Annotated in this window: 50 protein-coding genes and 3 tRNA genes (1 of these 53 cut by a window edge); 22 read left to right on the forward strand and 31 right to left on the reverse strand. The window is 57.7% G+C overall.

The window, feature by feature from the left end:
* Both AC2FJE_RS16490 and AC2FJE_RS16495 read left to right on the forward strand, forming a co-directional pair.
* Window positions 1-77, forward strand: a tRNA-Met gene (locus AC2FJE_RS16490).
* Between the two features lie 1125 nt (window positions 78-1202).
* Window positions 1203-1967, forward strand: coding sequence for a DUF3299 domain-containing protein (locus AC2FJE_RS16495; protein ID WP_282171006.1), 765 nt, complete (start codon window positions 1203-1205; stop codon window positions 1965-1967).
* A gap of 698 nt (window positions 1968-2665) precedes the next feature.
* Here AC2FJE_RS16495 and gph read toward each other — a convergent pair.
* Window positions 2666-3325, reverse strand: coding sequence for a phosphoglycolate phosphatase (gene gph / locus AC2FJE_RS16500; RefSeq protein ID WP_496757235.1), 660 nt, complete (start codon window positions 3323-3325; stop codon window positions 2666-2668).
* Window positions 3326-3550: 225 nt separating this feature from the next.
* On the opposite strand from gph, the gene hemP reads away from it, so the two are divergent.
* Window positions 3551-3718, forward strand: a complete 168-nt coding sequence (hemP, locus tag AC2FJE_RS16505) for a hemin uptake protein HemP (RefSeq protein ID WP_081894606.1) — start codon at window positions 3551-3553, stop codon at window positions 3716-3718.
* Window positions 3715-4191, forward strand: coding sequence for a hypothetical protein (locus AC2FJE_RS16510; protein WP_109312371.1), 477 nt, complete (start codon window positions 3715-3717; stop codon window positions 4189-4191). The genes hemP and AC2FJE_RS16510 overlap by 4 nt, the downstream gene beginning before the upstream one ends.
* A 51-nt stretch (window positions 4192-4242) precedes the next feature.
* Here the strand turns inward: AC2FJE_RS16510 and AC2FJE_RS16515 are convergent, their stop codons facing one another.
* The 7 genes from AC2FJE_RS16515 to AC2FJE_RS16545 all read right to left on the reverse strand — a co-directional run bounded on the left by AC2FJE_RS16515 (window position 4243) and on the right by AC2FJE_RS16545 (window position 12564).
* Window positions 4243-7308 carry an aminotransferase class III-fold pyridoxal phosphate-dependent enzyme gene (locus AC2FJE_RS16515; RefSeq protein ID WP_496761170.1) on the reverse strand — a complete coding sequence of 1022 codons (3066 nt, stop codon included), beginning with the start codon at window positions 7306-7308 and terminating at the stop codon, window positions 4243-4245.
* 15 nt (window positions 7309-7323) lie between these two features.
* Window positions 7324-8196 carry an NAD(P)-dependent oxidoreductase gene (locus AC2FJE_RS16520; protein ID WP_496761171.1) on the reverse strand — a complete coding sequence of 291 codons (873 nt, stop codon included), beginning with the start codon at window positions 8194-8196 and terminating at the stop codon, window positions 7324-7326.
* A 97-nt stretch (window positions 8197-8293) separates the two neighbouring features.
* Window positions 8294-8683 carry a Cu(I)-responsive transcriptional regulator gene (gene cueR / locus AC2FJE_RS16525; protein ID WP_496761172.1) on the reverse strand — a complete coding sequence of 130 codons (390 nt, stop codon included), beginning with the start codon at window positions 8681-8683 and terminating at the stop codon, window positions 8294-8296.
* Entirely contained in the window at window positions 8680-11160 is a 2481-nt protein-coding gene (locus AC2FJE_RS16530) for a heavy metal translocating P-type ATPase (protein WP_496761173.1), read from the reverse strand. Before AC2FJE_RS16530 ends, cueR begins: the two co-directional genes overlap by 4 nt.
* 103 nt (window positions 11161-11263) lie before the next feature.
* Complete coding sequence (locus AC2FJE_RS16535; RefSeq protein WP_186437498.1) at window positions 11264-11425, reverse strand: hypothetical protein; 162 nt, start codon at window positions 11423-11425, stop codon at window positions 11264-11266.
* Window positions 11426-11467: 42 nt separating this feature from the next.
* Window positions 11468-12088: a pyridoxamine 5'-phosphate oxidase family protein gene (locus AC2FJE_RS16540; protein ID WP_496761174.1), complete on the reverse strand. Its 621-nt coding sequence runs from the start codon at window positions 12086-12088 to the stop codon at window positions 11468-11470.
* Between the two features lie 11 nt (window positions 12089-12099).
* A complete protein-coding gene (locus AC2FJE_RS16545; RefSeq protein WP_496761175.1) occupies window positions 12100-12564 on the reverse strand; it encodes a nuclear transport factor 2 family protein in 465 nt (154 codons plus the stop codon).
* Between the two features lie 301 nt (window positions 12565-12865).
* Here AC2FJE_RS16545 and AC2FJE_RS16550 point away from each other — a divergent pair, with 301 nt between their 5' ends.
* Window positions 12866-13429 (forward strand): TetR/AcrR family transcriptional regulator, encoded by a 564-nt coding sequence (locus AC2FJE_RS16550; protein WP_496733740.1) that lies wholly within the window; start codon window positions 12866-12868, stop codon window positions 13427-13429.
* Window positions 13430-13555: 126 nt separating this feature from the next.
* Complete coding sequence (locus AC2FJE_RS16555) at window positions 13556-14713, forward strand: acyl-CoA dehydrogenase family protein (RefSeq protein ID WP_108859173.1); 1158 nt, start codon at window positions 13556-13558, stop codon at window positions 14711-14713.
* Window positions 14714-14875: 162 nt separating this feature from the next.
* Here AC2FJE_RS16555 and AC2FJE_RS16560 read toward each other — a convergent pair whose 3' ends face one another.
* Window positions 14876-15766: a LysR substrate-binding domain-containing protein gene (locus AC2FJE_RS16560; RefSeq protein WP_496757249.1), complete on the reverse strand. Its 891-nt coding sequence runs from the start codon at window positions 15764-15766 to the stop codon at window positions 14876-14878.
* A 96-nt stretch (window positions 15767-15862) separates the two neighbouring features.
* Here AC2FJE_RS16560 and AC2FJE_RS16565 point away from each other — a divergent pair, with 96 nt between their 5' ends.
* From AC2FJE_RS16565 to AC2FJE_RS16580, 4 genes are read left to right on the forward strand one after another with little or no spacing between them, the layout of a single operon-like run.
* On the forward strand, window positions 15863-17029 hold the full coding sequence (locus tag AC2FJE_RS16565) for a pyridoxal phosphate-dependent aminotransferase (protein ID WP_496757252.1): 1167 nt from the start codon (window positions 15863-15865) through the stop codon (window positions 17027-17029).
* A 24-nt stretch (window positions 17030-17053) separates the two neighbouring features.
* Window positions 17054-19246 carry a dehydrogenase E1 component subunit alpha/beta gene (locus AC2FJE_RS16570; RefSeq protein WP_496757254.1) on the forward strand — a complete coding sequence of 731 codons (2193 nt, stop codon included), beginning with the start codon at window positions 17054-17056 and terminating at the stop codon, window positions 19244-19246.
* Complete coding sequence (locus tag AC2FJE_RS16575; protein ID WP_496757256.1) at window positions 19243-20277, forward strand: ACP S-malonyltransferase; 1035 nt, start codon at window positions 19243-19245, stop codon at window positions 20275-20277. The genes AC2FJE_RS16570 and AC2FJE_RS16575 overlap by 4 nt, the downstream gene beginning before the upstream one ends.
* 39 nt (window positions 20278-20316) lie before the next feature.
* The gene (locus AC2FJE_RS16580; RefSeq protein WP_496757257.1) at window positions 20317-21588 is read left to right on the forward strand and encodes an NAD(P)/FAD-dependent oxidoreductase; all 1272 of its coding nucleotides are present in this window, start codon (window positions 20317-20319) and stop codon (window positions 21586-21588) included.
* A gap of 2 nt (window positions 21589-21590) precedes the next feature.
* Here AC2FJE_RS16580 and AC2FJE_RS16585 read toward each other — a convergent pair whose 3' ends face one another.
* The gene (locus tag AC2FJE_RS16585) at window positions 21591-22292 is read right to left on the reverse strand and encodes an SDR family oxidoreductase (protein WP_496761176.1); all 702 of its coding nucleotides are present in this window, start codon (window positions 22290-22292) and stop codon (window positions 21591-21593) included.
* Between the two features lie 103 nt (window positions 22293-22395).
* Here AC2FJE_RS16585 and AC2FJE_RS16590 point away from each other — a divergent pair, with 103 nt between their 5' ends.
* Window positions 22396-23247, forward strand: a complete 852-nt coding sequence (locus AC2FJE_RS16590; protein WP_496761177.1) for a LysR substrate-binding domain-containing protein — start codon at window positions 22396-22398, stop codon at window positions 23245-23247.
* Here the strand turns inward: AC2FJE_RS16590 and AC2FJE_RS16595 are convergent.
* Window positions 23238-24140, reverse strand: a complete 903-nt coding sequence (locus AC2FJE_RS16595) for a LysR family transcriptional regulator (RefSeq protein ID WP_496761178.1) — start codon at window positions 24138-24140, stop codon at window positions 23238-23240. The two genes, AC2FJE_RS16590 and AC2FJE_RS16595, sit on opposite strands and share 10 nt — an antisense overlap.
* 76 nt (window positions 24141-24216) lie before the next feature.
* Here AC2FJE_RS16595 and AC2FJE_RS16600 point away from each other — a divergent pair, with 76 nt between their 5' ends.
* From AC2FJE_RS16600 to AC2FJE_RS16620, 5 genes are all read left to right on the forward strand, one after another.
* On the forward strand, window positions 24217-27429 hold the full coding sequence (locus tag AC2FJE_RS16600; protein WP_496761179.1) for a reductive dehalogenase: 3213 nt from the start codon (window positions 24217-24219) through the stop codon (window positions 27427-27429).
* A gap of 129 nt (window positions 27430-27558) precedes the next feature.
* On the forward strand, window positions 27559-28425 hold the full coding sequence (locus AC2FJE_RS16605; RefSeq protein ID WP_496757267.1) for an FAD binding domain-containing protein: 867 nt from the start codon (window positions 27559-27561) through the stop codon (window positions 28423-28425).
* Window positions 28422-28901, forward strand: coding sequence for a (2Fe-2S)-binding protein (locus tag AC2FJE_RS16610; RefSeq protein WP_058278395.1), 480 nt, complete (start codon window positions 28422-28424; stop codon window positions 28899-28901). Before AC2FJE_RS16605 ends, AC2FJE_RS16610 begins: the two co-directional genes overlap by 4 nt.
* Window positions 28901-31156 carry a xanthine dehydrogenase family protein molybdopterin-binding subunit gene (locus tag AC2FJE_RS16615; protein WP_496757269.1) on the forward strand — a complete coding sequence of 752 codons (2256 nt, stop codon included), beginning with the start codon at window positions 28901-28903 and terminating at the stop codon, window positions 31154-31156. Before AC2FJE_RS16610 ends, AC2FJE_RS16615 begins: the two co-directional genes overlap by 1 nt.
* Window positions 31149-31394, forward strand: a complete 246-nt coding sequence (locus tag AC2FJE_RS16620; protein WP_170559220.1) for a MoaD/ThiS family protein — start codon at window positions 31149-31151, stop codon at window positions 31392-31394. The genes AC2FJE_RS16615 and AC2FJE_RS16620 overlap by 8 nt, the downstream gene beginning before the upstream one ends.
* Here AC2FJE_RS16620 and AC2FJE_RS16625 read toward each other — a convergent pair.
* On the reverse strand, window positions 31391-32098 hold the full coding sequence (locus AC2FJE_RS16625) for a lysophospholipid acyltransferase family protein (RefSeq protein WP_496757271.1): 708 nt from the start codon (window positions 32096-32098) through the stop codon (window positions 31391-31393). The two genes, AC2FJE_RS16620 and AC2FJE_RS16625, sit on opposite strands and share 4 nt — an antisense overlap.
* 143 nt (window positions 32099-32241) lie before the next feature.
* On the opposite strand from AC2FJE_RS16625, the gene AC2FJE_RS16630 reads away from it, so the two are divergent.
* The 3 genes from AC2FJE_RS16630 (at window position 32242) to lptF (ending at window position 34095) form a co-directional block, all read left to right on the forward strand.
* A tRNA-Trp gene (locus AC2FJE_RS16630) sits at window positions 32242-32317 on the forward strand.
* A gap of 288 nt (window positions 32318-32605) precedes the next feature.
* Window positions 32606-32773, forward strand: coding sequence for a hypothetical protein (locus AC2FJE_RS16635; protein ID WP_282170985.1), 168 nt, complete (start codon window positions 32606-32608; stop codon window positions 32771-32773).
* 182 nt (window positions 32774-32955) lie between these two features.
* Window positions 32956-34095: an LPS export ABC transporter permease LptF gene (gene lptF, locus AC2FJE_RS16640; protein WP_282170984.1), complete on the forward strand. Its 1140-nt coding sequence runs from the start codon at window positions 32956-32958 to the stop codon at window positions 34093-34095.
* Here the strand turns inward: lptF and AC2FJE_RS16645 are convergent.
* Window positions 34092-34922, reverse strand: a complete 831-nt coding sequence (locus tag AC2FJE_RS16645) for a LysR family transcriptional regulator (protein WP_282170983.1) — start codon at window positions 34920-34922, stop codon at window positions 34092-34094. The genes lptF and AC2FJE_RS16645 overlap by 4 nt on opposite strands.
* Before the next feature lie 100 nt (window positions 34923-35022).
* On the opposite strand from AC2FJE_RS16645, the gene AC2FJE_RS16650 reads away from it, so the two are divergent.
* Complete coding sequence (locus tag AC2FJE_RS16650; protein ID WP_058278402.1) at window positions 35023-35613, forward strand: HD domain-containing protein; 591 nt, start codon at window positions 35023-35025, stop codon at window positions 35611-35613.
* Here AC2FJE_RS16650 and speB read toward each other — a convergent pair.
* From speB to AC2FJE_RS16700, 10 genes are all read right to left on the reverse strand, one after another.
* Window positions 35610-36452, reverse strand: a complete 843-nt coding sequence (gene speB, locus AC2FJE_RS16655) for an agmatinase (RefSeq protein WP_496761180.1) — start codon at window positions 36450-36452, stop codon at window positions 35610-35612. The genes AC2FJE_RS16650 and speB overlap by 4 nt on opposite strands.
* Window positions 36449-37618: a carboxynorspermidine decarboxylase gene (gene nspC, locus AC2FJE_RS16660; RefSeq protein ID WP_496757278.1), complete on the reverse strand. Its 1170-nt coding sequence runs from the start codon at window positions 37616-37618 to the stop codon at window positions 36449-36451. Before nspC ends, speB begins: the two co-directional genes overlap by 4 nt.
* Before the next feature lie 75 nt (window positions 37619-37693).
* Window positions 37694-38917 carry a saccharopine dehydrogenase family protein gene (locus AC2FJE_RS16665; RefSeq protein WP_109312396.1) on the reverse strand — a complete coding sequence of 408 codons (1224 nt, stop codon included), beginning with the start codon at window positions 38915-38917 and terminating at the stop codon, window positions 37694-37696.
* A gap of 22 nt (window positions 38918-38939) precedes the next feature.
* Window positions 38940-40829, reverse strand: a complete 1890-nt coding sequence (speA, locus tag AC2FJE_RS16670) for a biosynthetic arginine decarboxylase (RefSeq protein ID WP_496761181.1) — start codon at window positions 40827-40829, stop codon at window positions 38940-38942.
* Between the two features lie 101 nt (window positions 40830-40930).
* Window positions 40931-42016, reverse strand: a complete 1086-nt coding sequence (locus tag AC2FJE_RS16675) for a DUF1513 domain-containing protein (protein ID WP_496757285.1) — start codon at window positions 42014-42016, stop codon at window positions 40931-40933.
* A 3-nt stretch (window positions 42017-42019) separates the two neighbouring features.
* Window positions 42020-43030, reverse strand: a complete 1011-nt coding sequence (locus AC2FJE_RS16680) for an imelysin family protein (protein ID WP_496757288.1) — start codon at window positions 43028-43030, stop codon at window positions 42020-42022.
* A gap of 3 nt (window positions 43031-43033) precedes the next feature.
* Window positions 43034-44581 carry a di-heme oxidoreductase family protein gene (locus AC2FJE_RS16685; RefSeq protein WP_496757290.1) on the reverse strand — a complete coding sequence of 516 codons (1548 nt, stop codon included), beginning with the start codon at window positions 44579-44581 and terminating at the stop codon, window positions 43034-43036.
* Window positions 44541-45026 carry a bacterioferritin gene (bfr, locus tag AC2FJE_RS16690; protein WP_496761182.1) on the reverse strand — a complete coding sequence of 162 codons (486 nt, stop codon included), beginning with the start codon at window positions 45024-45026 and terminating at the stop codon, window positions 44541-44543. The genes AC2FJE_RS16685 and bfr overlap by 41 nt, the downstream gene beginning before the upstream one ends.
* Entirely contained in the window at window positions 44974-45267 is a 294-nt protein-coding gene (locus AC2FJE_RS16695) for a (2Fe-2S)-binding protein (protein ID WP_496761183.1), read from the reverse strand. The genes bfr and AC2FJE_RS16695 overlap by 53 nt, the downstream gene beginning before the upstream one ends.
* 141 nt (window positions 45268-45408) lie before the next feature.
* On the reverse strand, window positions 45409-46677 hold the full coding sequence (locus AC2FJE_RS16700; protein ID WP_496761184.1) for an imelysin family protein: 1269 nt from the start codon (window positions 46675-46677) through the stop codon (window positions 45409-45411).
* Window positions 46678-46909: 232 nt separating this feature from the next.
* Between AC2FJE_RS16700 and AC2FJE_RS16705 the strand changes: the two genes are divergently transcribed.
* Window positions 46910-47437 carry a ZrgA family zinc uptake protein gene (locus tag AC2FJE_RS16705; RefSeq protein ID WP_472722983.1) on the forward strand — a complete coding sequence of 176 codons (528 nt, stop codon included), beginning with the start codon at window positions 46910-46912 and terminating at the stop codon, window positions 47435-47437.
* A gap of 106 nt (window positions 47438-47543) precedes the next feature.
* On the opposite strand, the gene glyA is transcribed toward AC2FJE_RS16705, so the two are convergent.
* On the reverse strand, window positions 47544-48851 hold the full coding sequence (gene glyA, locus AC2FJE_RS16710; RefSeq protein ID WP_496761185.1) for a serine hydroxymethyltransferase: 1308 nt from the start codon (window positions 48849-48851) through the stop codon (window positions 47544-47546).
* A gap of 97 nt (window positions 48852-48948) precedes the next feature.
* Between glyA and AC2FJE_RS16715 the strand changes: the two genes are divergently transcribed.
* Window positions 48949-49818: a LysR family transcriptional regulator gene (locus AC2FJE_RS16715; protein WP_496761186.1), complete on the forward strand. Its 870-nt coding sequence runs from the start codon at window positions 48949-48951 to the stop codon at window positions 49816-49818.
* A 204-nt stretch (window positions 49819-50022) separates the two neighbouring features.
* On the opposite strand, the gene AC2FJE_RS16720 is transcribed toward AC2FJE_RS16715, so the two are convergent.
* From AC2FJE_RS16720 to AC2FJE_RS16750, 7 genes are all read right to left on the reverse strand, one after another.
* Window positions 50023-50099, reverse strand: a tRNA-Met gene (locus tag AC2FJE_RS16720).
* A gap of 81 nt (window positions 50100-50180) precedes the next feature.
* Window positions 50181-51155 (reverse strand): alpha/beta fold hydrolase, encoded by a 975-nt coding sequence (locus AC2FJE_RS16725; RefSeq protein WP_496761187.1) that lies wholly within the window; start codon window positions 51153-51155, stop codon window positions 50181-50183.
* Window positions 51156-51159: 4 nt separating this feature from the next.
* Window positions 51160-52629 (reverse strand): flavin-containing monooxygenase, encoded by a 1470-nt coding sequence (locus tag AC2FJE_RS16730; protein WP_496761189.1) that lies wholly within the window; start codon window positions 52627-52629, stop codon window positions 51160-51162.
* Window positions 52630-52732: 103 nt separating this feature from the next.
* The gene (locus AC2FJE_RS16735) at window positions 52733-55153 is read right to left on the reverse strand and encodes a GcvT family protein (RefSeq protein WP_496757306.1); all 2421 of its coding nucleotides are present in this window, start codon (window positions 55151-55153) and stop codon (window positions 52733-52735) included.
* Window positions 55154-55263: 110 nt separating this feature from the next.
* Window positions 55264-55503: a hypothetical protein gene (locus AC2FJE_RS16740; protein ID WP_496757307.1), complete on the reverse strand. Its 240-nt coding sequence runs from the start codon at window positions 55501-55503 to the stop codon at window positions 55264-55266.
* Between the two features lie 59 nt (window positions 55504-55562).
* The gene (locus tag AC2FJE_RS16745; protein WP_496757309.1) at window positions 55563-56717 is read right to left on the reverse strand and encodes an aromatic ring-hydroxylating oxygenase subunit alpha; all 1155 of its coding nucleotides are present in this window, start codon (window positions 56715-56717) and stop codon (window positions 55563-55565) included.
* 99 nt (window positions 56718-56816) lie between these two features.
* Window positions 56817-57082: the 3' end of a LysR substrate-binding domain-containing protein gene (locus AC2FJE_RS16750; protein WP_496757311.1), read on the reverse strand. It continues 640 nt past the right edge of the window; 266 of the gene's 906 nt are visible here — the last part of the coding sequence; the start codon falls outside the window, past its right edge; it ends in the stop codon at window positions 56817-56819.

The following is a 57082-nucleotide window of genomic DNA, read 5'->3' on the forward strand; positions in this document are numbered from 1 at the left end:
CGCGGGATGGAGCAGCCCGGTAGCTCGTCAGGCTCATAACCTGAAGGTCGTAGGTTCAAATCCTACTCCCGCAACCATTACTGTCGAACAAGCCGCCCACGGGCGGCTTTCGTCGTTCTGGGACGCCCCTAACGCCAGCAATCCCAAAAGTTCCCCAACCAACTCAATCGCATACTTCCATTCTGTAAGCGTTGCATCTGACCTCCTAAATGAGCACCTCATCAGCCAACAACTAGAAGTCTATGATGTCTCCAAAAGGATACAGGCATCATGAATTCTCAAGCTTTAGGTGAGCTCGCAAATGACCAGAAAGTCAAAAACGTCTTCCACGCCTACTGTTACTCAATTCCCGTTGGGAAAGACGGCCGTCGTCTGTGGACCCGAAGGTTCAAAGATTAAATGGGGCAAAAAATGAAGTCGGGACGTTTATCTGTTGGCGAAGTTGCAAAGACATGTGGTTTCAAACATGAGACCGCCTTCAGGTGGAAAAAAACGTCCGAGAAAAAGGTTTCGGGTCCTCATTCAACACTAGAATCCAAATCTCAGCAGCCCTTTGAGGAGATTAAAGTCAGCTCACGTGAGCAAGCTGCCACAGCCGAGTCAGAAAACAACATTTTCAAGCGCAGTGGCTGCGAGGTCCTATTTCCCGCCAGTTATAGGGGGCTAGATTTCAGTAAGAGCTTTCGAGAATTCATACCATGAGGCCCCTTCTATCAAGGTAAGAAGTTCAAGGGCATGTCAATTGGGGAGCTCGTATGCATTTCGTACGGTTCTCGCGAGATCGCCTGCATCGTCTAAGGTGAATACTTGGATGAAAAAATTACGAAGTTGGAAGCAACGAGAAGCTGTTCACGCGAAGGCCAAAGCTCCGACCATTCGGGTGCTATGAGGAAGATGAATTTGAAGACGGACTAAAGTACCTACCCAAGATCGATGATATTGCACGCTTTTGTCCTAGCAGTAAGTCGGCAGCATCTTTGAAAGCATATCTCCTGATGGCTAAGCCATTGGTAAACTCTTGAAGGAAGACTTTCCGGTTTCCCTTCCCTGGTAAAAGGTCTTCAACTCGCATCTGGATTTCTCCGGCAATTCCGGGGCGGAAAACTATCCGCTAGATCATGAAAGACGGTGTCATCTACAAAAACACGTTGGAGTGAATTATAGTGGATGCATCGAATTGGGCGATGTGACGGAATCTGTAAATGAGAACTTTGTATGGGATTGCTACTGTGGTTGCGCTGGCCCTGACCAGTCCTACCGCAATTGCGGCTCCGGGCATTGCGCTTGATTGGTCAGATCTGCCTGAACCGTCGGTTCAAGTCTATGAAGACCCATACCGGGACCTCAGTCCGGAACAATTTGACGACGTTCTTTTCGTGGTTCGAATGCGCAGCAGGCTGCAGCAGGATGTTGGAACCGCAGTGGAACGGCACGAATGGCAGAAGCTTCTGACCGAGACTGAAGACGCCCTGGTAGACAGTGGAGTTAATGTCGACTGGTTGTTGGATCAGCGGCAGGTCGTAACCGAGCGACGCAAAATGGCTGCGACCGCGGGCAATCAGAAATTCGATGGTCAGACGGTCACATTGGCCGGGTTTGCAATTCCGGCACCGGCAGATGCGGATGGCCGGCCCGTGGTCTATCTGGTGCCGGAACGGGGTATGTGCAGCCACATGCCTCCGCCGCCGCCAAACCAGATGATCCGGGTGCGTTTGAACGGGGACTGGACCCCCAGCTATTTTCACGAGCCAGTGCGGTTGACCGGAACACTGACCATTGATCCGACGGATCAAAGTATGATGGTTGTGGATGGGTTGATGCCCATGCGCGCAACCTTTCAATTGGATGCCGATAACGCCGAGACATTGGAAACCCGTGGTGACCGCCTAGAATGGACCCAAAGCGTTGCCGATCGCCTTCGCGCCGCAGGCAATCGCAAGACCGGGGGCGTTAAGACGTCCGAATGACACGGCTGTCGCTTTGTCACCCTTGTGCCCTCTGTTTACGCAGGCGGCGCTTTGGTTCAGGGGCTGTCCGGACCTTCATCCGTTGAGGCCGCGTTGGATTCCGGTGAAGGCCTGACGAATCCGTAGTACCGCTTGCACTTTCCACGCACTGACATCCCGTGATGGTTTCGTTGGAAGGATAGTTTGATCGGGTACGGGTTTTGGGTCAGTTTCGACGATCTGCCATTGAGGCAATCCACGAATGCCAATTTGGGAACTGGTGATGCGGCCGGCAGATCACACCGTCTTTTTTGTTCCTCGAAAACCCATTGCTGAATCCGGCGCAATCCAGCGTCACCCTGATCGGTCTGCGAGCTCAGACCGCTTTCTGTGGAAGGGCTGACTAATTTTTGTGGCAGTTTTGGCTTGGAGTAGAGTTTTTGCCCCTCAGATGGATGATTCTTGGGGTCAGCCATGTGTCAAAACGCGAATTTTATATTTTGGGTATTTTTTGTCATAAAAATAATCGAAATTTCAATTAGTTACATTCACCTACGGGAAACCCCCAATTCCTGAAGGCAGGGCGATTCGTTAATGTTAAATCATCCAAAGAGTTACTGCGGACAATACCACTTTTCCCCGATGAGGGGCTGGCTACTTACCCCCTCGGCCGGCCCCTCAACCGCCTTCCCAAATCCCCCTGCCAGCAAACTTCTCCCCTATCCCTGCAATGCCTCCAGGACGAGTGCGGGTAGTTTATGCGTGTCATCGTAGCTCAACCTGTGCGGGATCTCTTCCACCGGAGTTTTTCGGTAGCCTTCCGAAAACAAAAGAAAGGGCACGTTTGCACGGCGCGCAGTTTCGGCATCCACTTCGCTGTCTCCGACATAGAGCCGGGGTCCAGCGTTCGGGACCGCGTTGAAGCTTGCCTCAAGGTGCGCGGGGTCTGGTTTGCGAACGGTTAGTGTGTCGCCGCCAAACACTGTTTCGAAGTGATGCGCCAGATCCAGTGCGTCCAGGATATGACGTGCGGGTGCCTCAGGTTTGTTTGTGCATACGCCCAGAACGCAGCCCATTTCGCGCAGTTGCGTCAGAGCTTGCGGGACGCCTGGGTAAGGGATCGTTTTGTCGCTGGAGGCGGCAGAGTAATGGGCGAGTGTGAGTTTGGTCAATTCGCTATGCTGCTCGATCGGCAGGTCGTGATGGCGGATCATGCGTTCGACCAGTTTTGGCAGGCCGTTGCCCACAAATTGTTTGATCGTGCTTTCCGACAACGGGTCGATGCCGATATCTAGCAATGTCCGGTTGGCGGCCGCTGCAATGTCCGGAAGACTGTCCACCAGCGTTCCGTCCAGGTCGAACATGATTGTTGCGGTCATCGGTTTCCCCGTCGGTTAATGCGCGTGAGCCAGACCTAACCTGCATAAAATCCTTGCGCAATCACCCCACATCCGCGGTTTCCATCGAATAGGGTTGACATACCTGACTAAATTAATCAGATTAACGGAAAGACCCCCTCAGCCAACCCAGTTCGGGTCAGCCATATTGTTGAAAGCGCGAACAAATTAAGGCCCTTCGCCCGAGAACCTACTGGAGTTGTCCTGATGAATGTGCAGACCCCGAATCCCAGCCAGTCCTATGCGGTGTCCATGCTTCCGGCACATAAGGCCGAAGATCTGACCAAGGGTGGTAACCTGGCCCATATCGAACTGGGCGATCAACTATATACCTTGCGTATCACGCGCGCCGGCAAGTTGATCCTGACAAAATGAGCACAAATTCCTCGCGCGGTGGCGCTGCGGTTGGGCGTCTGTCCGACCTCAGCCCAATCGAAGCCGGTGCTGTGATGTATCTGCGATTGTGGAGCGAAAGTCCCGAGGCCCGTTCGGATGCTGCAAGCGATTTCGAGATCGCTCTTGGTCTGGATCAGGGGCGGGCTGCAATGATGACGCTGGATCGTTTGTGCGGGCTGTGTGCCCATCACGGCCGTCGTCCGTTGGTGCGGCATGGTCTTGGCTGTTCCTGCCTTGGTGCAGATGAAAACTGTTTCGCCCAGATGATTGCTGCCGCCTCGGAAGGGGCGCGTGAAGACGCGATGATGATGGCAACGCTGATCGTTCGACCAGACTTTGCCCCGGCACTGGCGTCACTGTCCGAAGAGATGGGTATGGTGCTGCGCCGGATGACTGCGTCAGTACCCTTGCCGACAACCGGGCACAAAACCCCCTCGGCCGTGCTGCATTAAGCGGCAGGCGGCTTCAAAACCCCGACTCTGGCGAGCCGGGGTTTTGTTGTTTCAGCAGCACCCGCAGCCCGCGTGATGATGATCATGATCGCAAGTCGGGGCAGGGGCAAAGTCACCGACTTCGGACAAAACCTCGCGCAGGGTCCAAAGGATCATGTCGACGTCTTCCGCCTCGATGGTTAAAGGAGGGCGGACTTTCAGGATGTTGTCCTTGGGTCCTTCGCTGCCGATCAGGATACGGTGATCGCGCATCCGGTTCTTGACGTAACTGCAGATTTCGGTGCCCTCGGATCCGTCTGGATTGATCAGCTCCACACCAAGAAACAAGCCCATGCCGCGCACGTCACCGACACAGGTGAAATCAGCCTCGATCTGTCGGAGCCCATCCATCAGCTGCCCACCCATGACACGTGCGTTGTCCTGAAGGCCTTCGTCATCGACGATGTCCAGCACCTCTTTGCCGATCCGGCAGGACAAGGTTGAACCGCCAAAAGTCGAAAAGAACTCGATCCCGTTGTTGAAACTGTCGGCGATGGCTTTGGTCGTGACCAGTACGCCCAACGGATGCCCGTTTCCGATGGGTTTGCCCATGACAACGATATCCGGCAACGCACCCTGGTGTTCAAAGCCGAAATAGTAGTCACCAAGGCGACCGAGACCCGTCTGTACCTCATCAGCGATACAAACCCCGCCGGCCGCGCGGATTTTTTCGTAGACGGCTGGCAGATACCCTTTGGGTGGGATGATCTGGCCGCCAACCGAAGGGAAGGTCTCGGCGATGAAGCCGGCCAACCCTTGGCCTTTATCCTGTAGCGCGGCAATAGCCGGATCCACAAGATCGGCGAATTTCTGTACCCGGTCAGGATCATCGCGCTTGAATGAGCCCCGGAAGTCGTCTGCAACCTCGACCAGTTCGACCCAATCGGCCTGACCAATCCCGCCCGGTTTGTTGAACTTGTAGGCAGAGATCGCCACCGCCGCATTCGTATTGCCGTGGTACCCGTGGTCAGGCGTTACGATGCCTTTGGCCCCGGTATGCGCGCGCGCCAGACGCAAGGCTAGCTCGTTGGCCTCGGTGCCCGAGTTGACGAAAAAGCACACCTCGAAATGATCCGGTAGCTTGGACAGGATTTTGTCAGCAAAGGCTGTTTGCGCCGGGTGCAGGTAGCGAGTGTTCGAATTCATCCGCTTCAACTGATCCGCCGCCACCGATTGAATGCGCGGATGCGCGTGGCCCACATGGGGGACGTTGTTATAGGCGTCCAGATAAGGACGGCCCCATTCGTCGAACAGATGATGCTTCCACCCGCGCACCAGCATGACCGGATCATCGTAGGTCAGGGATAGGTTGCCACCGAAATGGTCATGCCGACCTTGCAGGATCGCCTGCTTGTCGGTTGGGCGATAGAACACTTTTTCGTCCGGCAGGTTCAATAGCGCTGCCGGGTTGGGACAAACGGCGTGCCACAACTCCATCTCGTCCGGGTCGCCGACACCGGGCCAGTCGTTCTCCATCCCGTCAGTGGTCAGAGCCAGTTGGAAATGCACATGCGGGGCCCAGCCGCCATTCTGCGTGGCGTCCCCCAGCCGTGCAAAGGCCGCACCCTGCGCGACCGGATCGCCTGGTTTCAGCCGGCCACAGACCTCGGGGTCGAGATGACCGTAGAGCGTATAGAACGGATCACCCTCGGGTGTTTCATGGTGCAGGATCACTACGCCGCCATAATCCAGATGCGTATCGCGGTTTTCGACTGCCTCGACCCGGCCACTCATAGGTGCATGCAAAACAGTTCCGTCAGGGGCGAATACGTCTACGGCCAAATGCACCGTTCGCCTGTCAGAGGCCTTCCACGGTCCTTTGCGGAACGCCGGCTCGGCATAGATCAGGCGCGGTTCGTTGTAGTAACCCAGCCAAAGGCCTTCTCCGAACTCTTCGCCCACGCGCGCGGCTTCGTCTAGCGGCATGTGGAACGGGTTCTGGGGCCAGGTCGAGATTTCAACCGACAGAGATCCCATCGGAATATCGCTCAGGTCCTGCTCGAACATCTGCGCGAATTGTCCGCGATGCTCGGACAGATAGGCGTGGATGCGTTCGGCCCCGTCGGTCACCGGCAACCCGCAGGCCGCGCGCAGCCGGGCGGACATCAAGCCGCCGTTCATCGTATCGTTCTCTAGGAAGCGCCACGCAGGGGCCTGACTGATAGTTACATAAGGATCGTCCGGATTGTCCGCGGCCATCAAGGTCGAGTTCACCACGGACACGGCCAGCCGCATCCGCAGCAGCGGCCAGATCAGATCGACCTCGTCAGCACGCAGGCGATTGGCGGCGTGATAACCACGCACCAACGCCGTCAATGCCCGCTCGGGTTTTGGGTGGTCCAGAACGATATACGCCCCGGCAATTGCCAGATCGCAGATACGCGGTGCGGCGCACATATCACCAAGATCGATCAAGCCAGAGACGGTTTGCCGCTGACCCAGTTCACCGTCGACCAATATGTTGTAGTCGTTGGCATCATTGTGGATGGCTTGTTTTGACAATCCAGCCAGAGGGCCCGAGATGGCATCGAATTCAACGCAAATCTCTGACAACATCGCCCGCCGTGCAGGATCGGCAATGGCATCCAGCTTGTCCGAAATCCAGCCCGCTTGTGTCAGATCCCATTTGAATTCCGTGCGGTGCAGCCCGTCATGGGTAAACCGTTCCATTGCCCGGTCGGTTGCCCCCAGAATGCGGCCCAGTTTCAGGATCAGTTCTTCGGATTTCGGCGCAGCCTTGGCATAGCATTGGCCGGGCAGGCATTCGAGCAACCAAACCAGTCGGGGCTGCCCATCTTGATCAGAGATTTCCGGCAGCAGCGCACCGTTGATATCCGGAAAAACACTGGGAAAGGGCAGTCCCGGCGCCTCGGCGGCGATGTGTTTCAGCGCCTTGATCTGCAGGTCAATGAACTCTGCCTCGCAATCCGCACGCATGACTTTCAGCACGTAGTCCTGACCATTGGTGGCCTTGACCAGAAAGTTGAGGTCATATTCGCCGTCCAGCCGGTTCAGTTTGGTCTCAAGCCCCCAATGGGTGCGCAGGGCGCGGGCCCAGAATTCGGTCAACTCGGTCATCAGTGCGACGGTCCTTTAATCCAGCGCGCGCAGGCGTTTGATCAGCGAGGATGTGTCCCAGCGTCCGCCGCCCAGTTTCTGAACGTCTTTGTAAAACTGATCGACCAGAGCGGTCACAGGCAGTGAAGCCCCCGTTTCATTGGCCGTTTCCAGACAGATGCCAAGATCCTTGCGCATCCAGTCCACCGCAAACCCATGTTCGAAATGATCGTCCAGCATCGTCTCATATCGGTTTGCCATCTGCCAACTGCCTGCCGCGCCCTGACTGATAACTTCAACGACTGCGCGGCCATCAAGGCCCGCCTTCTCGGCAAAGTGCAGCGCTTCGCTGAGGCCCTGCACCAGACCGGCAATAGCGATCTGGTTGCACATCTTGGTCATCTGACCTGCACCGCTGTCGCCGATACGACGGCATATCTTGGAATAGACCTGCATAATCGGTTCAGCCGCGTCATACGCCGCCTGATCCCCACCGCACATAATCGACAGAACCGCATTTTCTGCCCCTGCCTGACCGCCCGAGATCGGAGCGTCCACAAAAGCGATGCCTTTTGTTTGCCCAGCTTCGTACAACTCGCGTGTCACCATGGCCGAAACAGTGGTGTGATCAACAAAGGTCGCCCCATTGGACATGCCGCTGAATGCGCCGTTTTCACCTGTGCAAACCATCCGTAGGTCGTCGTCGTTACCGACACAAGCCATGACGAAATCTGCACCCTGCGCGGCCTCTCGGGGCGTCGTCGCCATGGCGCCACCATGTTGGGCGACCCAAGCTTCGGCCTTATTGGCGGTGCGGTTGTAAACGGTCACCTCATGACCTGCGGCCTGCAAGTGACCGGCCATGGGGTATCCCATGACGCCCAGACCCAGAAACGCGACTTTTGCCATTTGGAGATCCTCTCTGCTGTCCGGTACCCGTTTCTTTCACCGGGCCGGATTGTTTAGCAGAGACAAAGCAAAGCTGCGTCCAAAGGGCAACCCCGCGTCACGCTTTGCCGCCCAAATCCTGTAGGATCGGGCAATCTGGCCTGTCGTCCCCGGCGCAAGCGTCGATCAGATGGCTCAGAGTATCCCGCATGGCGTTCAAGTCAGCGATCTTGGCTTCGATCTGGGCCATATGCGCGCGGGCCACCTTTTTGACATCGGCGCTGGCACGGGTTTCGTCCTCGTACAATGCCATCAGCGTCCGGCAATCCTCGATCGTGAATCCCAAGGCACGGGCGCGGCCCAGAAAATTCAGTTTGTGTACATCCTGACTGCGAAATCTGCGGTATCCGTTGTTATCGCGTAGCGGTTTCACCAAGCCGATATCTTCGTAGTATCGGATTGTCTTGGCGGGTAGGCCGGTCTGGTTTGAAACATCGCCGATATTCATGAGGTCACCGTTTGCGCTGAATGGCCTAGCGGGGTGTCAGGCAAGCTGGCCCGGACGCGTCGCAAACGCAGCGCATTCGAGACCACGAAAACACTGGACAATGCCATGGCCCCAGCGGCGAGCGCTGGGGACAGCAGATGGCCGCCAAAGGGGTAAAGAACCCCAGCGGCAACCGGAATAAGCAAGATGTTATAGCCGAACGCCCAACCCAGGTTCTGCTTGATGTTGCGCATGGTTCTGCGGCTGATCTCGACCGCGTTTGCGACGCCGCGCAGATCGCCCGACATCAGCACGACATCCGCAGTTTCAATCGCTACGTCTGTGCCGGTTCCGATGGCGATGCCGATATCCGCCGAAGCCAGTGCCGGGGCATCGTTGATGCCATCCCCGACAAAGGCCAGTGCGCCGAACGTGTCGCGCAGCGCGTTGATCGCGGCAAGCTTACCATCGGGCAGTACCTCGGCCGTGACATGATCAATGCCCAGCTTGTCCGCCAGAGCCTGCGCCGTCCGGGCGTTGTCGCCTGTCACCATCGTCAAAGTTAGCCCCATTTCGTGCAACCGCCCAAGCGCCTGCACAGTGCCGGGCTTGATCGGGTCCGCGACCGCAAGCATTGCAGCGGCCTGACCGTCGATCGCTATAAACAAAGGGGTTGCGCCCTCTTCGGCGCGCTGGTTGGCCTCGGCCATCAGGTCCGTGACGGTTATGTCGTTCTGCTCCATCAATCTGGCCGAACCGATCAGCAACTTATGCCCCTCGACCACAGCCCGAACTCCCAGCCCTGTGAGAGACTCAAATTCTGATACCTTGGGCAATTCAGATGGTCCGGCACGAGTGATGGCAGTGGCAACGGGATGCTCTGACCTTGCCTCGACGGCGGCGGCCAAACGCAGAACACTGTCGCGGTCAAAGCCGTTTGCAGTCGTAACACTCTCCAGTTCCGGCCGGCCCAGCGTCAGTGTCCCGGTCTTGTCCAGCGCGACCACCTTGGCTTGCTGCAACTGCTGCAACGCATCGCCTTTGCGGAACAGCACACCCAATTCTGCCGCGCGGCCGGTGCCGACCATGATCGAGGTTGGTGTCGCAAGGCCCATGGCGCAGGGGCAGGCGATAATCAGAACTGAGACACCGGCGACCAGCGCCAATGGCAATGCCGGTTCCGGGCCGACGAACATCCAAATGGCGATCGTCAGCAGCGCAACAGCCATTACAACGGGCACAAATCGCGCAGTAATCCGGTCGACCAGCCCTTGGATCGGCAGCTTCGCCCCCTGCGCCTGTTCGACCATGTGGATCACCTGGGCCAACACCGTATCGGCACCAACGCGCGTTGCGCGTACCCGCAGCGCTCCGGTGCCATTCACCGTACCACCAACGACCTGATCTGATGGCGACTTGCCGACCGGTATCGGTTCGCCGGTGATCATGCTTTCATCCACATAAGAGGTGCCGTCCAGAACCTCGGCATCCACAGGAACCCGTTCGCCCGGGCGGATCTGCAGGGTATCGCCTACTGTTATGTCGGCGATGGGGCGATCAATGAAATTTCCGTCTTGTTCGACCCGTGCCGTTTTGGGCTGCAACCCGACCAGCTTGCGGATCGCGGACCCGGTCCGACCTTTGGCCCGTGCTTCCATGACCCGGCCCAGCAGTATGAGAACCACGATGACAGAGGCGGCCTCGAAATACACATTGGCGCTACCCTGCGGCAGGATCTGCGGGGCGAAGGTTGCGGTGACGGAAAACAAATAGGCGGCCCCCGTTCCTAAGGCGACCAGCGCGTTCATATCGGGCGATCCGCGCATCAGTGACGGAATACCCTTGGCGTAGAACACGCGCCCGGGGCCAATCAGTATGGCCGAGGTCAGTGCGAACTGGATGAGGTGGCTGGTTTGCGTGCCGATCGTGGCCTGGACCCAATGGTGGAAGGCCGGGATCATATGCCCGCCCATTTCCAGAATGAATACAGGCAGTGCCAATACCGCTGCGAAGATCGTCGTGCGGGTCAGCGCATGCGCTTCGTCGGATTTCATGTGGTCTGTTTGGTCAGCCGTCATGCTGTCTGCCACGCGCGCAGGGTATCCCGCTGCCTCAGACAAACTGGCCAGCTTTTGCGGGTCGGTGGCCCCGTCGATAAACGTGACCACAGCGGTTTCGGTCGCAAGATTGACTTGTGCGTCGACGACCGCAGGATCAGCGGTCAGCGCGTTCTCGATCTTTGCCACGCACGAGGCGCAGGTCATCCCGCCAATTTTCAGGGTCGTCTGCTTGCTGGCCGCCGGGTACCCGGCATTGCTCAGGGCGTCAGTCAGTGCGTTGATCGGCCCGGTATGTGTGACCTGCGCCGTTTCGGTCGCAAAGTTGACCGAGGCGTCGGTCACTTCTGGCACCGATTGCAATGCGGCTTCTACACTCCCCACGCAGGACGCGCAGGACATGCCCGAGATTTTGAGTTGTGTTGTTTGCGGCGTAGCCATGCGACTCGTCCCGATGTGTTATCTGCCCTCCAAATGGGGGTTCCAGTCACGGGAAGGTCAAGAGGTATCGCGGATTTTCTTTTTTGCAACCCGCGCGTCGGCGTCACCTGTTCGCAAACATTTCTAGCAAGAGAGAGTTGTAGGTATCCGGCGGCGGCGATCTGACAGCCTCGGGGGAGACAAAGAACGCAAGCGACACTGCGGCCGTGGTCAGCGCGATGCCTACAAGAATGAAACCGGCCATATTCAATGAAGATCGCGACATGGGCAAAGTCCTGGTTCGAGAGGTTCGTTCGGCGCTGTTGGGTCAGGACTGTTTTGCCAGCTCTTGCTTCAACCTGTCATTTTCGGCCTGAAGTTGCGCCAATTGCTGCCCTAGCGAGTTCAGATGTGGGCGAAGCTCGGCCTCGGTAAAGCGGGGCGTGATGTGGCGCGGGCAGTTCCAGTCCAGCGCTTCGACCCGGATGATCACGGCGCGTTCAGCCGGGGCATCGGCACCGTCAGGGTATAGGCTGGTCGTGGCATCTTCGCCCTCGGTGAACGCGACCCGGCCAAGGATTTTCAGGCGTCGCCTATTAGCGTAATCCATCAGGATCATTGCAACCCGGTCATTACCGTCCAGGTTACCGCGCGAGATATACTGCTTGTTGCCCGAAAAGTCGGCATAACCGATTGTCTGCGGTCCCAGAACTTTGAGAAACCCGGTCGGTCCGCCACGGTATTGCACATATGGCCAACCCGTTTCGGACACGGTGGACTGATAGAACCCGTCCCGCGCTTCGATAAAGGCCTTTTCAGGCTCGCCGATTTCGTGGCCTTGTTGCGGGCCACTTTTGATGAATTTGGCATAGGTCTTGGCAGACCCCATCCGTTCCTGATGGGCTCGGACGGCAGGGGTGAAGGTCAGTTCGGAAAAGGCGCGAGGCATGAGATGTCCTTTCAAAGTCCCAGATCGGACAGGCCGGGGTGATCGTCGGGACGGGGGCCTTGCGGCCAGAAAAACAGACGTTCGGTTTCCGCAATCGGCAGGTCGTTCAGCGACGCGTTGCGTTCGGCCATTCGACCATCTTCGGCAAATTGCCAGTTTTCGTTGCCATATGACCGAAACCACTGACCGCTGTCGTCACGCCATTCATAAGCGTAACGAACCGCAATGCGGTCACCGGAAAAGGCCCACAGCTCTTTGATCAACCGATAGTCCAGTTCCTTGTGCCACTTGCGTGTCAGAAAGGCATGGATGTCTGCATGGCCGCTTAGGAATTCTGCCCGATTTCTCCACTGGCTGTCTTCGGTATAGGCCGGGGTCACGACATCCGCATCACGGCTGTTCCAGGCGTTTTCCGCCAATCGCACTTTTTGCGTTGCGGTTTCCAGGGTGAACGGGGGCAGAGGAGGACGGTTCATGCGCGGGTCTTTCAAGTCAGAGAAGCCGCCATCAAGGCGATAGTCAAAAGAAGGGGGATGTACTGGTGCGAGAGAGGTCTGGTGCGGGGTCTCATATGTTCGCTCCTGAGTTTACTGATCGGTACACTGTGCCTTGAATGTGTACAGATCGGTAACCTTTTTCAAGTGTTGAGTTGGTATTTTTTGAACCCACATTTTCGTCTCCTAAGGGGAGCAAGTGAAAACAGCAGGTTAGGCTGTGTCTGTTGCAGCCATCGCTGCGGTGTACTATGTACCGATCAGTACATACAGGAGCTGGCAGATGCGCCCGAACAAACGTGACGAGCTGGTCCGCAAGGCATTGCAGGTCTTCTATCGTGACGGATTTCACGTCACCGGCATGGACAAGTTAGTGGTCGAGACGGGCGTGTCGAAAACGTCGATGTACAAACATTTCCGTACCAAGGAAGAGCTGATCCTGGCGGCTTTACAGTTGCGGGATGAGAACTTTCGCAAATGGTTCCTGCAACGGGTAGATGAGCTAGCCGATACACCGGCCGAACGGCTGATCGCCAGTTTCGATGTGCTGGGCGAATGGTTCCTGGAGGACAGCTTTCGCGGATGCATGTTCATCAAAGCGGGCGCAGAGTATCAGGAACAAGATCACCCGATCCATGTGCAGGCAGCCGAACACAAGCATCTGATGCTCGAATTTCTCACCAATTTGGCCCGCCAGGCAGGCGCACGTGATCCCGAGGCATTGGGATGCCAGCTGCTGCTCTTGCAAGAGGGCGCAATCGTAACGGCCGTCCTGGTAAAAAGCTGCGATCCTGCGCGAGATGCAAAGGCAGCGGCACAGGTTCTGCTGGATAATGCCCTGGCTTGACTAGGTTTAAACCTGTGAACGTAAGGTCTTGTGCGAAAAAGACGTTGCGTAGCAATCCGGTGGATGGGTTGGTTTGCGCGATGCCCAACGCTACCCTTATCGAAATTCGATTTGGGAGAAGCCTACATGTCGCTATTCAAGCCAACCGCCAACTGGGTCACTGACGAACATCAGATGTTTGCCGAAATGGCAAACCGGTTCATGGACGACGAACTTGTGCCCAATATCGAACGCTGGAACCAAAACGGCATGGTCGATCGCGAATTCTGGAACAAGGCCGGGGACATGGGGCTGATGGCCGGCGCTATTGCTGAGGAATATGGTGGCGTTGGCGGCGGGATTGGGTTCGACGCGGTCACGATGTACGGGCAAGCCGCACGCGGTGACTCGGGTTGGGGTTTTGGAATTCAGTCGATTGTTGTCCATTACCTGAACGCCTATGGCAGCGAGGATCAAAAGCACAAATGGCTGCCCCGTTTGGCATCCGGTGAAATGGTTGGCGCTTTGGCTATGACTGAGCCGGGAACAGGTTCGGACGTTCAGTCCGTTCGCACTACGGCAGACAAGGACGGAAATTCCTATCGCCTGAACGGATCCAAGATCTTTATCACCAACGGCCAGTCCGCCGATTTGATCCTGGTGGCCGCAAAGACGGATAAATCGCAAGGGTCCAAGGGCGTATCGCTGATCGCAGTAGAAACCGAAGGCGCAGAAGGATTTCGCCGGGGCCGTAACCTCAAAAAACTGGGGATGAAGGCCAACGATACGGCCGAGCTGTTCTTTGAAGACGTCAAGGTTCCGATGACGAACCTGATCGGACCTGAGGAAGGTCAAGGCTTCTATCAGATGATGAAGCAACTGCCGTGGGAACGTTTGACCATCGGTATCATGGCGCTGGGCGCGATCGACTTCGCGATTGCCGAAACTGTACGCTATACGCAGGAACGCAAGGCCTTTGGCCAACGCGTTATGGACTTTCAGAACACGCGTTTCAAACTGGCTGAGTGCAAAACCAAAGCCGAAGTTCTGCGCAGTTTCGTCAATGACTGCATCGCACAACTCGAGGCTGGTACATTAGATGCGGCGACGGCTTCTATGGTGAAATACTGGGGTTCAGAAGTGCAGAACGAGATCATGCACGAATGCCTTCAGTTGTTCGGTGGTTACGGGTTCATGATGGAATACCCGATCGCCCGGCTTTATGCGGATGCGCGGGTGCAGATGATTTATGGCGGCACCAATGAGATCATGAAAGAACTGATCGCCCGTTCGTTGGACAAGTAACGCACCCAAAGGGCTCCCGCCTTTCGTCAACGTTTTTTTGGAAAAACGTCTCCTCCCGTTGGGCCGGACAGGTGCGAGCGCAGCCCGCACCTGTCCGGCCCCTCTGCCATCCGCAGGACGCAAAGTCGGAGGCTGCGCAGTGTTCGGCTGTGCAGTTTTGGATCAGAATGGGCCAACCTGACCTTGCAGCCACATTCGAAACGACCGTAGCGGTTCGGATTCCGGTCGTGACTGTGGCCAGACCAAAAAGAATTGCCCAAGGCTGATGTGGGGTCCGTTCCATGCTGGAACCAACCTTTCGGTTTTCAGCTCGTCTTCGATCAGATAGCTGGGCAATAGCGCCGCTCCCAACCCGTGGATCGTGGCCTGCACCATGGTCGAGAACTGATCGAACAGCATTCCCCGCATCCCCGATGTGTCACGCCCTTGTGCCGCAAACCATCGCTCCCAAGCGTCCGGTCGGGTCTCAAGATGCAGCAAAGGGGCTGTCATCAGCCAGCTCAAGTCCTGCTCCTGATCGGGCAACAGGCCCGGCGCGCAGACCGGAACCACATCTTCACGCATAATCGGCAGGTAGTTGACGCCCGGCCAGTTCTTTTGGCCGAAGTGGATGGCGGCATCAAAATGTTCGGTCTCGAAATCAAACGGCTTGAGGCATGTGCTCAGGTTCACGGTCACTTCGGGGTGGCGACGGGCAAAATCCTGCAGGCGCGGCGCCAGCCAGTGCATTCCAAAGGCGGGCAGGATGGACAGATTTAGCGACCCGCCGGTTGGGTTGGCCTTCAGTTTCAGTGACGCTTGCGCAATTTGGTTTAGCGCTGTTCGCGCCACCTGAACATAGTCTTTCGCGGCGGGGGTCAGGTGCAATCGCATCTGGTTTCGCTGAATGAGCGCGACGCCCAGTTGTTCCTCCATGGACTTCAGCTGTCGGCTGATAGCGCTTTGGGTCAATGACAGCTCCTCGGCTGCAGCCGAGGCACTGCCGAGGCGATCAACCGCCTCCAATGCCAAAAGAGAGGGGATCGAGGGGAGAAACCGACGTGGTGCTATCATATGATAAATCCTCATACCTTTCACACGGAATATCACTGGCAATTGCCGTTCACCAGCCCGATACAGAGGCGTGGATTCCAATGTGGATGTGAACCAATGACCATAACGACCAGAATTCAAGAGTTTCAGCCCGCCGACCGGCTGGACGGTATTGAGCTGTCAGAGATCGTTCGCATTTCCGAACAGGCCGCGCGCCTTCGGGCGCAGGGTGTCGACGTAATCGCGCTCAGCACTGGTGAGCCTGATTTCCCAACGCCGTCGCATGTCGTTGAGGCAGCCAACCGCGCAGCTATTGACGGGCAGACGCGATACCCCGCAACGGCAGGAACGCCCACTTTGCGATCAGCGATCGCTACTGAGGCTGGCGCGCGCCCAGAAAACGTAGTCGTTTCGACGGGTGCCAAGCAGGTTTTGTCCTGCGCAATGATGGCAACTCTGAACCCCGGTGATGAAGTGATTATGGCCGCGCCGTTCTGGACGAGCTATGCGGATATGGTCAGTATGGCTGGCGGTGTCCCCGTAGTCGTCAGCTGTCCGGCGACGCAGAAATTCAAACTGACGCCGGATCAGTTGGAGGCCGCGATCACCCCGCGCACGCGTTGGCTGCTGCTGAATTCCCCGTCCAATCCAACTGGCGCGGTCTATTCCAAGGCGGAATTGCAGGCACTGGGCGCGGTATTGCAAAACTATCCTCAGGTCTGGGTGATTTCTGACGAGATTTATCAACACCTATCTTTTGTGCCTTTCACGCCCTTTGCGCAGGCTGTTCCCGAGTTGGCGGATCGAACGTTGATTGTAAACGGCGTGTCCAAGGCCTATTCCATGACCGGCTGGCGTATCGGGTGGGGTATCGGCCCTGCTGAGTTGATCAAGGCGATGGTGGCTGTGCAGGGGCAAATCACGTCGGGGGCGTGTTCGATTGCCCAGGCTGCAGCATTGGAGGCCATCACCGCGCCGCAAGGTTTGCTGGCAGAACGCCGTCGGGCAATGCGAGCGCGCCGCGATCTGGTTGTCGAAGGGCTAAACGCCGCTGGTCTGGAATGTGCCGTACCGGACGGAGCGTTTTACGTCTTTCCCAAAATCCATGCGAAAATGGACACAGACCATGAATTCTGTCGCTTTCTGCTGGATGAGGCGGGTGTGGCGCTGGTGCCGGGGCGTGCGTTTGGGATGCCGGGGCATTTGCGGCTTTCTTTTGCCTATGCCACTGAAAGCCTGCAAGAAGGTATGCGCCGTATCGCGGATGCTACCGCCAAATTGTAACCAAGTAAGACCGGAAGACACCCAATGGACCGCGCCCAGATCGTTCACGAGAATTTCCTGACCCGGGTCGCCAATCGCGACTTTCCCGACGGAGCAAAGCCGCGGCAGGGTCTGAGCAATACCGATGCGGTGTCGCTGTTCCGGTCACAGGTCCTTAGCCGAGCGTTGGACAGAACCAGCCGGGCCATGCAGAAGGCGGGGCAGGGATTTTACACCATCGGATCATCCGGCCACGAAGGGATGGCCGCCGTGGCGCATGCCTTGCGCCCGACCGATATCGCCTTTCTTCACTACCGGGACGCGGCGTTCCAGATCGCGCGGGCTGAGCAGGTGCCGGGCCAGCAGATCGCGTGGGACATGCTGCTGAGTTTTGCCTGTTCGAAAGAGGATCCGACCTCGGGCGGGCGGCATAAGGTACTGGGGTCCAAAGCGTTGACGATCCCACCGCAGACCTCGACTATCGCTAGCCACTTGCCCAAGGCGGTGGGCGCTGCGTATTCGCTAGGTGCCGCGCGGAGACACGATCCTGAACACCGTGAACTGCCCTTGGACGGGATTGCGATGTGTTCCTTCGGGGATGCCTCGGCCAATCATTCTACAGCGCAGGGCGCGATCAACACCGCAGGCTGGACCAGTGTGCAGTCGACGCCTTTGCCGCTGTTGTTTGTGTGTGAGGATAACGGGATTGGAATCTCGGTCAAAACGCCAAAAGGCTGGATACAGGCGTCGATGGAACACCGCCCCGGAATCAAGTACTTTCAGGCCAACGGTCTGGATATCTATGAGACCTTCGCGGTGGCGCAAGACGCCGCCGAGTATGTCCGTACCCGCCGTAAACCGGCCTTCCTGCATCTGAAAACCGTGCGTCTTTACGGCCATGCGGGCGCAGATGTGCCGACCACGTACCTGCCGAAGTCCGAGGTTGAGGCGGATGAGGCCAACGATCCCCTGCTGCACTCGGTGCGCTTGCTGGAACAGGCCGGGGCGTTGGCGCCGGAACAGGCGTTAAAAATCTACGAAGATACCTGCGCCCGCACGGACCGCATCGCGGCAGAGGCCGCAACCCGCCCGCACCTGACCTCCGCCTCTGAGGTTATGGCCAGCCTGATCCCGCCAAAACGGGCTTGTAAGCCCACGAACGGTCCCAGCGCCGAAGCGCGCGCCAAGGCCTTTGGCGGCGACACGCGGGCAATGGATGATCCGCAACCTATGAGCCGCCTGATCAACTGGGCGCTGACCGATCTGATGCTGGAACACGGCGAGGTCGTCTGCATGGGCGAAGATGTCGGCCGCAAGGGCGGCGTCTATGGCGTGACCCAGAAACTGCAGCAACGCTTTGGCCCGGACCGGGTGATCGACACGCTGTTGGATGAGCAGTCCATTCTGGGATTGGCCATTGGCATGGGGCATAACGGGTTCATTCCGATCCCCGAAATCCAGTTCCTCGCTTATCTGCACAATGCCGAGGACCAGATCAGGGGCGAAGCCGCGACCCTGCCATTCTTTTCGAACGGGCAGTTCACCAACCCGATGGTTCTGCGCATTGCGGGGCTTGGCTATCAGAAAGGGTTCGGCGGCCATTTCCACAATGACAACTCGCTGGCTGTCCTGCGCGACATTCCCGGCGTGATCATTGCATGCCCGTCGACAGGCGCAGATGCGGCTAAGATGCTGCGCGAATGCGTACGGCTGGCGCGCGAAGAACAGCGGGTCGTGGTCTTTCTGGAACCTATTGCCCTTTATCCGATGCGCGATCTGCACGATGCAAAGGACGCAGGTTGGATGACGGCGTACCCGTCGCCTGACCAGAGTATCGCGCTGGGTGAGGTTGGCGTGCATGGCGAGGGTAAAGATCTGGCCATGGTCACTTATGGAAACGGGCATTACCTGTCGAAACAGGCTCTGCCCGAGTTGGAGGCAGCAGGCGTGAAAACCCGTATCATCGACATGCGCTGGCTGGCACCTCTCCCAATTGAGGCTCTGCGTCAGGCCACAAAGGGTTGCAAACACGTCTTGATCGTCGACGAGTGCCGCCGGACGGGCAGCCAGTCTGAGGGGCTGATGACCTTTTTCACTGAAAACAGTCCCTCTACCCCTAGCGCGCGCGTCGTGGCCGAAGATTGTTTTATCGCAACTGGTCCCGCCTATGCCGCTCCGCTGCCATCGAAGGACGGGATTATCACCGCCGCGCTTAAACTGACGGGTGGCCGCTCATGACTCGCACAGCCGTCGTCATCTGCCCTGGTCGGGGTACATACAACAAGCCCGAGCTTGGCTATCTGCATCGCCACCACGCGCAGCAGACTGCGATGTTTCGGGGCTTCGACGCGATACGTGCCGAAGCAGGGCAAGAGGCCGTTACCGCATTGGATGGCGCAGCGCGGTTCACAGTTTCCAAGTATTCAAAAGGCGATATTGCTTCACCGCTCATCTACGCAGCTTCGCTGGCAGACGCGCAATCGCTGGCCGATGATATCGAGGTGGTCGCGGTCACCGGGAACTCGATGGGGTGGTATATTGCGCTGGCCGCTTCCGGGGCGTTGTCGCCTGACGACGGGTTCCGCGTAGTGAACACGATGGGAACACTGATGCAGGATCACCTGATCGGCGGTCAATTGGTTTACCCCTTTGCCGACGACGATTGGGCGAACGACGCTGTTCGCAAGGCAGAGCTGCTGGCGGATGTGAAACGCATCAATGCGATGGACGGTTATGACCTTGCTTTGTCCATTGATCTGGGCGGAATGCTGGTTCTGGCAGGCAATGAGATGGGGCTGAAGGCTTTCGAGGCGTCACAACCCACCGTGCAGGACCGTTTCCCGATGCGCTTGCCAAACCATGCCGCGTTTCACACATCCTTGCAGGCACCGGTCGCTACCGAAGGGCGAACGCTATTGGGCGCGGATTTGTTCCGACAGCCTGAACGCCCCCTGATCGACGGTCGCGGAAAGGTTTGGTGGCCGGGTGCGACGGATACGCATGCGCTTTGGGATTATACCCTGGGCCACCAAGTGACCGAACCCTATGACTTTACCCGTGCGATCCAGACCGCCGCGCATGAGTTCGCGCCCGATATGTTCATTGTTACCGGCCCCGGCGCGACCTTAGGTGGCGCAGTGACGCAATCCCTTGTTCTGGCGAACTGGCGTGGCATGGGTAACAAGGCTGATTTTCAAGCGAAACAGGATGCGCAACCCTTCCTGATCGCTATGGGGCGCGAGGATCAAAGAGCGCTTGCAACCGGCTGACACTGCCCTGATGATCCGCGCAATTTCAAGGAGCGCGACGTGAGCAACCACAACCAGTCCCTTTGGCTGAATACATGCCGTGAACATGTCGAACCCAGTGTTTCGACCGGTGATATCACTGTTGATCTGGCGGTGATCGGTGGTGGTTATACCGGCTGTTCTGCGGCACTGACCGCGGCCAAGGCTGGTGCTTCGGTCTGTCTGCTTGAGGCGCATGACATCGGTCACGGCGGATCGGGCCGCAATGTCGGGCTCGCGAATGCGGGGCTTTGGTTGCCGCCCGTTGAGATTCGCGCGCATCTGGGTGACATGGTTGGGGATCGGCTGGTTGACCTTCTGGCTGCTGCTCCATCAGAGGTGTTCAGCCTGATCGACCAGCATGGGATAGACTGTGAACCTGTGCGCAACGGAACTCTGCACTGTGCGCATTCGGCTGCGGGTCTCCGGGATCTGCAGGTCCGTCACGCGCAACTCAGCGCTTCTGGCGCACCGGTTGAGTTGCTGTCTGCAGAACTGACAGCCCAACGCACCGGCAGTGCGGCCTTTGGTGGCGCCCTGTTCGATCCGCGCGCCGGAACCATCCAGCCATTGGCATATGTGCGTGGATTGGCCCGTGCCGGGGTTGAGGCTGGTGCGTTGGTTTCCACGCAAGATCCGGTTCTGTCCATGCAGCAGATGGATGGAATCTGGGTGATGAAGACTGCTCGGCGCACAGTGCGCGCCAAATGGGTCATTCAGGCGACCAATGCCTATCACCGTGATCTGACCGCATCGGCCCCCGCCTATGTGCCAGTCTATTATTTCCAATATGCCACGGCCCCATTGTCGGACAATCTGCGCGCCAGCGTTTTGCCGGGGGATGAGGGGTGCTGGGACACAGACCTGATCATGACCTCGTTCCGAATGGATCAAGAGGGGCGGTTTATCATCGGTGCCATGGGTGATCTGGATCAGGCAGGCGGCGGGATTCACAAGAGCTGGATCAAGCGCAAACTGGCACAGCTGTATCCGCAACTGGCCGATCAGCCATTGGTCGAAGGGTGGCATGGCCGCATCGCCATGACGTCAGACCACATCCCGAAGATTACGCAGATCGGTCCCAATGCTCTGTCCGTTCATGGATTTTCGGGGCGTGGAATCGGGCCAGGCACTGTCTTTGGCCGCCTTGTTGCCCAAAGTCTGTTGCAGGACGACCCAAGCCTTTTGCCGGTGCCCGCAGTCCCAGAGTATCAGGAAAAGTGGATAGGGCTACGCCGCGCCTATTTTGAAACCGGCGCGGCGCTGACCCATTTTGTCAAAGCGCGGTTATGACCTCAGACCGCGCGGGTGATGCCGCCATCCACCCGGATGTTCTGACCGGTGATATAGCCGCCGCCTTCTGACGCAAGCATTGCAACGACCGAGGCGATCTCGTCATAGCTGCGTCCATAGCGGCCCATCGGGATGCGCGCGCGGAATTCCTCTTTCTCTGGCAGGCTGTCGATGAACCCTGGCAAGACGTTGTTCATCCGGATGTTGTCAGCCGCGTAATGATCCGAGAACAGCTTGGTGAAAGCGGCCAAACCTGCGCGGAACACGCCCGAGGTCGGGAAGACAGGGTCGGGCTCGAACGCGGCGAAGGTTGAAATGTTGATGATCGATCCACCACCTTGCTTCTGCATAATAGGTGTCACCAGCCTGGTTGGTCTGACGGCGTTTAGGAAATAGACGTCCATACCGGTGTGCCAATCCTCGTCCGTCAGCTCCAGCACTTGCGCGCGCGGTCCGTGACCGGCCGAGTTGACCAGCACGTCGATGCGCCCCCAATGAGTCATCGCGGTATCGACCAGTTTTTGCAGATCATCCGTCGACTGGTTTGACCCGGTCACACCAACGCCACCCAGTTCGTGCGCCAGCGCCTCACCCTTGCCCGAAGACGACAGGATACCTACCTTAAATCCATCTGCGGCCAGACGTCGGGCTGAATCTGCGCCCATTCCGCTGCCGCCCGCTGTTATCAGCGCCACTTTGGTCATGTGATTTCTCCATTCATTGATGGCATGAAGATGCGCTTTGGCGATCTGATTGACCAATCAGTTCTGCTGGCCTTATGATGTAGAAAAACTACAGGGTTCTACGATGGCGGCTCTTCCCCCTCTGAACGCATTGCGGGCTTTCGAGGCTTCGGCGCGGCATCTGAACTTTCGCTTGGCTGCCGAGGACCTGGGCGTCACCCAAGGTGCTGTCGCCCAGCAGGTACGCGGACTTGAGGCGCGATTGGCTGTGACGCTCTTTGATCGCCTGCCGCGTGGCCTTGCACTGACCGAGGCCGGGCGCAGGTTCCATGCGCCCTTGCGCCGGGCCTTCCGACTGATCGAAGAGGCCGTCGAGGATCTTTCTGGGGACAGACAAATTACCATCTCTGTCACGCCTAGTTTTGCCTCGAAATGGCTGGTTCCCCGTCTTCAGGACTTTACGCGGCACCACCCTGACATTGCCGTGCAGGTCGACGCGCGGGAACGGCTGGCGGATTTCCAGGGGGATGGTGTCGACATTGCTGTTCGGCAGGGGCGCGCGCCTTTTGGGCCGGGGGTGGTCGCAGTGCCTCTGTTTTCTACAACTTTCGTTCCGGTTTGCGGTTCTGAGATGGCGGCCAGAATTGCGCATCCTGCTGACCTGACAAAGCACACTCTGCTAAACGACACCCATGGGCTGTGGCCTTTGTTCCTGCAGCGGGCAGGGATCACGGGCAAGCCGAAGATGATGAGTTTCAGCCAGACCAGCCTTGCCATCGATGCAGCCGTGTCGGGCCAGGGCGTTGCGCTTGCTAACGAACCGCTTGTTTCTGCCCAGTTGGCCGCCGGTCAGTTGGTGCGCCCGATCCCGGACGAGCTGGTCGAGGACCTGGGCTTTTACATCGTGACACCCAAACAGCCTCGCCAACCCGCCCTGGTCGCAGTGATGAAAGAATGGTTGCTGTCTCAATCCTGAAGCGTCGTTGCGATAGCTTCGATCCTGTCACGCAACCAGCGATGTGCCGGGTCGTTGGAAGATCTTTGGTGCCAGACCATGTAGATAGAGACAGGGTCGCACGCGAAGGGCAGAGGTGCACAATCCAACGCATGTAGCGGCCCGTGTTTCATCAACGCCGTATCGGTTGAAATCAGGTCGCCGCCTTTCACAAATGAGGTAATGGCATTGAAATGCGGCAGGGTAACCGTAGGTGGCCTGATCTGGTTTTGATCGACACCCCGCATAACAGCGCGCGAGCTGCGGCCATCCGCAAAGCGCACTTCGACATGTTCGGTTTCGCAATAGGTTTCCCAACTGTCCGGAGGAGATCGTCGCGTGCTATCATAGTAGATCATCAACGGGCTGCTGAGGATGCGCTTTTGAAAGATGTCCGGCCCATCCGGCGGCAAAGGCGTCAGCATCAATTGACACCGATCGCTGCGCAACAGCTCAGGGTCTGGAACACCTGATGGGATAAACCCCAACCCCAGCCGCACGCCTTCGGCCCGAACCTCTTGCAGCAATTGCGGGAAAATCAATTCCCTCGGCATGTCGTTTGTGGCGATGTGAAAGACCATCTCTTCGGACAGCGGGTCGAACGGGCGGTCCTCGGTCAGTGCGCGCATATTGTCCAGAACCTGCTGAACAGGATCTTTCAGGGACAAGGCGCGCTCAGTAGGCGTCAGACCCTGCCCTGATCTGATAAATAACGGATCGCCCAGAACCACCCGAAGTTTGGACAGGGTGTGGCTGATGGCCGATTGCGTCACGCCAAGCCGATCTGCGGCCTTGGACACCGAGTTTTCTTCGAGAATGGTTAGAAAGACCCTCAGGACTTTCCCGTCCAGATCCATAAAATCTATTTTGCTCATACCGCTTATGATTATTCATGAATGGATTTACTGTCCACGCCGCATTAGGTGAGACCTAGAAATCAGGAGGCGCACGATGGGGATCCGCTTTTTCTCGGACAAGAACCGGCCGGTCCACATGGGGCCTTATCCGTTGGAGCGGTTGGCACGTCAGAGCGTTGTGCCGGACCTGTCTGCCGTGCCGCCGATGCCCGTACTCAGTTTTCACCGGCCGGATCAGCCTGAAAGCATCGTCAACGCCATGGGTGAGTTTCAGGCGATGATGGACGCTATTCGTGATGGGTTCGTGAATGCTGTGCCCTCTGAAATCCCGGCTGATCCGAGCGCGCGCGCCCATCACTTGAAGGCTTTTGGCTATTTCAATGACGCGTCGATGATGGGGTGCGGACCTTTGCCTGCCGAGGCGATGCTGCCCCAGCCGCGTCATAACCCCGACATAGATCGACTGGCCCATGCGCTGAAGACCCGGCAGACCAAGACGCTGGCGTCGGGTATTGATGTCATCATGGCCGACCTGAAAGAAAGCATGGAGGCCGCGCCCAAGCCGATGGACACCCACCGCCACGCCATCGTCTTTGTCTATGAACACAACCGTGATCCGAACCCGGATGAGCCCGGCTCTGATTGGATTATGGACGCGCAGGATCACCGTTCTTGTTTGCTGGCGACCGAAAATGCGGTGGTGATTGCCAATTATATCCGGTTGTTGGGGTTCGATGCGCGGGCGCATACCGCGATGTCCTCTGAGGTTGATCTGGGCAAGCTGGCGGTGGCGGCTGGTTTGGCCTCAGTCGAGGATGGTGATGTCGTAGTGCCGTGGCTAGGCAAACGGTTTGGTCTGGCAGCTGTTACGACCGAGATGGAGATTGCGCATGATCAACCCCTGCAATCCATGGCGCAGCAACCGTGGTTTCGCACTCAGGGTCCGGCGTGGTGGTTGGGAACAGGGTTCGCCAAGAACGCGCTGAACCGGGATGCATACGCCAAACGACGCTACGTGGACGGGGCGCATCCGTTCGAGAAACTTAAGCGCGTCGAGGACCCGACGACCTACATTGACGAAGAAAACGTGGCCCGCGTTCCCAAACGCACCGACATGTTTGCCCGCGCACAATTCGGGGATATGGGCAAACCGCTGCAAGATGCAGCCAGGGGGGGGCACTATGTGCGCAAGGCCGCCCCCAGTTTCGCGCAACGCCGTTCACTGGGCGCATTTGTGCTTTTGCAGGATGGCGACAGCGCGGATGGCTTGCGCCCGACCGATCCCTCCCGAAATGCCGCGAATATCAAGGCCGCGACCTATTTCATTGGAGGCGATGCCGTGGGCCTCAGCCGTTGTCCTGAATGGGCGTGGTACTCTCACGACGCGACCGGAGAAGAGATCAACCCGACCCACGATCAGGCCATCAGCATGATCATCGACCAGGGCTATGAAACGATGGAGGGGTCCAGCGGCGATGACTGGATCGCAGTTGCCCAGTCGATGCGCGCTTATCTGCGGTTTTCGCTACTGGGCGGTGTAATCGCGCAGCAGATCCGCAACCTCGGTTACAAAGCCAAGGCGCATACGGTCATGGATGGCGAGGTGCTTCAGCCGCCGCTTTTGCTGCTGTCCGGATTGGGCGAGGTCAGCCGGATTGGCGAGGTCATCCTGAACCCTTATCTCGGGCCCCGGCTCAAGTCCGGCGCGGTGACAACCGACATGCCGATGGAGCACGACAAACCGATTGATTTTGGCCTGCAGACTTTCTGTGAAAGCTGCAACAAATGCGCGCGCGAATGTCCTTCTGGGGCAATCACCGCGGGGCCGAAACTCATGTTCAACGGCTATGAGATCTGGAAATCCGACAGTCAGAAATGTGCGACCTATCGCGTGACCACCCCTGGCGGTGCAATGTGCGGGCGTTGCATGAAGACCTGCCCGTGGAACCTTGAGGGTATCTTCAAGGAACGCCCGTTCCGCTGGGCCGCGATGAACATCCCGAAAGCCGCGCCGGCATTGGCGAAACTGGACGATGCCGTGGGTAATGGCGGATTGAACGACACCAAGAAATGGTGGTGGGATATTGAATTGCAGGCGGATGGAGCTTACCGCCCGACGAAACATCCGCTGAACCGGCGTGACCTGCAAACGGATCTGGACCTGCAGTTCGAAGATCAGACATTAGCCGTCTATCCTGCCTATCTGGCCCCCCATCCGTGGCCATATCCCTTTGCGATGGACCGCGAGGCCGGGATTGCGGCCTATCAGGCGATGGTGTCAGCCGAAGAATACAAAAACCGCAAGGCAGCAGGGGATACTTCGATCGTGCATCGTTACTCGATCGCGGGCGATGCGCCGGTGATGCGAGTTGCGCTGACCAAGGTCGACAAGATGACGGCGGGTGTGACCAAGTATGAATTCTCGGCCCTGAATGGCGCGCCGTTACCGGATTGGACCGCCGGGGCGCATCTGGATGTGCTGGTCGCGCCTGAGTTTCTGCGTCAGTATTCTATGTCGGGGGACCCGTCGGACGGGTCAGTCTATCAGATCGGCGTTCTGCGCGAGGATGAAGGTCGCGGCGGTTCGGCCCTGTTGCATAGAATCTTCAGCGAGGGGCGCAAGGTCTTCATCTCGAAACCGATCAACCATTTCGAACTGGATGAAACTGCAACAAAGACCTTCCTGATGGGTGGTGGGATCGGCATCACCCCGATGATTGCATTTGCTCATCGGTTGCATGCGCTGGGCAAGCCGTTCGCGTTACACTATTCCGCCAGCACCCGTGCTGGGGCCGGGTACCTGAACGATCTGGCGGCGATGCCCTGGGCCGACCACGTGCATTTTCATTTCTCGGATGAAGGAACGCGCGCCGATCTGGATGCAGTCCTGTCGGGTTATCAGGAAGGGTGGCACGTCTATACCTGCGGACCGGATCGCTACATGGACGGTGTCATACAAGCGGCCGACCGGCAGGGATTTCCCGAAGAGGCCCGGCACCTGGAGTATTTCTCAGTCCCCGAACAGCCGGATTATGAAAATCACTCCTTCACGTTGAAGCTGGCGAAGTCGGGTAGGGAACTGACCGTCCCCAAAGACAAAGATGCCGCTCAGATATTGAACGAGGCGGGTATTCATGTGGATGTGAAATGCGCCGACGGCATATGTGGCGTCTGCAAATGCGGTGTGGTTTCCGGCGATATTGAGCATCGTGATTTCGTTCTGTCCAACAAACAGCGCGAGGGCGCGATCATCTTGTGTCAAAGCCGCGCGGCTGAACCTGACGGTGTGATTGAACTCGACCTCTGATCTGAGGTCTGAAAACGACTTCGATTAACACAAAAATTGGTCGTTCCAGCCATGGACGCCGTGGGGCTGCTGCACTAACGTCCCCCGCGAACCCCAGTGAATCCTGATCAACAGGTGCGAGGTATTTTCATGGATTATCACAGCCCCGCCAGCTTTGCCGAGGCGTCGGCTCTGGCCGCGAATGCGACGGGCATTACCCGGTTTCTGGCAGGAGGCACCGATGTTCTGGTGCAGCTGCGCTCGGAACTTGTGACCCCCGACACGCTGATCGACATCAAAAAGATCGACGGCGTCAGCGACATCATCAGCAATGCCGATGGCAGCTGGACGATTGGCGTCGCGGCCACCGGTGCCGAGATGAGCGAACATTCCGAATTGGGCGGCGATTGGCCCGGCGTGGTCGAGGCGATGGACTTGATCGGTTCGACCCAAGTGCAGGGTCGCGCAACGCTGACTGGGAACCTGTGCAATGGCTCTCCTGCGGCCGATTCTGTGCCTGCTATGGTCGCCGCCGGAGTGACCGTTACTGTCACAGGACCCGAAGGTACGCGCGAGGTTGCTGTCGAAGAAATTCCGACCGGCCCCGGCAAAACGTCGCTGTCCAAGGGTGAGCTGGTCTCGGCCGTGCACATTCCCGCACGGGGTGAGGATGGCGGCGACGCCTATCTGCGGTTCATACCACGGACCGAAATGGACATTGCCGTCGTTGGCGTGGGTGTAAACCTTCGTCTGGACGGCGACACTGTCACCGAAGCCCGCGTGTCGTTGGGTGCTGTCGCCCCGACCGTTCTGCTGGTCGAAGACTGTGCCAAGGCCATCGTCGGCAGTACACTGGACGACGCCGCGCTTGATGCGCTGGCTGCTGCGGCATCCGCTGCGTGCAACCCGATTGACGACAAGCGCGGCACCATCGCGTTCCGCACCGAGGTCGCTGGCGTTCTGGCCAAGCGCGCCGCGAAAATCGCCTATGCCCGTGCGAAGGGAGAACAAGCATGAGCAAGTTCCACGTATCCACCACTGTAAACGGCGACTCGGTTGAATACCTCTGCGACCCGCGCGAAACCCTGCTGGACTGTCTGCGCGACAAGCTGAACCTGACCGGCGCGAAAGAAGGCTGTGGTACTGGTGACTGCGGCGCGTGTTCCGTCTCGGTCGACGGGCGCCTGGTCTGTTCCTGCTTGATGCTGGGCGTCGAGGCCGATGGCAAGCAGATCGAAACGGTCGAGGGCATCGCGGATGGCGACGTTCTGCACCCGCTGCAGCAGAAGTTTATCGAACACGCCGCGCTTCAGTGCGGCATCTGCACACCGGGCATTCTGGTCGCGGCCAAGTCTCTGTTGGAAAAGAACCCAAACCCGACAGAAGAAGAAACCCGGTACTGGCTGGCAGGGAACCTGTGCCGCTGCACCGGTTATGACAAGATCATTCGCGCTGTGATGGAAACAGCCGAAGAACTGCGGGAGGCTTCGTAATGGCACTCGACGATCGCAAATCTGAATTCACCTTTGTTGGCACGCGACCTAACCGTCCCGATGGGTTGGACAAGGTTACGGGCCGCGCCAAGTTCGGGGCCGATATGTCGGCACCTGGTATGCTACACGGCGCGATCCTGCGCTCGCCTCACGCCCATGCGCGGATCGTGAAGATCAACACGTCAATGGCCGAGGCGCACAAGGACGTCAAAGCCGTCGTGACCCGCGCGGATTTTGCCGATGTGCCGTTCAAGCCCGGGCTTGAAGGCGAGTTCTGGAACGTTCTGGAAAACGTTATGGCGGGCGAAAAGGCCCTGTATGACGGTCACGCCGTTGCCGCTGTTGCTGCTACGTCTGCCCTTGCAGCGCGTGATGCGCTAAAGCTGATTGAGGTCGAATACGAAGTGCTGCCCCACGTCACTGATGTGGACAAAGCGATGGCCTCGGATGCTCCAGTCATTCGCGAAAGTGCTGCGGACTATTCGGTGCCCGAGGGCATGCACCCCAATGTCGTGCGGTACCACGAAAGTGGTCATGGCGATGTCGAGGCCGGCTTTGCCGAAGCTGACCTGATCATCGAAGACAGCTTTGTCACTGAGGCGACCCATCAGGGCTATATCGAACCGCATGCCTGCCTGGGTATGCTGGGCAATGATGGCAAGGGTGAGCTGTGGTGCACGACCCAAGGCCACTGGATCGCGCAGAAAACCTGTGCAGCGCTGTTGGGCATTGAGACCTCACAGCTGCGCGTGACTGCGTCTGAGATTGGTGGCGGCTTTGGCGGCAAGACAACCGTCTTTATCGAACCCGTTGCGCTGGCGCTGAGCCGCAAGGCCAACCGCCCGGTCAAGGTTGTGATGACCCGATCCGAAGTGTTTCGGGCAACCGGTCCCACTTCGTCGGCGTCGATGGACATCAAGATCGGGATGAAGAAGGACGGGACCATCTCTGCCGCGCAGGGCGTTTTCCGCCTGCAGGGTGGGGCCTTCCCCGGAGCGCCTGGTGACATGACCGCCATGTGCGCCTTTGCGCCCTACAACCTGACCAACGTCAAACAGATCGGCTATGACGTGATGGCCAACCGCCCGAAACAGGCGGCCTATCGTGCACCCGGTGCGCCGATGGGGGCTTTTGCGGTTGAATCGGTGATTGACGAGCTGTGCAAAAAGCTGGGCCTCGATCCTGTTGATGTGCGTCTGAAGAATGCCGCGCATGAGGGTACCAAAGCCAGCTATGGCCCGCGTTACGAGCGCATCGGGCTGGTTGAGACGTTGGAAGCCGCCAAGGCGCATCCGCACTACTCGGCGCCGCTGAAACCAGGGCAGGGGCGCGGCATCTCCTGCGGGTTCTGGTTTAACCACGGTGGTGAAACTTCGGTCTCGCTATCTCTGTCCGAGGACGGTTCGGCCCAGTTGATGGTCGGTACGCCGGACATCGGCGGCTCGCGTGCATCTATGGCGCTGATGGCGGCTGAGGTGCTGGGCATTCCCTACGAAAACATCCGGGTGACCATCGCCGATACAGCGACGCTTGGGTACAACGACGTCAGCCACGGCTCTCGCGTGACGTACGCCTCCGGTCTGGCGACCATCAAAGCAGCCAAACACGCGGTCGAAAAACTGTGCGAACGCGCGGCGGCCAGCTGGGGAATTCCGACGGACGCAGTCAAATGGGAAAACGGCTGTGCGGTGCCCTCTGGCCCCAATGCCGGTGATTTCGATCCGCGGCCACTGGCTGATATCACGGCTCATATGGGCTCGACAGGCGGACCGATCTCAGGCCATTTCGAAGCGACCCCGGAAGGCGCAGGCGTGTCCTTTGGTACCCATATCGTCGATGCCGAGGTTGATCCGGAAACCGGCAAGACTGCGATCACCCGCTACACGGTCATCCAGGATGCCGGTAAGGCGATCCACCCAACCTATGTGGAAGGGCAGTATCAGGGCGGTGCTGCGCAAGGCATAGGCTGGGCGCTGAACGAGGAATACATCTATGGCGAGGATGGTCGCCTGCAGAACTCGATCTTCCTCGACTATCGCATACCCGTCGCCAGTGACCTGCCGATGATCGACACGGTGATTGTCGAAGTGCCCAACCCCGGTCACCCCTTCGGTGTACGAGGCGTCGGCGAGACCGGCATCGTGCCGCCTCTGGCCGCCATTGCCAACGCCGTGTCCCATGCGGCTGGCGTGCGCATGCGTCAGTTGCCGATGTCGCCGCCGCGTATTCTGGCCGCGCTCAAGGACGATGGTTGAAGTTCATCTCTGGTCCGGCCTCCGGTCATTGACCGGGGGCCAGCAGGTCGTCGAGGTTGAAGCCAAGACGACCGGAGATCTGTTACGCGCATTGGTGCTCGCCCACCCACAGCTTCAAGGCCCTATTGATGCCGGGGTGTCTATTGCAATTGATGGCCGTGTTATAGCCACAGGGCTGACCGAGCCAATCCCTGAAGGCAGCGAAGTTTACCTGATGCAGCGGTTAAGGGGCGGTTAGGCCTCTGGCGACCACGGTTCGCGCCCGACCATGCGGTCGGCTTCAGCAGTGATATCGTTCATATGCTGCTCAAGGCTTTGGCGCAGCTCCTCGATTTCCTCTTCGGATGCTTTGCGAGGCACGGTCTCGGTCCACTCGCGGCACAGAAAGACTCCCTTGTTTCGCCAGGGGCGGGGCATCAAAAGACGATCCCATGTACCCGCTTCGCTGCCATAATGTGCAGAAAAGGTGATCCCGAAGATTCGTTTGCCAGATGTGCGCGCCCAAACCAATGGCACCGTGGAAAGCACACGCTCGGGTCCACGTGGTCCGTCAGCAGCGATGCCGATGGAAATCCCTTGTTTGATCTTGCCGATCACTTCTCGCGAGACGGCAACGTTGCTTTTATGTTTGCTGGCCATGGCGATCGTGTCCATTCCGAACAATTTCTGCACCCGACCCACCATGCTGCCTGCGCGCGCAGACGAAGTGATTGAGCAGATGCGTCCTTTGTCCAGCGGGAAGAAGTACGGCGACTGCGCCAGCCTTTGATGCCACAGCACCACGATCACCGGCTCACCTTGTTCGGCCAACTGATCCAGTTCTTCGTATCCGATACGCTGCCATTTGGTGTTGCGATTGACCATCCGGATATAACTTGCGATGCGGCGCGCGGCCCAGTTCAAAACGGCTTCGCTGTCGGCGATCTTTTTGCGGATACTCACGGATTGGGTCCCTCGTACTGACCAAACCGTGTCTTATAGAACTAAACGCTGCACGCAACTTGTTTGTCGGGTGCATTAGTCGCGCGGAATTTGAAAAAGCCTCTTGAGTCCGCTGCGCGGCTGGCATATTTGATGCGCACCTTAGGGGTATAGCTCAGTTGGTAGAGCGACGGTCTCCAAAACCGTAGGTCGCGGGTTCGAACCCTGCTGCCCCTGCCATTTCTCCAATGAAAACCTAGAATCGGTGGAAGCCTTGTGAATTGCTCTCGTTCGTCGGGGCGCACGACTGCAGGCCGCTTCATGGAAAATTATCGGATCGCTATGGTCAGACGAGCGAGGATTTTCGAGAGATTGGATGTTTATGAATGCTTTTCAGAGCCCAGGCGCCGAGCCTGCCGTTAGGTTAACCCGGTAAGAACCCAGTGTTTTTACTTGATTTATTCGGCTTGTGTCAAAATACTGGCGAAAGTTTGTCGACTTAGCGATGTCAAGTTTGAGGTAGTAGTGATGGCGTATGGTGAAAGTTCGGAACTGACGGAAGACCAAAAGAAGTGGGCCGAATGGACGATGCATCCTAAGAAGCGCAAGTTCAAACTAACCGACTATGCGTCTGTCGTAGTCATTGCTGCGTCTGTCGTTGTCGTGACCGGTGTCCATCACTACGTGATCTTCTAAGTAGTTCAGAAATAAAGATTTTTGACCTTTACCTGCCTTGTTTTTGGGGAGTGAAGTTCGCAATCTTACTTTGTCCAGACATCGTTCTTCCCGCGCCCTGCTGTCAAAGGGTCAATCCCGGTTTCCTACGCCAGTAGAATGGCCTATGGTCCTGCCCACAACAGACAGGCGGAAGAGGGTTCATGTCGCGCTTTGATGGTTACTTCCTGCGGCAACTGCTGATTCTGTTCGGCTTTTTCACCTTGGTTCTGGTGGGTGTATTCTGGATTACCCGTTCCGTCAGCCTGTTTGACCGGGTGATCAGCGGCGGCCAACCCGCGATGGTGTTTCTGGAATTTACCGCACTGACCCTGCCGACCCTGATCCGCACTGTGATGCCAATGGCGGTGTTTGCTGCAGCCGTCTATGCCACCAACCGCCTGAGCCGTGAAAGCGAGATGACAGTGATGCTGGCCACCGGGACCAGCCCCTGGAGATTGGCGCGCGCAGTGTTCGTATTTGGCATCGTAACTGGCTTGATGATGGCCGCGATCAGTGTCTTCCTGCGCCCCGCGTCAGTTGAACAATTGGAACAGCGTCAGGCCGAGGTCGCGGGGGATGTCACCGCTCAGCTTTTGAATGAAGGTGAATTTCTGCATCCCGCGCAGGGTGTTACGGTTTACATCGGGAAAATTGATCTCGACGGCACGTTATCCGAGGTTTTTGTTTCGGATCGTCGGGATGAAGAGAGCCCGGTCAGCTATTCCAGCAAGACGGCCTATCTGGTCAACAATGGCTCCGGCATTCATCTGGTGATGGTGGACGGGATCGCATTGCGCCTGAACCCGGAAGGCAGGACGCTGTCTTCGACACTTTTTGCGGATGCCTCTTATGACATCTCGGAACTCACAAATTCAGACACCAACGCCATGCGCAGTCTTGAGGCGATCCCAACGCTCGAGCTTTTGCAGGGCCGGGAAAGTATTCTTGCGACCGAGCAGTTCTCGGAAGGGGAACTGATCGAAGAGCTGCATCAGCGTTTTTCATGGATCGCCATTTGTATCGCGGTGGCGATGGCTGGTTTTTCAACGCTGATGCTGGGCAGTTTTTCGCGCTTTGGGCTGTGGCCACAGATATTCGGAGCTTTCACGATTTTGGTCCTGTTGGAGGGGGTCCGGGGCTTTGTGTCCCCGGTCGTGATTGATGATCCAAACCTGTGGATTTTGCTTTATCTTCCGGCGATTGTCGGCGTCTTGATTTCATGCGTGTTCCTGTTGATCGCCGGGCGGCCATTGCTGCGCACCCGATCGCGGGGGGCGAATGGAGCCTTGTCTCAAGCTTAATCCGCCGCACGCAGTTCGGTCAGGCAGGCCACCACGTCATCGAAGGCTTCGCTGTCCCGCCGGGTCACCAGATAAAGCGGCAACATCAGGTCTATCGCTTCGGTAACCGGCACAAAGGTGCCTTCGTTCAATTGATCCCGAATAACATATTCGGGAAAGTACCCCGTGCCGCCGCGCTGCAAAACATACCGCAGGCCCATCATGCAATTGCCCAAAAAAAGCGTCTGTCCTGCCGCTTTGCGCGCTGCTGACCGCACGTGGTCCTGATAAACTTCGCCTAACTCGAGATTTACGAAAACTGGGTCTTTGCCCGCGCCGAGGGTTTCGACCAGCAATAAACGTTCCGGTGCCAGTTCGTGATATAGAACGCGCCGATCAGATGGTTTTTCGTGGGTCAGTGCGGCATCCAATACATGCGTCGCCACGGCCTCGACCATGTTGAGGTCATGATCGTAGTTCAGGGTCAGTAATAGCTGGCCATGGCGTTGTTCATAGCGAACGGCCAGATCGACCAGTAATGGATCCCAAACGCTGAGCTGTGCACCAAGGCGAAGGGCGATCCGGTGCGGTGTCTGCCCCGGAAGGTCACGAGAGGCGAAGGACCACAATGACAACATCTGCTCGGCATAGGGGCTAAACTGCCGTCCGAATTCTGTCAGGTTGGTGCCGCCTGCGCCCCGAGTGAACAGGGGCTTTCCGGTTTCCTCTTCGATCAGTTTGATACGGGCGCTGACCGCTGTCTGAGTGATGTTGAGGTGTCGTGCAGCGGCATGGAAGCCACCGGTGTCTGCAACGCACAAAAATGTCTCAAGGGCTTTGATTTGCATGTCGAAAGTATTTTTTGATCGAAGTGATAAAATCAATTCATTTTTTTCAGCTGTTGCCTTCGGATATGCTGGCCGTAGCAGATCAGCCAGAGGAAACACCATGCTGGACAAAAGCCACAAACCCACCTGGACCAGTTTTGAAGAGGCGACCAAAGCCGATTGGGACGCCGTCATGGAGTATGAAGAGGCGTTCAACGCTGCCCTTCCTGACCGAATCCTGGACGCGATCCGTTCCCTGGACGAGGCGTGGACGCCATACCCGGTCAACCGTTACCAGCACAGCCTTCAGGCCGCGACGCGTGCCTATGAGGATGGTGCAGATGAAGAACTGGTGGTCGCGGCACTGATTCATGACACCGGAGATATTCTTTCACCGTATAACCACGGTGAGTTGTCGGCAGCGATGATGAAACCTTATGTCAGCGAAAAAACCCACTGGATTTTAAAACACCACTGCGTGTTCCAAGGCTATTACTACAATCACCACCTGGGCGGTGATCGCAACGCCCGCGACAAGTACCGTGACAGCCCCTATTGGGAGGACTGCCGTTACTTCTGCCATGAATACGATCAGAAGGCGTTTGATCCCGAGTATCCGACCAAACCGCTTGAGTTCTTTGAACCCATGCTGCGCCGCGTCCTGAACAAGGGCGAAGGCCATATGGAACTGAACGAAACGTCCGAGGGTTAACAGGCAGCCATCAGGCGATAAACGATCTGCGCGGCGGTGAAGTCCCAGGCGGCATTGCCGTTTGGGGCCAGTTCCACCACGTCGAAGCCTATGCATTTGCGGCCTTTCAGGGCGTGTTCTACCAGCCGTAACGCCTGATAATATCCCAGGCCACCGGGCACCGGAGTTCCGGTGGCGGGCATGATCGCCGGGTCCAGCCCGTCGACATCGAAACTGACATAGACCAGCTCGGGGAAATCCTCTGGCAGGTCGACAGTGTGGATATTGCCTGTGACCAGATCTTCTGCATCTACGTGGAAGATGTGGTTTTTCAGGCGGCTCTGTGCCTCTTCAGTCGAAAAGGCACGGACACCGAACTGAGCCAATCGAACGCCTTCTTCGGCCAGCAGGTGCATGACCGAAGCATGGGAGTGTTTTTCCCCCTGATAGGCGTTGCGCAGGTCAGCATGGGCGTCGATCTGAACTATGCCGATGGGTTGACCTAACGCGCGGGCCACTCCCATGACGGCGCCGTAACTGAGGGAATGCTCTCCGCCCAAAGTCACTGGAACCCTACCAGCGCGAACAGCGGCTTCGGTGCGCTGGGCAAGGCGCTCCATGATCTCGGACAGGGCGGCGTCGCAATCCACCGGTTCTTCGGTGAAGATCCCCTCGACGCATGGCTCGGCGTGCCCGGTGATGCGTTCCAGCTCATTGCTGGCTTCGATGATGGCATCAGGCCCTTTGGCCGTGCCCGAGCCGTAAGAGACCGTGCGCTCTAGCGGCACCGGGATCACGCGAAAACGGGCATCCTCGGTGCGCTCAGATGCGGTTAGTTCACTGTCGAGGAAAATGCTCATGAGAGTCTGTCCTTAAAGTCGTCATAGCCGAACTGCTTGATGATCTTCAGCTCGTCCGTTTCGCTATTCCACAGGGCAATGGTGGGCAACGGTACGCCGTTGAATGTATTGGTCTTGACCATCGAATAGTGCGCCTGATCCAGAAAGGCAAAGCGTTGGCCGATTTCCAGTGGCTGATCCCACGTGTAATCCCCGATCACGTCACCGGCCAGACAGGAGGGGCCGCCCAGACGGTAAGTATGGCCTGCTTCGGCCTCATCCATCAGGGCGGGACGATAGGGGGCTTCGATCACGTCAGGCATGTGGCAAGTTGCGGAGATATCGGTGATTGCAAGGTTCATGCCATTGGTGGGCAGGTCGAGGATTTCGCCGACCAAGATACCTGCGTCCAGAGCGACCGCCTCACCGGGTTCGAGATAGACATCGATGCCGTATGTCTCGCGGATGCCCTTGATGAAAGTCACCAGCCCATCGCGGTCATAGTCGTCGCGCGTGATATGATGGCCGCCTCCAAAGTTCAGCCATTTGAGTTGGCCGAGGAAGGGCTTGAGTCTTGGCAGGACGGCTTCCCAAGTGCGTTGCAATGGCGCGAACCCTTGTTCGCAGAGCGTGTGCATGTGCAGGCCATCAACCCCGGTCAGTTCGTCGATCGTCAACTGACTGATTGGGGTGCCAAGGCGAGAGCAGGGCGCACAGGGGTCATATTTTGGGATCTCGCCTTCGGAATGCTCCGGGTTGATGCGCAGACCGACCTGAACGCCAGCGTTCCGAGCTTTGGCAAGAAACCGTTCTTTTTGCGCTGGTGAGTTGAATATGATGTGATCGGATAACGACAGAATTTCATCGACGTCCGCGTCCTTGTACCCGGCGCAGAAGGTCGCGACCTCGCCACCATATTCTTCGCGACCCAACCGTGCTTCGAAAATGCCGGACGCGCATGTGCCGCCTAGATGTTGGCGGACAAGCGGGGCGAGCGAGAACATCGAGAATGCCTTGAGCGCGCTCAGCACATGTGCGCCGGATCGGGTTCCAATATCGGCGAGAATGGTCAGGTTCCGCTCGACGGCTTTTTCATCAACCACGAAGCATGGGCTTGGCACGCGGCTCAGGTCAAAGTTGCGAAAGGCTCCGGCGTCTCCGGCCTGTGTGGTCATCATGTCGGACATGTCCGGCGCCTCCGAATTGTGGAGAGGCCGGGGGCTCTGCCCCCGGACCCCCGGAGTATTTGGGAAAAGATGAAATTAGAACTCGACCGGACCGTCGAGTTCGTGGACCTGCCATGGCAAGCCGTGTTCGTTCAGCATGTCCATGAAGTTGTCCGGATCCAGCTGTTCCATGTTCCACACACCGGGCTCGGACCAGTTGCCTTTCAGCACCTGCGCCGCACCGATCATGGCGGGGACGCCGGTGGTGTAGCTGACGGCTTGGCTGCCGACTTCTGCGTAGCATTCTTCGTGATCGCAGATGTTGTAGATGTAATAGGTCTTCTCGCCGGAGCCGTCCTTGGCCTGACCCGTGGCGATGTCGCCGATGCAGGCTTTGCCTTTAGTTTCGGCACCCAGATCGCCGGGATCGGGCAGCAGAGTTTTCAGGAACTGGATCGGGATGATTTCCTTGCCGTCATGCATCACCGGATCGATGCGGGTCATGCCGACGTTTTCCAGCACCTTGGCATGCATGATGTAGGCATCGCCGAAGGTCATCCAGAAGCGGGCACGCTCAATCTCGGGGAAGTGGGTCGTAAGCGACTCCAATTCCTCGTGGTACATCTGGTACATGTTTTTCTGGCCGATGGCGGGGAAATCGTATTCGACCTTTGTGGTCATCGCCGGGCTGGTATGCCATGCGCCGTTTTCCCAGTGGCGCACTTCGGCCAGCACTTCGCGCAGGTTGATTTCCGGGTTAAAGTTGGTGGCAAATTCCTGATCGTTCGAACCGCCATTGGCGTCCAACACGTCGATCTGGCGGATGGTGTCCAGCTTGTGTTTCTTCAGCCATTTGGCGAACACGCTGGTTACACCCGGATCGAAGCCCGAGCCGAGGATGGCGGTCAGGCCAGCCTCTTTGAACCGGTCCTGATAGGCCCATTGCCAGTGGTATTCGAACTTGGCCACGTCTTCGGGTTCATAGTTCGCAGTGTCGAGATAATGAATGCCCGCCTCAAGACACGCATCCATCAGCACCAGATCCTGATAGGGCAGGGCGAGGTTCACCAGCAGTTCGGCCCCGGTTTCCTTGATCAGCTTGACGGTATCTTCGACCTTGTAGGCGTCCAGCTCCGCCGTGGCGATATCAACGCCCACGCGATCTTTCACTGCTTTGGCGATGGCGTCGCATTTCGATTTTGTCCGGCTGGCCAGAGTGATTTCGGTGAAGATGTCCGAATTCATTGCCATCTTGTGCACGGCCGCGTGCGATACGCCGCCCGCGCCGACAACCAGTGTTTTGCCACTCAAAGTTCCCATGGGGGTCATCTCCTCTCTGGAGTTATTCGTAATAGGTGTAGCCGTTGATGGAGTCGCGATAGGCGCCCATCAGGGTTTTGCGGTCCTTGGCCATCAGAGTACCGGTCGAGATCGCCTCGTCCACCATTTTGCGGAACGCGGCGACACAATCGTTGGGGTCAAACTCGACATAAGACAGAACCTGGCTGATCGTGTCGCCCTCTTGCTCGTGCAGCAAGTCAAAGCCACCGTCCGCGCGCAGGTCGATGGTGACAACGTTGGTGTCGCCGAACAGGTTGTGCAGATCGCCCAGCGTTTCCTGATAGGCACCGACGAAGAAGACGCCCATGAGGTATTCCTGATCTTCGGGCAGGGAATGCACCGGCAGGCTGGGCGAGACGCCGTCGGCCAGAATAAACCGGTCGATCTTGCCGTCGCTGTCGCAGGTGATGTCGGACAGCACCGCGCGACGATCTGGCGTCTGGTTCAGGCCCTGCAACGGCACGATAGGGTGCAGTTGGTCAATGGCCCAGACATCAGGCAGCGACTGAAACAGCGAGAAGTTGCAGTGATAAATATCGGCCACTTTCTCAAGCTGATCATCCACATCCGTGTCCAGATCATCGCTTGCGGCCAGCGCCTTGAGGCGGGCCATCAGCGACAGGTAGATCCGTTCGGCGCGGGCCATCTGGCGCAGGTCCACATAGCCGCGGCGGAACAGCGCGCGCAGTTCGTTGCGGTAGAAATTCGCATCGTTCCAGCATTCCTGCAGTCGGTCGCTGCTGAGATAGCCGTTGATTGCAGCCAAGTCTGAGACCAGATGGTGATCGTCCGCTTCGACCTTTGGTCCGTTGGGTGCGTCATACAAAGTGCTTTCCAGCACGTTGAATACCAGCATCGACGATGTTGCCACCACGGCGCGGCCGCTTTCAGTGACCAGGGTAGGGTGGTTCACTTCTGCCTCATCCATCGCATAGGCGACGGTTTCCACGACATTGGCGCAATATTCCTCGACAGTGTAGTTGATCGAGTTCTCCGCGGCCTTCTTCTCACCTGTGTAGTCCACGCCCATGCCACCGCCGAGATCCAGATGGGTAAGCGGCACGCCTTCGCGTGTCAGTTCAGTGTAATAGCGGCAGGCTTCGCCCACCGCGCGACGTACATCGTTGACGTCCTGCACCTGCGAGCCAAGGTGTGAGTGCTGCAGCTTCAGGCAATGCAGCAAGCCCGCCGCCTTCAGCTTGTCCACCGTAGCGACCAGCTGATCTGTATTCATGCCAAAGGCCGATCGATCACCCGAGCTTTCTTCCCACTTGCCGCTGATCTGGTTGGTCAGTTTGACCCGCACACCGATCAGGGGTTCGATGCCCAGTTCGTTATAAACTTGGATTACTGTGTCAGCCTCTTTCGGGCTTTCCAGAACAATGACCGTGTTGAACCCGATCTTGCGGCTGAGGATGGCCAACTGAATGAACTCGGCATCTTTGACGCCGTTGCAGACAATCAGCGCCTCGCTGGCCAGACGATGCGCCAAGGCCACCACCAGTTCAGGCTTTGACCCGGCCTCAAGTCCATAATTGTATTTCTTGCCGAACTCGACAATCCGGTCGACCACCTGCGCTTGCTGGTTCACCTTGATCGGGAAAACACCGCGATAGCTGCCCTTGTAGCCGGTGCGTGCAATCGCATCGCGAAAGCTCTCGTTAATGTGGACAATCTCGTGTTCCAGATAAGAACTGACGCGCAGTATCATCGGCGCTTTGATGCCGCGTTCATCTAGATCACTGAGAATACCCGGTAAGCTGATCGCTTCGGCCTCGGGGGCCATCGGATTGCGCAGACCGATTTCGCCCTGCTCCGTCACCTCAATGAGACCTTTGCCCCATTTCTCAACTCCGTAGATGGAATGCGGTGCGTCGGGCGTGTGTTTCAATCAAGTCAGTCCTTTTAAGTCAGGGTGCCAGTTTCGCGCCCGCCAATACGGCAGCTATATGATTCTTCCAAGTGTAATCTATGAGGCGGAATTTTCCGAATTCATGCAGCTGTGCGAATTGGGATCAAATGGTTGTCCCATTGGCAATCAGCCCGGTTGGATATTTGGGCCTTGTTTGTGGACAATTGCCCGATGACTCCAGTCCCGGTTGTGAACACAAACCCGTTTGATGCGGTGCCAAGGCCGCAAACATCCTCGTGCAGGAAGACGCCATCAAGCTGTCCGTCCGCGACCCGAAAACGGTGCACGGCATTGCCGCGGGGGCAGGTGATAGCGACTGTTTCGCCTGCACCGGAAAAGGCGATGCTGCCCGCATATCCCTGCAACGTGCTTTGGTCAGCGTCGGGCGCTCTGAGTAGCAGGGGCTTTTCGCCACGGCGATGCAAACCCAAAAGGGGAGGATGTTGCGATGTATCGCCTTGCCATTGCATCGCGAACCCGATCAAACCGTCAGGTCGCACGGCCAAATGGCGGATCGAGTTTTTGTGAAGCTTTTGTGGCAGTTCTACCTGCTCAAGAACCCCGCCATTTTGGTCCAGATAGGTCAGGCGCGGTTGCATCACAGGCAGGTTGAGCTTGGTTCTTTCTGTTTCTGGGTGGGTTTCGATCCCGCCATTTGCCACAACCAATGTGCGACCATCTGGCATGAGACGCATGTCATGGGGACCGACACCGCCCGAAGCGAACTCGCCAATTCGTGTGTAGTCATCTGTGTTCCAGACACCAATCACGCCCTGACCGGTCTCATAATCGTTTTCGGTGGTGAACAGCCGCGTTCCATCGGTTGAGAACACACCATGCCCATAGAAATGGCGGCCTTTTGGGGCTTCTAACACAGCGGTCTGTGTGCCGGTCGCGCAGTCGATGATGATTGCAAATGTTCCCGGACGGCGTGCAAAAGCCACCGCTTGCGCGTGGTGGGGATGCGCCGCCGCCGCGTGCCCGCGCGCGGGCAACGGCAGAGAAAACAGGATGTCACCGCCCATATCCAACCCGGCCAGCCGAAAAGTCCCATCCGGGAACAGTGCGGCGGCCAGATAATCCGGTGCGCCGACAGCGGACCATCCACGTAAGGGCGCAAGGCTGGCAGCAGCCAACCCAGCGAGAAAGCTTCGACGGCTTTTCACGGTTCAATCCCCGTCCAGTGAGTTGAACCCGGCATTGATGCCCAGTGTGGGGCCAAGCTCGGTCGAGGCAATGGCGCGGATATTGTTGATGGATTGCTGTAGTGCCTCAAGGCGGAACCGTCCCTGCAGGTTTGCCACCCCGGCATACGCCGGATCGTTCAGCGACTGCGCCCGGTCGATGGCTGCAGCGAATGCGCCGTCCAGATCTGCCGCGATGTCCGGATGATCTGCCGACAGGCGCGCGGCAAGGTCACGCAAGGCGGTCAGAGACAGCTGCACGTGGCGCAGTGAACGTTCCGAACGCCGCGCCTCGGCGCGTTTTGGGCGGGGGCGGTCGAACGTACCCATCGGGCGGCCAAGGCGGGTATCGGCCGTGAATTCCAGACCAGTAATCAGGGTTTTATAAAGCTCTTGCATGGCTTCGTCTTCCGACCGGTATGGGCTGTTTTCGCCCGGATTTGCCAATGCCGGCGCGTAGCCTACCCAATCCGCGTCAATTGCCATCGCGTTGCGGTTAATATCTGCGGTTATGGCCTGCATCAGCGCGCAGCGATACTCGGCGCTGCCCAGATCGGTGAACCGTGGATCGTAGAGCATCAGTTCCAGCGCGAAAAAACCGCGTCCGGCTACGGAGGTTTCCGCAAAGGCATCCTGGGATTGAATGGCTGTATCCTCAGCAGCGATCAGGCCGGACAGGGCTTTGGGCGTAAAGCCCTTGGTGTCGGGCCAAAACGCCAATGCAAACGCGCGGTCTTCTGCCTCAGATGGGCCAAAGCGCAGATGACTGACCAAAATCCAGTCGTCAAACGCCGCGTGGTATGCAGTGCGAAGCGCGACCGAGGTTGGGTTGCAATCTGTCTGCGCTGCCTCGGCCAATTCGTCGGTGGCCTCCGTCAGTCTGGCATAGCCGGGTAGGATGTGCGCCTCGATGGTGTCGGACAGGATCGGGCCGCGCTCTTGGGCAAATACGCCCAGCGGCAACGTCAGGGAAAGGGCAAGTACGAAGGCGCGCATGGGTCAAAGGCTTTCTAGAAAACGGATAAGGGCATCGCGGTCGGGTTTTGGCATCCCGACGACGGTGTCACGCGCTGTCTGCGCCTCACCGCCGTGCCACAGGATCGCCTCGAGCAACGATTGCGCCCGCCCATCATGTAGAAACTGCGTATAGCCCGACACCTGTTGGGTTAGGCCGCCCCCCCAAAGTGGTGGTGTCCGCCATTCACGACCCGTTGCACGCGCCTCGGGTCGGTTGTCGGCCAGCCCTTCACCCATGTCATGCAGCAGCAGGTCTGTGTATGGCCAGATCAGCTGAAAACTGTGCTCGGGGCGATCTTCCATGCGATGCGTTACGAACGAGGGCGTGTGGCACGATGCACACCCGGTGTCGTGGAACACCTGCTTGCCGCGCAACACGTCAGCGTCGTTCATATTCCGCCGGGTCGGGACACCCAGATTCCGGCTGTAGAAGGCGACCAGATCCATGCCGATTTGATCGATTTCGAAGGTCCGGTCGTCGCCATCACCATGCGGCGCGTTCACGCAATCGACTTGCGCATCAGTGCAATCGCCGTGCGCCGCTGGATAGAGCGGGCTGGAAATGCCTATATCCCCGGCGAAGGCCGCCGCGGATTGCTCCATGATCGTGGGCATGCCTGCCTTGTGGCCAAACCGGCCCACCATCGGCGCGCCATATTCAATCGCCCATACGATGTTGGGGCGGCCGGAGATTCCATCGCCGTTCCCGTCTTCGGGGTCCGCGTTCGCCAACAAGTCCCCGACCGGGATCGCTTCGAGCAGACCCAGGCCGATCATCTGCGGGGCTACGCGTGGGCTTATCATGGCGTCGGGGTGCAGCGGGCCATAACCCAGATCCGCAGCCTCGTAGGTCGGGCGGCGCAAGGTAATGGTTTCCCCATCAGCCAACGTGACGGGAACGTCCTCGTAAGTGATATCCAACCTGTATTCCGCCGGGTGGCCGGGAAGGGCCAGATCCTGCATCTGCCCGCCGTAATTCGGTTCGGGCAGGGTGGCGATGTAGTCTTCGATCTCGGCGTACCCGTCTTCGGATGTGCCAGGGATGGACACGCGCAGGAACATCGAAATCGCGTTGTCATCTGGCCCGTTGGGCGTATGCCCGCGCCCGTCTTTGATGTGACAGCGTTGGCAGGATCGTGCGTTGTAGAGCGGCCCCAACCCATCTGAGGCCAGTGTGGATGACGGAGATGACACCCAGATTTTCTTGAACAGGCCGTTGCCGACTTTGAAGTCAAGCTCCTGCTCGAAACTCAGGTTGCCCGAGGGCTGCGAAAACGCATCTGCGTCGGTGCGCACGCGGACAGTTGCGGCACCACCGGGCAACTCTTCAAAGCGCTGCGGCGCGCTGAAATCGTCAGGTGCGGCGGTTACGCGCGCAATCCTCGCTTGTTCGTCTTCGGTTCTGGGAAGGTAGTTCAGGTGAAGATCCCGTAGCTCGGCTGACAGGGATTGGGTGGCCGCAAGGGCGGCCACCGTCACCAGCGAAAGCTTACGCGCCTTCGTCCATTTTCGATGCGTTGAGTTGCGCATAATTGGCTTCGCCAATCCTTTCGTACAGGTCCAGCTGTGTTTCGAGGAAATCGATATGCCCTTCCTCATCCACCAGCAATCCTTCAAACAGAGACATAGTGACGTAGTCCCCAGCACTCTGACAGTATTCGCGCGCTTCCTTGTACAAGGCCCGGGCGTCGATCTCTGCCGCCAGATCGCATTCCAACGTCTCTTTTGGAGTCTGGCCAATGCGCAAAGGATCAAGCTGTTGCAGATTCGGGTGACCACCCAGGAAAATGATTCTCTCGATCAGCTTGTCTGCGTGCCCCATTTCTTCGATGGATTCTTCGCGGCTTTTCTTGGCCATGTGGCCGAGGCCCCAATCCTCTTGCAGGCGGTAATGTAGCCAATACTGGCTGACCGCCATCAGTTCATGCCGCAGAGATTTGTTGAGATATTCTATGACCTTGGGGTCGCCCTTCATCTGCATTCTCCGGTGTTACCTCGCTGCGAAGAGCGCGAAGCTGCATCGGGACCTCCAACTTATCGCTGGAGCGCATCGAGTCTAGGAAAAGCGGCATGCACCCGCCACAATCTGCTGATTTTCCAAGGGCATGGTAGATTTTACCAGGGGTAATGACCGCGTAAGGATCAGACGTGCGCATCCAGTCGATAGCTGCGCGGATATCGTGATCCGAGATGTTTGTGCAGTGGCATACGATCATAGCAATCAGGGCTCTGAGTTGTATTTCTTACTGTATTAGTAAGTTAATTTGGAAACGTCCAGAGGCAACAGATCAAAGGTACCTCACAAGATTTGGAGGCGGCGTGCACCTGCCGCCTCCCTTGGGTGTAGGCCCGGTGTTTTAGTGGAAAACCGCGTCTGGGTTGTCCAGGCTGTCCGAACCTTCGAACGCGATTTGGTCAAGTTCCAAAACGGTCACAATGCGCTCGATCGTCTTGGTCTGATCGACCAGTCCGTTTACGCCGCCCATGATCAGCACTTCGCCGCCCTCGTTGCCGCGTTCCAGCATCTGGTCATAGGCAAAACCGGCCTCTGCGGTCGATTTCAGACGTCCCAGCGCCTGCATGGTGTTGGCCAGTTTCACCTTCATCTCGGCATCCAGAGATGGGTCGCTGGCGATCACCAGATCAGACAAGGATGCGCCGCTGACCGGGGTGCCGTCGATACGGGTGTAGCTGCCGAGATAGACGTTCTGAACACCCAGACCATCGTAGTAGTGGCTGTTGTGGGTGTTGTCCGAGAAGCAATCATGCTCTTCTTCGGGGTCGTTCAGCATCAGGCCCAGACGCATACGTTCACCGGCCTGCTCGCCATAGGACAGTGAACCCATGCCGGTCAGAATGGCGCTGACGCCTGCGGTTTCATCGGCAGTCAGGGCTGCGCGTGCTTCGCCACCTTCGGCCCATTGCGTGGCCATCCATTCCAGGTCGCTGACCAGCAGGTCAGTCGCAGCGCTAAGGTATTGTGCACGGCGATCGCAATTGCTGTTGGTGCAGTCATCACCCTGAACGTAATCGGTATACGGACGGTCGCCTGCGCCCGCGCCATGGCCGTTCAGATCCTGGCCCCACAGCAGGAACTCGATTGCGTGGTAGCCTGTGGCAACGTTTGCCTCGATCCCGTCGGCTTCGTGCAGGGTTCCGCCCAGCAATTCCGGGGTGATTTCGCTGGCGTCGATGGTTTTGCCCGACAGCTCAAAGCTGGGGTTGGCGATGACATTCAGCGCGGCGAACTCGTTCTCGTCAGTCGGACCGCCATAGGTTGCGTCCACATAGTCGATCAGCCCTTCGTCCAGCGGCCATGCGTTTACCTTGCCTTCCCATTCGTCAACGATCGCGTTGCCGAAACGGTAAACCTCGGTCTGCTGGTAAGGAACACGTGCGGCAACCCAAGCGGCGCGTGCTGCGTTGAGTGTGGCGTCTGACGGATCATCGATCAGCGCGTTTACGGCGGCCTGCAGCGACTTTGCCGCGATCAGGCTGTCGTCATATTTGGCTTCGGCGATGTTCGCGTAGGTGGTCAGAACGTCGATCTTCGCGGGGGCATCGGCAAATGTTGCAGTCGCGATTCCAAGGGTCAAGACGCTGGTGGCGGCAAAAAATTTGGTCATGGAGGTGACACTTTCCTGTCAGAAAAAACTCACTAGCGCCGCCTTGGCGACGCGCATGGGCTAAAAACTGAGTGAATTAGTAAGTTAAGTCAACCTGAGTCTTATTGTCAGAAATAAATGTCGCACCCTTTCCCCATAATTAGCGGGGTAGGTGGGCCGAAGCCGCGATTGCACGGGGTATTAATCACATTAGAATGGACGACGTGATTCCTTGTTGGATGGTGCTTTGTTTATGAAATGTGCAGCCATTGCTTTGATGCTGACACCGGCGATTGTTCTATCGCAGGTGCAAGGCCCTGCCCATGAACATGGTACGGGATATGTGGATATCGCCTTTTCTGATCAGGCATTTACTTTGTCCCTCAACGTGCCTTCTGCAGACATCATTGGTTTTGAAGGGCCGGCCGAAACCGATGACGATCGCGCGCAGGTGGCGGTTGCGGTCTCAGACCTGTCCAAACCTTTGGGCTTGTTTGTGCTGCCGGAAGAGGCCGGATGCGTTACCGCATCAGCCAATGTCACCCTTACGGGTGAAGGATTGGGGCAGGACAATACCACCAAGTCTGCTGATCAAGATCAACATAGCGATTTTTTGGCCGACTACCTGATTCAGTGCCAGGATATTACAGCGCTGGCTAATATTCGGTTTGCGTATTTCGAGCGGTTCGAAAATGCGCAGACGTTGATCTTGCAGGTGACCCGATCCGGTCAAACCCAAACGTATGAGATAACTCGGAACCAACCGGATCTGGCAATGTGAAATGCCAAAACGCGGGCCATAACGGTCGGCCCGCGCCCATATACGATGCAAAGGGCGCAATCATGCGGGCGCGACGAAAGCGCCTTGGATAGCACCCAACGTGCCGTCAGTGCAAGAAATGCAGTTTTGAAAAACTCTGCCGCCACTCTGCAACCTCGGCGGCGATATCCGCGCCCGCCAATCCAGAGGTGATCAATGCCGCCAACCGATCAGCGTCCTGCGACGACATCCCCCATCTGACCAGTTCAGGCGTCCCGAACCGAAGGCCGTTCATGTCCCCTTTTACTTCGGGTGCAGGCAGCCCAATTCCGCAAGCAAGAAACCCAGCGCGGCGCAGCGTTTTGGACGCCGCTTGCCCGCCGCCGTAAGATTCTGCCAACACAGCAAACTGGTGTGAGTTGGTAAACCCTTCCCGACCCGCAAAGACGGGAACGCCACGAGAGTCCAATCGTTCCGCGAGCGCTTGCGCCGTCGAGATCATTTCGGCCGCGTATTGTTGGCCGAAGTCGCGCCAGTCCAGCATTGTTACGGCCAACGCTGCGGACTTGGCCGCGTCGAAGTTGGCCGTCATTCCCGGAAAGGCAATCGCGTCGAGTTTTTGCGCAATTTCAGCGTCATTGGAGACGATCAAACCACCAGCGGGGCCGCCCAGGCTTTTGTAAGTGCTCATCGTCATGAAATGCGCGCCCTCGGCCAGCGGATTGCTCCACGCTTTGCCTGCGATGATCCCGCATTGGTGCGCAGCGTCGAACATGACCTTGGCCCCGATCTCGTCAGCGATCTGCCGGACCTCTATTACGGGATGTTCGAACAGATTGAGGCTGCCCCCGATAGTGATCAGCTTGGGCCGTTCTTTCAGAGCCAATGCGCGTAGCTGATCCAGATTGACGGTATAACCGTCAGCATCCGTCGGCGCCTCAATCGTGCGCAGACCAAAGAGACCGGCACATCCCGCTAAGTGATGGGTCACGTGCCCACCGATGGAGGCTGGGGGCGCAATTATTGTATCGCCAGGTTTGCAGGTGGCCATAAAACCATAAAGGTTGGCAATCGCGCCCGACGGCACCCGGATTTCGGCAAATTTGGCATCAAAGACCTCGGCGCAGAGTTGGGCAGTGATCACTTCGATCTCTTCAATGGCCTCCAACCCCATCTCATATTTGTCGCCGGGATAGCCCAGCGACGGCCGCGACCCGATGCCCGACGATAACAGGGCCTCGGCCTTTGGGTTCATCACGTTGGTTGCGGGGTTTAGGTTGAAACACTCTCGCTCGTGGATCTCGCGGTTTCGGGTCGCAAGATCATCGATCCGTTTGATCAGTTCATCAGACGAGGCCTGAGACGCCTTAACGGCGATTTGTTGAACCCGGGTTTCGCACTGATCCGGGACCCAATTTCGGTGTGTGATTGTCATGTCTGTGACCTCCTGCTTGTCACCAGATTGAACAATTGAGGCGACATCGCAAATCAGAATTGCTATTTCTTGGCGTAGAAAAACTGAGTCTAAGGCAATGGCTGTTCTCCCAAGACGCCCGAAAGGGCCACCTCTTAACGCACTCCGCGCTTTTGAAGCTGCGGCAAGGCTGGGCAGTTTCGTAGCTGCTGCCGAAGAGCTGAGCGTCACTCCCGGTGCGATTTCGCAACATATAAAGACAATTGAAGCGTGGGCGGATGTGCCTCTGTTCCGGCGAAACGCGCAAGGGGTTGAGCTGACCGCGCCCGGGCGCCAACTGGCCGGTGATTTCACCCTGGCCTTCGATCAGCTTGCCGCCGCAACGCAGAACCTGCGGAACCTGAGCCCGAGCGTTGAGATCCACATCGCCGCCCTGCCTTCGGTCGCGCAACTTTGGCTGCCGGCGCGTTTGGGGCGAATCCGAAACACTGGGCCGGACATGAAGTTTTCGGTAACGGCCATGGAAACATCGCCTCGCCTATCACGTGATCTGTTTGATCTTTCGGTCTTCATTGCCGAACCTGACGGGGCGGCTGATCAAATTGTAATCGCGGAGGACGTCATTTTCCCGGTTTGCGCGCCGGAACTGGCCGAGAGTTTCAATTTTGAATCCACACCGCTGCTGCACGATCAGACGTGGCATGATGACTGGCGGCGGTGGTCCGAGGAGACGGGGACAATCATCAGCGATCCTAACAAAGGGCCGAAATATTCGCTTTACGGTCTTGCAGTTGAAGAGGCAAAGTCCGGGGCTGGTGCTTTGATGGCGCATGGATGTCTGATCGAACCTGCGCTCAAGGCCGGGCATTTGGTGCGTGTATCGGCGCAGGCCTGCGAAACAGGCCGGTCGCTGGTGATAAACCTTCCACATCCATCGAGGCGACGCGCGGAACTTGAAAAAATTGTCGCACTATTGCGGGAAGGTTAGCGACGATGGGGCGATGACTACTGCCCTTATAAAGTAACTGAACTTTGCGAGGATGGTTTCGGAGCGTAATTGATATCTCGACCATGCAAGGTCCGACTAACGAGTTTCCTGATACGCCGGGATGCAGCGCAATTCTGCCACAGCGACAAGATCACAAGCGGTGTTTGGGCCTGTGATTGCGACGGTATAATTTGAATGGGAATTTGGTAGCGGAGGAGGGACTTGAACCCCCGACACGCGGATTATGATTCCGCTGCTCTAACCAACTGAGCTACTCCGCCATGAGTGAGAGGCGATTTAAGCGAGGGGCCGGAAAGGGTCAAGGGGGAAACACCGCCTTACAGAGATTATTTTTGCCCCGATCAATCTGCTTTGGTTGCCTGTTGTGCAGCGACCCCAGCAGTATCAGCAATTCTACGAATGAAGGCTGCGCAGTCGTCGGGTGCGGTGATCGGGATCATATGGCCCAACCCTTCTATCTTTTCGTCGCTCAGCCCGAACCGGGTCATGGGGGCACCGTTGGCGTTGGGTGAAAGTATGGTGTCTTGTGCCCCGTACAGAATGCCGCCGGGTACGGACAAGTCGGCATAGCGGTCTACCTGGGCTCCGATACTTTCATCCACCCCTACAACATCCTGCGACGCGGTAATGAAGGCCGAAGGGCGCAACCCCAGCGCACCGCCGGCGCGGTCCAGAAAGTCATCTGGCGCGGGTTCCGGATAGAAAACGGCTCCCAATGTATGCGGGGCGGTCTTAGCCGATATGGGGACAGCGATCGTGTTGCCGATAAAGTTGCGCAACCACTCGGTACGTATTTCCAATGGTTTGAAAACTTGCGGCGTGTTCGACAGCTTTTGCGTCAACGGGGCGAGCAAAGCGAGCGCTTTGGTTTTCTCCGGGTGTTCCAACGCCATGGCCAGCGATACGGCCCCGCCCAATGAGTGCCCGACCAGAACGGCGTTGGAAATGCCTTTGGTGTCCAGAAACTCTTGAATCATGCGGGCCTGTTCGGGCAGGCGCCCAAGATCGGCGCTATCGCGGGTTGAGTATCCGCAGCCAGGGCGGTCGACTGCGATGACGTGATAGTCGTCCGCCAACAGGTCCATCAGAGAATAGGTGAAATGCTGCAACTGCCCCGCAAGCCCGTGGATCATGATGACTGTCTGCTTAGTGGGGTCGCCCATTTCCACGTAATGAATGCTGCCGCCGCGCACCGGGACAATCTGTCCAAGTTGCGGGACGCGCTGCAACCCCTGCCGGGTCAGTCGCCGGGTCCACAGGTTCATGCCGACAAAGAAGCCGCCGACCAGAAGGGCGATAACTAGAATTGTGGTCATCTCATCACTTTCCGCCTGAGAAAGGGGCAGGTTGGTATTGTTCCAGCCCGGATTGCGCCATGCGCTTTTCATACTCTGAAACGGTCCCAGGCCAAAGCGTCGTGTTCCGGCCCTGTGCATCCTGATACCATGAGGCGCAGCCACCCACCTGCCATACGCTGCCTTCGTGCCGTTCGCGCATCTCCTGTTCGAAGGCTTCCTGGTAGTCCGGGCGGGGTGTTATGATTAGTAGTCCGTCGCGGTTCATCTGGTCCAGCACTCGGCCGATGTGGCGAACCTGTGCTTCGATCATCAGCACAACCGAGTTGTGACCGAGGCCAGTATGTGGCCCGAGCAAGATGAAAAAATTGGGGAAACCTGCGATGGCGGTGCCCAGATGCGCTTTCATCCCGTCCGACCATGCCTGGCGCAGTGTCAAGCCATCGGATCCCGTTATGTCGAGGCGCTCAACAACATCTGTCACATGAAACCCGGTGCCCCAGATCAGAACGTCGGCCTGTGTACGGCTTCCGTCAGATGAAATGATCTGATCGCCCTCAATTGATGCCACACCGTGCGGGAGAACCGTCACGTTTTCACGCGCCAGTGCCGGGTACCAATCGTTTGAGCTGAGGATGCGTTTGCAGCCGATCCTATAGTCTGGCGTCAGCTGTTTTCGCAGGCCGGGGTCGGCGATCGCGCTATCCAACGAATTGCGCCACATCTTCATGGCAAAATTCACCATCCGTCTTTCGCCGCGGAACACGCGGTGGCGATACTCGAAGACCACGTAAATCAGTTTCCGGCGTGCCCAAGGTAACACCGGGATGCTGCGGTAAAGGCGGCGTAACCACGGCGCGATTGGGCCATCCGGGCGGGGCAGGACATAGGGCGCGCTGCGTTGAAAGATTGTGACGTGTGCAGCAGTTTTCGCAATTTCTGGAACAAACTGGACAGCGGATGCGCCGGTTCCGACAACTGCGACGCGTTTTTCCTCAAGCGGCGTGTCGTGATCCCACTCGGCAGAGTGAAAGCAAGGCCCGGGAAAACTGTCCGCACCGGGTAAATCGGGGATGCTGGGCAGATGCAGTGCCCCTATGGCCGAGACTAGAAACCGCGCCGACCAGCGCTGCCCACTTTCGGTTTCCACCTGCCAGCGCATGCCGTCCCAGCGGGCAGATTTCAGCTGCTGACCGAAATGGCACAGCTGGTAAATCTCCTCATCAAGGCAGACCTTTTTCAAGTAGGCCTGAATTTCAGCGCCGCCCGCGTAGGCCCGACTCCAGTCCGGGTTCAGATGCGTTGCCATGGAATAGAGGTGCGATGGGATATCACATGCGACACCGGGATAGGTGTTCTCGCGCCACGTCCCGCCAATCTCGTTCGCTTTTTCAAGGATTGCAATGTCCTTGATGCCGCGTTTGCGGGCCTCAATCGCCATCGTCAGGCCGGAAAACCCAGCGCCGACGATCAGCATATCGGTTTGATATTCCATGCGCCCGTCCCTCCCAAAACGACCGATATGGTTGAGTCAGACTATAGGCGCTGAAATGCGTGAGAACAGCCTCCCGTAGGGTCAGGCACCGTTCACGGTTTATTCAGCCGCGTAGGATTTCGCCATTTGGATCAAAAGGCGGCTCGGACAGAATGGTCGCCTTGTGCGGACGTCCCAATACCATCACCTCGACCTCATCCCCTGCTTTGGCATCGGTTACAAAGCCAAGCGCCAGAGACATGCCGACGGAATAACCATAAGCGCCTGAGGTCACGCGGCCGATACCCTGACCATTTTTGAAGATTGGCTCACCGCCAGTCGCGTCGGCGTTCGACGCGCTGGTGTCGGCCTCATCCAGATGCAAAAGGACAAGCTGTTCGCGGGCAGGGTTGGCTAAAACGGTCTCGGCTGCGTTCTTGTTCAGAAAGTCTTTGCTGAACTTGCACAGCCGATCCAGACCTACCTCATGCGGCCAGTATTCAGGGCTGTATTCGCGGCTCCACGATCCATACCCCTTTTCGACGCGCAAAGACATCAACGCCCGGCTGCCAACTGGACCCGCGCCGAACTCCTGACCGGCTTGAAGCAGCGCGTCATACAGGCCGGCCTGATCTTCGGTGGTGCAGTGTACCTCCCAGCCCAGATCACCCGTGAACGAGACCCGCAGGGCCAGCACTTCGATCCCGGCCAGTTCGATTTTCGCTGACCGCATGAACGGAAAATCCTCCGTGGCGAGTGAGGTATTAGTGAGTCGTTGTAAAATCTCGCGTGATTTTGGGCCCGCGACGTTGAACCCGCACACAGCTTGGGTCTTGCTTTCGAAAGTGGTGCCCTTGGGCAGAGGAACCTGCTTGAAGAACCGCTTGTGATGGCGTTCCGCCATGCCTGAACCGATGATCCAGAATTCGTCCTCGGCCACGCGGGTAACGGTGAAGTCCCCAGCGATTCCTCCGCGTTTCGAGATCAGCGGCGTCAGGCAGGACCGACCTACAGCCTTAGGCATCGTGTTGGCGAAAACTGCGTTGAGCCAACCCTCGGCCCCGGGGCCTTTGCAGACATATTTGGCAAAGTTCGAGATATCGATGATCCCTGCGCGGTCACGCAGCATACGGCATTCCTCGCCAACCGTTCCCCACCAGTTCTGACGCGTAAAACCATTGGTGTCGTTGGCGCCCGGAGTGCCTGCGAACCATAGCGGATGTTCCCAACCAGCATTCAGGCCGAAGACGGCACCCATTTGAGCCTGCGTGTCGTAGACAGGGCGCGTACGCGCCGGACGACCTGCGCTGCGCTCTTCGTTGGGGAAGTGAATGGCGAACCGGTGGGCGTACTGGTCATGAACGCGGGCCATTGTGAACTCTTTCGTCGCCCAGTCATCGAACCGAGCCATATCCCAGGCGAACATATCGTACTGCGTTTCACCCTCGATGATCCATTGCGCCGCCATCAGGCCCATGCCGCCAGATTGTGAGAAGCCGGGGATGATACCGTTGCAACAGAAATAGCCGTCGACCTCGGGCACTGGTCCCATCAGCACGTTGCTGTCGGGCGACCAGATCATCGGCCCGTTGATAACCCGCTTGATACCGGCTTCACCCACGGCGGGCAGACGTTCGATGGCGTTCATCATATTCTCTTCGATCCGTTCCAGATCGTCGGGGAAGAGATCATGCGCGAAGTCGAGTGGCGTGCCGTCCTCGGCCCAGAATTTCATGTCCTTTTCATAGGCGCCAACCAGCAGGCCCTGACCTTCCTGCCGCAAGTAATACTCGCCGTCACGATCACTGACCGAGGGCAGCCGGGTGCCATGCGCTGCCACGTCCGCCATTGTTTCGGTCACGAAATACTGGTGCTCAGTCGGTTGTAGGGGCAGCTCAATTCCGGCAAGTTTGGCGACTTCTCGCCCCCACAGACCGGCGGCATTTACGACCCAAGGGGTGTGGATGTCGCCCTTGGGTGTTCGTACGATCCAAGTGCCATCTTCTTGCTGGTCAGTCGCCGTGACGGGGGTAAATCGATGGATCTCGGCTCCGCGTTGCCGGGCGCCCGCCGCATAGGCGTTTGTGACGCCCGATGGATCCACATTGCCACCGTCTGGTTCGTACATCACGCAGCGGATGCCATCGTAGTTGACCAGCGGGTTCAGTCGCTGGGCCTCTTCGATGCTGATCTCATAAAAGTTCATGCCGTAAAGCTTGGCCTTAGCGGCTTGCAGCTTCAGCTGATGTTCGCGTTCTTCGGTTTGAGCGAGGTAAAGCGAGCCGGGCTGGAACACGCCGCAGCTTTGGCCGGTTTCGGCCTCAAGCTCTTTGTACAGGTTCATCGTATAGTGCTGAATGCGGCTGATATTGGTGCTGTCATGCAGCCCGTGGATGTTTGCCGCCGCATGCCAGGTCGAGCCTGACGTCAGCTCATCCCGTTCCAGTAGCACCACATCCGACCATCCCAGTTTGGTCAAATGATAGAGGATCGAGCACCCGATCACCCCGCCGCCAATCACCACCGCCTGTGCATTCGTTTTCATGAGCCTGCCGTATCAAAGTTGGTCCCGCGGCCATGTGTCATCATCGTAATGGCATCGGCAACGGACATAAATTTCAAGTTGGGTTGAGTGAGTTTAATCTGAGGCTAAACTCAGAAATCCAGCTTATGCGCCCGGCCATATGCGACCAGCCGTTGGTTCAGCGCATCAGCTTCGGGCGCGCCGGATTCCAGCGCGAAAATGAAGGCATGTGTCAGGTAGAAACAGGCGGCGTCGATGTCTTGCATCGCTTCATGCTCATCCGCGGCTATCGTATAGCATCGGATCAGATCGGCATGATCATTTCGATCATGTGCGTCCAGCAAGAGGCGATCCAGCTCCTGTTTGTTCATGGGCGTCCCCTTCTACGGGCAACCGGTCAGCCACCCGGCGGCTGAACAATCCAAAAGGGTTACTCCGCGCGGCCGTTTTCAACTTGCGTCGCGACCCAATGGTGGAAGTTGTGCGTCGGGCCGTCCATCGCGGGCGAGAACCGACCGCCATCGAATAGCATTCCATGCCGGCCCTTTTGCATGCCTTCGACCACAAAGACATCCTCTTCGAATACCGTCTTCCACAGCTGCGCGTTCGAGGCACGCAGTCCATCATGCTGCGGAGTGTCATCAATGCTTTTGGCGTAGTACAGCTCGATATGTTCGACCGTGTTTTCCTGATCGACCGGCTCCAGCACAATGGCAAATACGTGATCGCGTTGCACACCCAACAGAACGTTTGGATAAACCGCAATATACTCTGCGCCTTCGTTCCACTTGTCGCTCAGCCCGTCAAAATCCGGGAAGGTTGCGCCGTCCTGATCTGTCAGTTGGCGGTAAACCAGGGTCCCTTGGCCCGAATACTGACCGCGCTCTTCGATGTTGTAGTGATCCTCCAGCCGCGAATAACTGTTCAGACCGGGATGCACCCATGGCAGGTGATAGCTTTCGCAATAGTTCTCGACCGCAAGCTTCCAGTTGGTCTTGACCTCAAGCTTGAATGAGGACGTTTCACCGCCGTGGAAGACGGGTTTCTCAAATTCCTTCCAACGTTCCAGCAGGGGGCCGTGGACCTCTTCGAACTCTGGCGCATTGCCATCGACATTCACAAAGATCACATCCCGCCAGACATAGGAGCGTACGCGAACGAGACCCAGGTCTTCGCGATTGACGTCTTCGTGCTTGTTCTGGCCGGGACCACCCACATGCGGGGTTGCGCGCAGCTCACCTTTCAGGCTGTAGCACCAGCTGTGATAGGGGCAGCGGATTGCGCCGCCGATTTTGCGCGGCGTGTCTACCAGAATCATCCCGCGGTGGCGGCAGGTGTTTTGGAAAACGCCAACCTCGCCGTCCTTGTCCCGGACAATCAGCAGCGGCATGCCCAGAAAATCGACTGGTTTTGCATCGCCTTCTTCCGGAACATCCTTGCCGAAGCCGATCCCGGACCAGTTGGCATACAGCACAGAACGCTTTTCTTCGTCAAAAACGGTCGGATCGATGTAATGTTCGTTCGGCAGGCCATTTGCGACGTTTACATCGGCCAGAACGGAAGACAGCGCGCTATGCTTGTTCATCGGGCTCTCCTGAGGTTTTGCTGGATGCTATTAATCCCTATTGGCGGATTGCACCTGTTAGTCTCAATATCAGAAAAGCTCATCAGAGAGTGATTTCACCTAAACCGAACCTTCCTGAACCTCTTGAACGATCCAGTTCTTCAGGGCGCGGGCACTGTCTGAGAGTTCTTCATCCGGTCGCCCGACCAGGTAAAACTGGTTCGGAGCGGGCACTTGATGCGTGCCGATAGGAACCAGTTTGCCTGATTGCAGCATGGGTTGGATCAGCCGCTGCCAACCCAGCGCCAGCCCGGCACCCTTGCGCGCAAGCTGCAGCGCGACTGAATAGCTGTTGACGCGGGATTCAATGGGCACTGCGCCATTAA

The sequence above is a fragment of the Ruegeria sp. CDSC002 genome (assembly GCF_059610905.1).

What these genes read in the sequence shown, in the direction of transcription:
- AC2FJE_RS16495 (WP_282171006.1), top strand. Translation starts at nt 1,203, where the DNA reads ATGAGAACTTTGTATGGGATTGCTACTGTGGTTGCGCTGGCCCTGACC.
- gph (WP_496757235.1), bottom strand. Translation starts at nt 3,325, where the DNA reads ATGACCGCAACAATCATGTTCGACCTGGACGGAACGCTGGTGGACAGT.
- hemP (WP_081894606.1), top strand. Translation starts at nt 3,551, where the DNA reads ATGAATGTGCAGACCCCGAATCCCAGCCAGTCCTATGCGGTGTCCATG.
- AC2FJE_RS16510 (WP_109312371.1), top strand. Translation starts at nt 3,715, where the DNA reads ATGAGCACAAATTCCTCGCGCGGTGGCGCTGCGGTTGGGCGTCTGTCC.
- AC2FJE_RS16515 (WP_496761170.1), bottom strand. Translation starts at nt 7,308, where the DNA reads ATGACCGAGTTGACCGAATTCTGGGCCCGCGCCCTGCGCACCCATTGG.
- AC2FJE_RS16520 (WP_496761171.1), bottom strand. Translation starts at nt 8,196, where the DNA reads ATGGCAAAAGTCGCGTTTCTGGGTCTGGGCGTCATGGGATACCCCATG.
- cueR (WP_496761172.1), bottom strand. Translation starts at nt 8,683, where the DNA reads ATGAATATCGGCGATGTTTCAAACCAGACCGGCCTACCCGCCAAGACA.
- AC2FJE_RS16530 (WP_496761173.1), bottom strand. Translation starts at nt 11,160, where the DNA reads ATGGCTACGCCGCAAACAACACAACTCAAAATCTCGGGCATGTCCTGC.
- AC2FJE_RS16535 (WP_186437498.1), bottom strand. Translation starts at nt 11,425, where the DNA reads ATGTCGCGATCTTCATTGAATATGGCCGGTTTCATTCTTGTAGGCATC.
- AC2FJE_RS16540 (WP_496761174.1), bottom strand. Translation starts at nt 12,088, where the DNA reads ATGCCTCGCGCCTTTTCCGAACTGACCTTCACCCCTGCCGTCCGAGCC.
- AC2FJE_RS16545 (WP_496761175.1), bottom strand. Translation starts at nt 12,564, where the DNA reads ATGAACCGTCCTCCTCTGCCCCCGTTCACCCTGGAAACCGCAACGCAA.
- AC2FJE_RS16550 (WP_496733740.1), top strand. Translation starts at nt 12,866, where the DNA reads ATGCGCCCGAACAAACGTGACGAGCTGGTCCGCAAGGCATTGCAGGTC.
- AC2FJE_RS16555 (WP_108859173.1), top strand. Translation starts at nt 13,556, where the DNA reads ATGTCGCTATTCAAGCCAACCGCCAACTGGGTCACTGACGAACATCAG.
- AC2FJE_RS16560 (WP_496757249.1), bottom strand. Translation starts at nt 15,766, where the DNA reads ATGATAGCACCACGTCGGTTTCTCCCCTCGATCCCCTCTCTTTTGGCA.
- AC2FJE_RS16565 (WP_496757252.1), top strand. Translation starts at nt 15,863, where the DNA reads ATGACCATAACGACCAGAATTCAAGAGTTTCAGCCCGCCGACCGGCTG.
- AC2FJE_RS16570 (WP_496757254.1), top strand. Translation starts at nt 17,054, where the DNA reads ATGGACCGCGCCCAGATCGTTCACGAGAATTTCCTGACCCGGGTCGCC.
- AC2FJE_RS16575 (WP_496757256.1), top strand. Translation starts at nt 19,243, where the DNA reads ATGACTCGCACAGCCGTCGTCATCTGCCCTGGTCGGGGTACATACAAC.
- AC2FJE_RS16585 (WP_496761176.1), bottom strand. Translation starts at nt 22,292, where the DNA reads ATGACCAAAGTGGCGCTGATAACAGCGGGCGGCAGCGGAATGGGCGCA.
- AC2FJE_RS16590 (WP_496761177.1), top strand. Translation starts at nt 22,396, where the DNA reads ATGGCGGCTCTTCCCCCTCTGAACGCATTGCGGGCTTTCGAGGCTTCG.
- AC2FJE_RS16595 (WP_496761178.1), bottom strand. Translation starts at nt 24,140, where the DNA reads ATGAGCAAAATAGATTTTATGGATCTGGACGGGAAAGTCCTGAGGGTC.
- AC2FJE_RS16600 (WP_496761179.1), top strand. Translation starts at nt 24,217, where the DNA reads ATGGGGATCCGCTTTTTCTCGGACAAGAACCGGCCGGTCCACATGGGG.
- AC2FJE_RS16605 (WP_496757267.1), top strand. Translation starts at nt 27,559, where the DNA reads ATGGATTATCACAGCCCCGCCAGCTTTGCCGAGGCGTCGGCTCTGGCC.
- AC2FJE_RS16610 (WP_058278395.1), top strand. Translation starts at nt 28,422, where the DNA reads ATGAGCAAGTTCCACGTATCCACCACTGTAAACGGCGACTCGGTTGAA.
- AC2FJE_RS16615 (WP_496757269.1), top strand. Translation starts at nt 28,901, where the DNA reads ATGGCACTCGACGATCGCAAATCTGAATTCACCTTTGTTGGCACGCGA.
- AC2FJE_RS16620 (WP_170559220.1), top strand. Translation starts at nt 31,149, where the DNA reads ATGGTTGAAGTTCATCTCTGGTCCGGCCTCCGGTCATTGACCGGGGGC.
- AC2FJE_RS16635 (WP_282170985.1), top strand. Translation starts at nt 32,606, where the DNA reads ATGGCGTATGGTGAAAGTTCGGAACTGACGGAAGACCAAAAGAAGTGG.
- lptF (WP_282170984.1), top strand. Translation starts at nt 32,956, where the DNA reads ATGTCGCGCTTTGATGGTTACTTCCTGCGGCAACTGCTGATTCTGTTC.
- AC2FJE_RS16645 (WP_282170983.1), bottom strand. Translation starts at nt 34,922, where the DNA reads ATGCAAATCAAAGCCCTTGAGACATTTTTGTGCGTTGCAGACACCGGT.
- AC2FJE_RS16650 (WP_058278402.1), top strand. Translation starts at nt 35,023, where the DNA reads ATGCTGGACAAAAGCCACAAACCCACCTGGACCAGTTTTGAAGAGGCG.
- speB (WP_496761180.1), bottom strand. Translation starts at nt 36,452, where the DNA reads ATGAGCATTTTCCTCGACAGTGAACTAACCGCATCTGAGCGCACCGAG.
- nspC (WP_496757278.1), bottom strand. Translation starts at nt 37,618, where the DNA reads ATGTCCGACATGATGACCACACAGGCCGGAGACGCCGGAGCCTTTCGC.
- AC2FJE_RS16665 (WP_109312396.1), bottom strand. Translation starts at nt 38,917, where the DNA reads ATGGGAACTTTGAGTGGCAAAACACTGGTTGTCGGCGCGGGCGGCGTA.
- AC2FJE_RS16680 (WP_496757288.1), bottom strand. Translation starts at nt 43,030, where the DNA reads ATGCGCGCCTTCGTACTTGCCCTTTCCCTGACGTTGCCGCTGGGCGTA.
- AC2FJE_RS16685 (WP_496757290.1), bottom strand. Translation starts at nt 44,581, where the DNA reads ATGCGCAACTCAACGCATCGAAAATGGACGAAGGCGCGTAAGCTTTCG.
- bfr (WP_496761182.1), bottom strand. Translation starts at nt 45,026, where the DNA reads ATGAAGGGCGACCCCAAGGTCATAGAATATCTCAACAAATCTCTGCGG.
- AC2FJE_RS16695 (WP_496761183.1), bottom strand. Translation starts at nt 45,267, where the DNA reads ATGATCGTATGCCACTGCACAAACATCTCGGATCACGATATCCGCGCA.
- AC2FJE_RS16700 (WP_496761184.1), bottom strand. Translation starts at nt 46,677, where the DNA reads ATGACCAAATTTTTTGCCGCCACCAGCGTCTTGACCCTTGGAATCGCG.
- AC2FJE_RS16705 (WP_472722983.1), top strand. Translation starts at nt 46,910, where the DNA reads ATGAAATGTGCAGCCATTGCTTTGATGCTGACACCGGCGATTGTTCTA.
- glyA (WP_496761185.1), bottom strand. Translation starts at nt 48,851, where the DNA reads ATGACAATCACACACCGAAATTGGGTCCCGGATCAGTGCGAAACCCGG.
- AC2FJE_RS16715 (WP_496761186.1), top strand. Translation starts at nt 48,949, where the DNA reads ATGGCTGTTCTCCCAAGACGCCCGAAAGGGCCACCTCTTAACGCACTC.
- AC2FJE_RS16725 (WP_496761187.1), bottom strand. Translation starts at nt 51,155, where the DNA reads ATGACCACAATTCTAGTTATCGCCCTTCTGGTCGGCGGCTTCTTTGTC.
- AC2FJE_RS16730 (WP_496761189.1), bottom strand. Translation starts at nt 52,629, where the DNA reads ATGGAATATCAAACCGATATGCTGATCGTCGGCGCTGGGTTTTCCGGC.
- AC2FJE_RS16735 (WP_496757306.1), bottom strand. Translation starts at nt 55,153, where the DNA reads ATGAAAACGAATGCACAGGCGGTGGTGATTGGCGGCGGGGTGATCGGG.
- AC2FJE_RS16740 (WP_496757307.1), bottom strand. Translation starts at nt 55,503, where the DNA reads ATGAACAAACAGGAGCTGGATCGCCTCTTGCTGGACGCACATGATCGA.
- AC2FJE_RS16745 (WP_496757309.1), bottom strand. Translation starts at nt 56,717, where the DNA reads ATGAACAAGCATAGCGCGCTGTCTTCCGTTCTGGCCGATGTAAACGTC.